Below are 57,671 nucleotides of genomic sequence, written 5' to 3'. Positions count from 1 at the left end.
CACTACATCGGCAGTCAGCTCCTCGATCAGCTCAATAGCGGCATAAGAAGTGGAGGCGGCACCGTCGCGGAAGGCAGTCTCCTGCACTACACGCTTGTTGGTAAAGAAAATGGTGTGCATCAGACGGTGCAGGAACGGGCCGGCAGTCTCGTTGTCGGCTGCCCACTGATACGACTGCTTCACCTGATTCGTGATCTGCATGTCGCCTACCACCTGCGACTCCAGGCCCATACTCACCTCAAATAAATGCTGTACTGCATCGTTGTGCTCGTTGAGGATGGTAAAATAGTCGAAGTATTGGGAGATGTTGTCGATGCCTTTCGTGATGCCGAGCAGCTTTACGATTTCAGTGCTATAGTCCACATCGGAGTTATAGTACACTTCGGTGCGGTTGCAGGTAGAGAGCACCAGAATATCAGAAGCCTGAATAAAGCTCTTCAGCGTCTGAATAAATTGCCTGCATGAGTTCTCATCTAAGGCAATCAACTCCCTGATATCCAGCGGTGCTTTCTTATATGACAGGCTGATTGCTTTAAAGTTCTGAAGCATAACTTACGTTCGGAATACTAAAGTGCAAAATTACTGTATTGATGATTAAAATGAAACTTCCTTGCCCTTATTAATTAATTTATACTAATTTCAGATAATTTTCGCGCCACTGCATGATTCCCATTTACGCCCAGAAAAACAGAATAAAGTTTCTTGTCGTTATCGTCGCGCTCATTATTGGGGCGGTTACCATTACGTACACTAACGTGTTAGTGAGCAAATTGTCTGAAAGAGAGCAAGAATTGGTGCAGCTTTATGCCAAGGGCCTGCGCTACATGATTAATGCTCCCAGCGATGATAACATCGTTTTTATTGAAGAAGAGATTCTATCCTCTAACCATACCATACCTGTTATCCTAACGGACGAGAACGAAAATATTCTCGATTTTAAGAACATTGATCTTCCCGAAAACATTTCAGAGAACCGCAAAAATGAGTTGTTGCAGCGCGAAATTGCACGCATGAAGGCGCAGCACGCTCCGATCATAGTGCCTTGGGCAGAGGGTTCTGAAAATTATGTATTCTATAAAGACTCGGCCCTGCTATCGCAGTTACGCTACTATCCTTATGTGCAGTTGATGGTCATTGCCTGTTTTGCCCTGATGGCTTATTTTGCTTTCAGCTACTCCCGTAAGGCGGAGCAGAACAGAGTATGGGTCGGTTTGGCTAAAGAAACTGCTCACCAATTGGGTACGCCGCTCTCGTCGCTGATGGCCTGGTACGAGTACATGAAGGCGAGCCCGAAGTTCGAAAACGAGCCCATCACGGCCGAGCTTTGGAAGGATATTCGCCGCCTGGAGATTATAACGGAACGTTTCTCTAATATTGGGTCGGTGCCGTTGTTACGTGACGAGAACGTTCTGCAGGTGACAGAGAATGCCATCAATTACCTGCAGAACCGCATCTCAAGTAAAGTCGAATTCAGCGTTACCTCTAATTTTGCTCCAGATATTACAGCCAAGATAAACGTGCCGCTCTTTGATTGGGTGATCGAAAACATCTGCAAAAATGCTGTTGATGCGATGGAGGGCCGCGGCAGTATCAGACTTCAGCTCTCGCTACTCGGCAAAAGCCAGGTTGCACTCGATATAAGTGATACAGGCAAAGGCATACCAAAGAGTAAAATGGACTCGGTCTTCCTTCCTGGCTTTACCACCAAGAAGAGGGGTTGGGGACTGGGATTGGCATTAGCCAAGCGCATCATCGACAACTACCATGCAGGCAAACTCTACGTCAAGTCCTCTGAGATCGGAAAAGGCACCACCTTCCGGATCGTGCTGAACAGATGATTGGAGTTTAGGAGTTGATGAGTTTAAGAGTTGGGATTTTAAAAATTGAAATGCAGCGACGTTTCGCTAAAACGTCATTGGCAGGTATAGTCGTAGGGACGGGTTGCGACCTGTCCGCTTATTTGCAGGTGTATAGCCCATTACAGAATAGTATCATCAAATCAAGAAAGTATTTGTTCGTGAAGCAATGGTAACGGTAGTCAGGTATAGCGATAGGTGTAAGCTGGAATGGGACGCTTTCATCAAGGCTTCCAAAAACGGTACGTTCCTGTTCCTGCGCGATTACATGGAGTATCACGCCGATCGCTTCGAGGATCACTCCCTACTGTTCTATCTCAAAGAAAAACTGGTGGCTGTACTACCAGCTAATGCCATGAACAATGAACTGCATTCTCACGCAGGATTAAGTTACGGTGGAGTGGTAAGTGGCCATAAGATGAAGGTCTCAGTGATGTTGCAGGTTTTTGAAGCCCTGGCCATGTATAGTCGTGAACAGCATTTCAAGTCACTTTATTATAAGGCTACACCACACATCTACCACCAAGTGCCAGCCGAGGAGGATCTGTATGCCCTTTTTAGGTATGGCGCTGTTCTGTATCGTAGGGATGTAAACTCGGTGATTGACTTAGGGCAGCCTGTCAGGTACAGCAAAGACCGGCGTTGGCGCCTGTCGCAGTGCAAAAGCCATAAATGGGAGGTGAGGCACTCAGAAGATTATGCGGATTTTATGCAGTTGGTAGCTACACAGCTTGAAAGCAGGCATAAGTTGAAACCTGTGCATACAGCGGCTGAGGTAGAGAAACTAGCACAATTTTTCCCTAAGAACATTAGCCTTTACATCACAAAGCAGGAGAGTGAACTCCTGGCCGGAGCTCTGGTATATGAAACTGCTGCCGTGGCCCACTGCCAATACATTGGTGCAAGTGAACGAGCTCAGGAACAAGGCGCTGCTCACGTGCTGGTTGACCACCTGATAAATGAGGTATACCCGCACAAAAAGTATTTCAGTTTCGGTATCTCTACAGAGCAGCAGGGGCTATACCTGAACGAGGGTTTGGCGAGTTACAAAGAAAGTTACGGCGCCCGCACTGTGGTGCATGATTTTTACCGATTGGACTTCTAATCTTAGAAGCGCCAGGTTTTCTTAAAATTACTCTAAATCGAGCTGTCTGCCTTCAGCCTTGGCCTGCTCGTCCAGCTTAGTGCCTATCCCTATACCAATGCCCATTCCAATTGGCATGCCCAGTCCCAGGAAAGCAAAGTTTTTCAGCATCAAGGCAAACACGACACCAAAAGGGAGTCCTAGCGCTGTCATACCAAGGGCCATCCATAACTTTTGATGGTGCTTTTGAGGCACCAGTTTCAATTGCTTTTCTACAAGCTTAAGGATAGAGCTTCGGGTTGCCTTCAAACTTGTGGTATACTGTGCCACTGGAATACCTTGGCTGCTAAGCGGTTCTAGCTGTTGCGTAATGGCAGTAGCTATACCTTCAGGTATCTCTTTGCTGTTTAGGGCATCTATCAACCTTTGCATGTCATCAAACTCCCTTGTCAGTTTCTCAGACTGCACTACATCCGTTCTTGGTTGCAATTTTGGAATCATGGGCTCTCTATTTTTTAGACTCAAACAGGAACCTCCGCTGGTATGGGCTCATACTCGTTTTTCTTGCCAAACAGTTTGATAATACCCCAAAGTATAACGGCTCCTATGATATACACCAGGAACCAGTGCACGCCCCAGCTGGAGAGCGAGGTGCACACCAGGTTAGCCACCAGTGCCACCGTAACGGCATAAGGCAACTGGGTTTTTACGTGGTCGATGTGGTTGCAGCCAGAGGCAAGTGAGCTTAGAATGGTGGTGTCCGAGATAGGAGAGCAATGGTCACCGAATACGGCACCAGCCAGCACCACCGAAATCACATTGTACATGATCGGCATGGTTTCCTCGACACTCATGCCATGCTGCTGGCTTACATACCAGGCGGCAGGCAGCATCAGCGGGTACAGGATGGCCATGGTGCCCCAGCTCGATCCGGTTGAAAATGCAATGATGGCGGCCAGGAAGAAGGTGATCTCAGGCAGCCAACGCGGCGAAACATTGCCTGAGAAGAGTGAGGTTAGGTATTCGGCGGTGTAAAGCTCCTTTGTAACCTGCGCTAGCGACCAGGCTAGTACCAGTATGAGCATAGCCGGCAGCATCGTCTTAAAGCCCGTCACCAGCGACTCCATAGTTTCATACAGACTCATGATGCGCTGGCTCACTGTAAGCGCTATCGCAACGACTACTCCCGAAAGTGAGGCCCAGATCAGTGCTGTATATGAGTTGGAGTCGCCAATGGTCATGGAGAGCTTGCGGAAGAAACCGATGCTTTGGTCAGCCCAGGTATCGGGGTTGTAGCCGGTATAAAGGAGGCCAATCACGGTACCGAAAATAACTACCAGTACAGGAATAAGGGCATTGAAGGCGCGGCTACGCTCAGGGTCGATGGCTTCGAACTCGGCCATTTCCTGCTGCTGGCGGGCTTCGCTACGGCTGTCAGGACGATGGTTGCTCACGGCTCCTGTGGTGCGGGCACGCTCTTCAGCTTTGTGCATCAAACCATAGTCGCGGTTCATCCAGATCAGCATCAGCATAAACACTAGCGTAAGCACCGGATAGTAGGCGTACTCCAGCGAGTGGAAGAACAGCGAGTAGGCGCCCTCTTCTATACCTAAAGTGGTAGCGGCATCTTTGATATAACCGAGCTCAGCCCCAACCCAGGTTGTTACGAAAGCGATAGCAGCCACAGGGGCCGCAGTGCTATCCACAATGTAGGCTAGCTTTTCGCGGGAGATGCGGTGCTTGTCTGTAACCGGACGCATGGTGTTGCCGACAATCAGGGTGTTGGCGTAGTCATCGAAAAAAATGGCAATGCCTAATACCCAGGTTACCAGCTGTGAACTCCGAGCTGAGCGTGCGTAGAGTGAGAGTTTGTTCACGACTCCCGCCATCCCTCCGTTTTTGGAGATAATAGCTACCATGCCACCGATCAGCATCGAGAACAGGATCACGGCAATGTGGTCCGTATCGGTCATGGCGCTGACCAGATAGGTATCGGCTACAGCGAGCAGACCCGTGAAAAAAGCCTTTACGGACATGCCGTAGATCACAAAGCCACCCACCCATATACCTGCAAAAAGAGCTAGTAGCACCTCTCTGAAAATAAGGGCCAGGATGATAGCAATGAGTGGTGGCAGAATAGAGAGCCACATCGGAAAGCGGCGCACCCCGTGCTCGGCTTCGGCATCGAGGCGGTAAAGGCGGGCGATGGTGTGAGTGCCTACATTGGCACTTACCTGTATCAGATTGGCCTTTTGGGGCAGTGAGAAGCGGGCCTCACCTTCGGTGAAGCTGATTTCCTGCAGGTTGCCGTTGATGCGCACAGGCAGCGGGCCGCTATACTTGACCAGGTTGCCCGCCTCGTTGGTGGTGCGCAGGGTAAAAGCTGTATCGTTGACGGCCTGCAGTCTGAATTCTTCTATGGCTAACTCTGTGCTGTCTTCCTGCGCCATCGTCTGAAAGGAGAGAAGCATCAGCAGCGCAAGACTCAAAAGGGTCTGTAATAACCTCATGTGGTTGTAGGGTCGGTTCTTGTAAACCCTTAAGTAAGTAAATTATTGAGAGATTAGAAAATTCTGATATTAGCGGAAGGCGGCTTTAGAAAAGAAAACAGCCCATGCGCCGGTGGCACAGGGGCTGTCAGTATCAGGTATGGCGTAGATTTACCGCGCTCTGTTCACAATAAACACGCCTGCCAGGATCACCACCATGCCAAGGTAGTGCCATAAGTGAATCACCTCACCATCGAGAACGCCCCACATGAGCGCCACTACAGGTATAAGATAAGTAGTAGAACTGGCAAACAGCGTAGTGGAAATATGGATCAGCTTGTTGAAGAGTACCAGAGCGATGGCGGTGCTGAAAACAGCCAGTATGGCAATGTACATGAGCGCTTCCCAGGCACCTGGCACATGCTGCAGCTTGTAGAAAAAATCAGTGGTGAGCAGGTATACCAGCGCAACCGGGCCTACCGTAAGCAAGGCCAGGCTGGAAATGGCAACAGCCTTCATACCGTGCAGACGGTGCTTGATGATGTTGGCGCTGATGCCATAGAAGATGGTGGCTAGCACGATGTACAGGCCATAGTACATGTTGTTGAGCTCAGCGTTGCCATTGCCTGTGAAGATCAGGATGGTCGTGCCCGCAATACCGATCACGATGCCAAGCATACGCATCCAGGTGATGGACTGGCCAAACAGTGCAGCGCCTACGAGCAAAGTGAACAGCGCAGTAAGTGAGTTCAGCACACCGGCTAGCCCGCTGGCCAGGCGCGTTTCGGCAATCGCAAATAGAAAGGCAGGGAAGAAGTTGCCCAGCAGACCGCTGCCAAGCAAAAATTTCCAGCGGCTTGGCTCTACTTTGCGCAGGTTCTTAATGGCAAAGGGCAGCAGGGCGGCGCAGGCAATGACCATGCGCAGTGCTCCCAGTTCGTCGGAAGAGTAAACGACCAGTCCCTTCTTGATAAGTATAAACGATGTGCCCCAGATAAGTGCAAGTATAACAACCAGTACCCAGGCAATAACCGGTGTACCTGTTTGCTCTTGTTTGGGCGTAGTAACAGTTCTGATGAGTTCGAGAATTTAAAAGTTTATGAGTTTGAGAGATCCATCGCTTTCAAACCATTTGCAAAGATAAAGGAGTTAATGTCTCAGCATGCATGCCGGACACCAACTCCTTTAATTTTATCTGAAGCGTTATTTCCTAAACGCTCTGAGTCCTATACTTCCTCATACGCCATCGTCTGGGTTATCTCGTCCAGCGTATCGTAGATTTCCTGGATGTCTTCGGACTGCACCAGTTTCATGCGCAGTGGCTTGAAGTGGGGCAGGCCGCGGAAGTAATTGGTGTAGTGGCGGCGCATCTCGAAAATGCCCAGCTTGTCACCTTTCCACTCCAGCGAGTGCGTAAAGTGCTGGCGGCATACTTCCACGCGCTCTTCCAGTGTAGGCGGTGCTAGTACTTCGCCGGTGGCCATGTAGTGTTTGATCTCGTTGAAGATCCATGGGTGACCGATGCTGGCGCGACCGATCATGATGCCGTCTACGCCATACCTGTTTTTGTACTCAAGCGCCTTCTGCGGAGAGTCGATGTCACCGTTTCCGAAGATCGGGATGTGCATGCGCGGGTTGTTCTTCACCTCCGCGATCAGGCTCCAGTCAGCTTCGCCTTTGTACATCTGCACGCGGGTACGGCCGTGTATACTCAGGGCTTTTATACCGATATCCTGAAGCCTTTCAGCAGTCTCTACAATGTATTTTGTATTCTCGTCCCAGCCCAGGCGCGTCTTCACTGTCACAGGCAGGTGCGTGGCTTTCACAATCTCCTCGGTCATCTTCACCATTTTGGGCACGTCGCGCAGCAGTGCGGCGCCCGCACCCTTACAGGCCACGTTCTTTACAGGGCAACCGTAATTAATGTCAATCAGGTCAGGACCGGCCTGTGACGACACGATGGCGGCTTCGCGCATGGAGTCTATGTCAGAGCCGAATATCTGAATACCAATCGGGCGCTCGTAGTCAAAAATGTCAAGTTTTTGCACACTTTTGGCGGCATCACGTATCAAACCCTCAGAAGAGATGAACTCGGTATACATTAGGTCTGCACCGTTGGCCTTGCACACTTTTCGGAAAGGCGGATCGCTCACGTCTTCCATCGGCGCCAGCAGCAGCGGAAACTCGCCCAGTTCTATGTTCGCTATCTTTACCAAAGCAAAAGTTAAATTTTCACGTAAATTTACGTCAATTAAACCTAATCTTCTCTATGAAAGGTTTCATCTCCGAAGACCGACACCCACTTTTAGTTCTGCTACTGTTGCTGGCGTTCATGCTGGGCGGCTATTTTGTGGCCAGTTTCCTATACCTGGTGCTGGTAAATGCGGTGCTCGGAATAGAGGTGATGGACCTGACTAATTTGCTGGCTAATCCGACGGAACACCCGGAAGCAGCCGACGCACTTTTGCTCTTTCAAGGCCTGGTACAGTTCTGCTCTTTCGTACTCGGGCCACTCTTGATGCTGCGCCTGGCGGGTGTGAACATCGACCACTACCTGAACTGGAAAAAACTGCCTCTGCCAACGATACTGCTTTTAGCGGGCTTTCTGGTTGTTTTTATCATGCCAGCCAACTCGCTGATTATCAATTGGAATGCCGAGCTCTCCCTGCCTGACTTCATGAAGGGATTTGAGGAGTGGGCCCGTGCCAAAGAAGATGAACTGGCCGAGCTTACGAAACTGATTGCCAACTTCGGAACCTTCCCGCGCCTGCTGATGGGTCTGCTCGTGATTGCGGTTATACCTGCCATCGGCGAAGAGCTGGTGTTCAGAGGCATCCTGCAGCGACAGGTGCACCGCTGGTCCGGCAACGCACATGTGGCGGTGTGGGTAGCAGCGATCATTTTCTCGGCTATACATGTGCAGTTCTTCGGCTTTGTGCCGCGTGTGTTGCTGGGAGCCTTATTCGGTTACCTATACCTATGGTCGGGCAACATCTGGGTGCCAATTGTGGCGCACTTCTTCAACAACGGCTTCACCGTATTTTTGCTATACCTGCAGCAGACGGGCGCTATCGATTTTAATGTAGAGTCGACGGAGCCGATGCCAATCATGACCATTTTGATATCGGCGGTGCTGAGTGCAGCCTTAATCTATTACCTTTACAAGCAGTTTATGCTGACGCCCACTCGCCCCGAAAGTATAGCCGAGGCGGCCGATGAGCGCCGGAACCAATAATTCAAGACGAACCACCCGGCTGATGCTGCCGGTAACCTGTAACGCATGAGCACCAAGCTATCTGCCCTTAGTAATTTACAGCAACGCCTGATTGTAGGAGTATTAGGGGCGGCACTCTTTATCGGAGGTATAATTTTCAGCGAGTGGACCTTTTTCATCCTGTTTCTGGGGCTCACCGTGCTGGGCACATTAGAGTTTTATAAACTGTCAGAGGTAGCTGGCATCAAACCCAACAAGGTATATGGCACGCTGATGGCGGCCGGAGTTTTCATCGCTGTATTTCTGATAGACAAAGAATATATGCCAGCCGAGTTGCTATACCTGCTGCTACCCGCCCTGTTCCTGATATTTGTGCTGGAACTGTACCGCAAAGAGCCGCAGCCGTTCACCAACATTTCTTTTACCATACTGGGCGTACTCTACATCGCCGTACCATTTTCGCTGTTACAGTTGTTGGGTTATCTGGAGGGTGAATACCGCTGGCAGCCTATCCTGGGGCTTATGCTGCTGATCTGGTCATCTGACACAGGCGCTTACATCGCCGGCAAAAACTTTGGCAGGAACAAGCTCTTCGAGCGCATTTCTCCGGGCAAAACCTGGGAAGGCTGGGCTGGCGGTGCTATATTGACTGTACTGGTTGGTTGGCTGCTGTCCATGTTTTTTCATGATTTGGAACTATACCAGTGGATAGGCGTAGCTATTATAGTATCGGTTTTTGGCGTCTTGGGCGATTTAGTGGAGTCACTGCTCAAGCGCAGCCTGGGCGTGAAAGATTCGGGTACGCTGTTGCCTGGCCACGGAGGCATTCTGGATCGCTTCGACAGCCTGATCCTGGCCGTTCCATTCATCGTCTCATTCCTCAAAACTTTCTAAATTATTGTTGATTAAGGTGTAGGTATGTGTAAATAATATTTACATAACTTTACCGCCATAATTGTTAATCACTGATTAATTCAAAAGCTTAAAATGATGTTATACAAAGAGCCAGCACCGATAAAGGACAGGGAGAACCCATTTGAGTCGATGATGTCGCGTTTCAACATTGCGGCAGAGATTCTGGGGTTGGATGAGGAAGTTTACAACGTTCTCAAAACTCCAACGCGTCAGGTGATCGTGAACGTGCCTGTCACGATGGACGATGGCAAAGTGCGTGTATTCGAAGGATACCGTGTGATTCACTCTACAATCCTGGGGCCGTCTAAAGGCGGTGTTCGCTTTGCACCGGACGTGTTCCTGGACGAGGTGAAGGCGCTGGCTGCCTGGATGACCTGGAAGTGCGCCGTGGTGGATATCCCTTACGGTGGTGCCAAAGGAGGCGTTATCTGCGACCCTTACTCCATGTCGGCTGGTGAGATGGAGCGTCTGACTAGAGCGTATACGCAGGCTTTGATTGATACCTTTGGCCCTGATCAGGACATACCTGCCCCAGACATGGGTACCGGTCCGCGTGAGATGGCCTGGCTGATGGACGAATACTCTAAAACAAAAGGCTCTACTGTGCATGCTGTAGTTACAGGCAAGCCGCTTGTGCTGGGTGGCTCACTGGGCCGCGTAGAGGCAACTGGTCGTGGTGTAATGGTATCGGCTATGGCTGCCATGGATAAACTGGGCATGGACCCGGCCAAATCTACGGCGGTGGTGCAAGGCTTTGGTAACGTAGGTGCCTGGGCTGCCAAACTGATGGCTGAGCGCGGTGTGAAGATACTGGGTGTGAGCGATGTAAGCGGTGCTTACTGGAACGACAACGGCATCGACATCGAAGAGGCTATCGAGTATAAGAACAACAACAACGGCCGCCTGGAAGGCTACAAAAACGCCGAGAAGATTAGCAACGACGAACTGCTGATCGCCAAGGTAGACGTGCTGGTGCCGGCCGCTGTGGAAGATGTGATCACGATCAAGAACGTGGACCAGATTCAGGCCCGCCTGATCGTGGAGGGTGCCAACGGACCTACTTCTTATAAAGCAGACAACATCATCAACGAAAAGGGCATCATGGTAGTGCCGGACATCCTGGCTAACTCAGGTGGTGTAACCGTATCTTACTTTGAGTGGGTGCAGAACCGCATGGGCTTTAAGTGGACGCTGGAGCGTGTAAACACCCGTGCTGAGCGTATCATGAACGAGTCATTTGAACGTGTGTATGCTGCCTCTCAGAAGTACAACGTGCCGATGCGTATTGCGGCTTACATCGTGGCAATCGACAAAGTAGCGATGACTTATAAGTACCGCGGCGGTTTCTAAGAGAAGATTTTTATTAAAATAAACGAAAGTTTATATATTTTTGAAGCAGATAATAGCCCATCTACGAAACTGGATGGGCTATTATAAGTTATATAAGACCTGTAGCATTTAGTTTTCACGGATGAAAATTCATAAGGAAGGAAGAAGGATTCTATTTTTTACATTGCTGATTTTGTTGGTGCTCAACCTGTTGCTCTACAATTTCAACGCCGACAACAATACCTTCAATAAGATTTTCTCCGGTGTTTCAGTTGTTCTGTTTCTGCTTATCCTGCAGTTTTTCCGCAGTCCTTACCGCAACCTGTTATTGCACGAAGATCTGATCGTAGCGCCTGCCGACGGCAAGGTGGTGGTGATCGAGGAGGTAGAGGAGACAGAGTATTTCAAAGACAAGCGCAAGCAAATCTCGATCTTCATGTCGCCAATCAACGTGCACATCACACGTAACCCGGTGTCAGGTATCGTGAGCTACTTCAAGTATCATCCGGGCAATTACTTTGTGGCCTGGCACCCGAAGTCGAGCACGCAGAATGAGCGTACGACGGTGGTAGTGGAGTCTACTGCTGGCCCAGAAGTACTGTTCCGCCAGATTGCCGGTGCCATGGCGCGCCGCATTGTGTGGTATGTGAACGAAGGCGATGAGGTAAGCCAGGGCGAGGAGTTCGGTTTCATCAAATTTGGTTCGCGTGTGGATATTTTTCTGCCACTGGACACAGAGGTGAAAGTGGAACTTGGTCAGAAGACCAAAGGCGGTCAAACTGTGATTGCTCAGCTCAAGACCGAAACTCCAACCTTCTTCGGATGAGATACTAAAGAATAAATATACCCTGCAAGAGGTATAAAAAAGCCGGCCCTGGGATACCCTGGGCCGGCTTTTTTACTTGTTAAGCTCACTGTAAAGAGCTTCAGATCAGTTGTTTTTGTTCCTGTGTAGCAAACAGGGCTGCCTTTGTAAGCAGCATCAGGAGACTGTATGTTGATCGCTGCACATTAACATTCTCTTTCGTATAGCGTTAGCAGATTAGAGCATAACTGTGCCGCCTGAGGCAACTATGAAACATATCTGCTACCTGTTACTGACACTGAGCCTGGCTTTGCTTTCGTCCTGTGAAGAGCTGTTTGAGTACCACCCGAACCAGATCATACTAAACGACGACGAGCGCGACCTCACCGCCCACAACCTGGCGCGACTACAAAACCAGCAACCCGGTGATACGCTGCACCTGCTTGTGATGGGCGACACCCAGCGCTTTTATGACGCCGCCAGCGCCTTTGTTGACGCCGCCAACACCTTCCCCCACATCGACTTCGTCATCCATCAGGGTGATATCTCTGACTTTGGCATGTCACAGGAGTTCCGGTGGGTGCACGACATCATGAAACGATTAAAGTGGCCATACCTGACCGTGATCGGCAACCACGACATGCTGGGCAACGGCCGCAAGGTATACCAGCAGATGTACGGTGACTTTAACTATGCCTTTGACTACGGGCATACCCGCTTTGTATTCATCGATACCAATAGCCTGGAGTATAACTATAATGGGAAAGTACCCGATATCGACTGGCTGAGTAAACAATTGGTTCACCAGGAAGGCGATAGTTGGGTGCAGGCCATCGCAGTGTCGCACATACCGCCTTATGACGATGACTTTGATACGGCTCTGGAAAGAGCTTTCCATAGAACACTGAAGGAGAGTGAACGGGTGCAGTTGAGTCTGCACGGCCATATCCATGGTTTCAGGGCCGATTTCCGCTACGATGAGGAGGTGCTATACCTGGCTACCTCCACGGTAAAGAAGCGTGAATTTACATACCTGAAGGTATGGGCAGGAGGGTATAGTTTTGATAGAATTGCTTACTGATATGGAGCGGGTTTTTATCACATATCTCGTTGCTCTGCTATTTCTGTTGAGTCCATATGAGGGACATGGGCAGGAACGCTCGTTTTCACCCTATCATGCAAAGGTGCAGTATGCAGGTAGCATCGGGCTTGTGTCGGCTGGTGTTGGACGGAGCTTCTTTCGTGAAAAGCTGGAGACAGATCTACTTATGGGCTATCTGCCAGAGCGAATTGGAGGAGATCGCATCTGGACGACCGCCCTGAAGACCACTTTTGTGCCTTTTAAGCCTGTGCCCGTAAGGTCGCTGGACTGGCAGCCGTTGCGCACCGGGTTTCAATTGAGCCATACCTTCGGCAAGGAGTATTTTATCTTTGAGCACCACGACAAGTATAGCCGAGGCTACTATGGTTTCCCGACGGCAGTGCACCTATACCTATACCTGGGTGGGCAGGTGGACTTCACTCGTGTAGAGAAACTGCAACGGTTTGGGCTGTACTACGAAGTGGGCAGCAGTGCCGAGTACCTGATTTCATATATCCAGAATCCGCGATACCTGGGGCCGGGCAAGATATTTAACCTGGCGCTAGGCATGCGGGTGAAGCTGTAATAGAGTAAACTTTTTGATGGAGCACCCTAAAAAAATGGCCTTACCCCGAAGCAGGAATAAGACCATTTTTTTAAGCGAAAGTAGAGCTTAATACCAGCTTTCTACGAGCTTCATCAGTTGCTCGAGGTACTTCTGGTCAACCTCGTCAAAATCGTCTAATTTGTCACTGTCCACGTCCAGCACCAGTTTCACCTCGCCATCTTTTATCACTGGTATCACGATCTCAGATTTAGAGTCGCTGCTGCAGGCAATGTGTCCTGGGAAGGCTTCTACGTCAGGCACCAGAATTGTCTCCTGGCGGGTGAAGCAGGCGCCACATACGCCTTTGTGATAAGGAATGCGGGTACAAGCCACCGGCCCTTGAAAGGGACCCAGCACCAGCTGGCCCTCTTTGTTGAAATACACGCCTACCCAAAAGAAGCCCATACCCTGGCGCAGGGCGGCCATCATGTTGGAAAGGTTAGCGATCAGGTCAGTTTCGCCGGTTACCAGTGCCTCGATCTGAGGCACCAGGGCTTTATATTTTTCTTCTTTCGTTAGATTCTGGTCTACTATAAGTGATTCAGCCATAATGGATAAAATATAGGTATAAGTACGCCATGGAGGGTAGCTATACCTGTAAGCGGTAAAGCACCCTAGCGCGGGGTTTATAAGTTAAGTTCTGATATACTATTTCGGTAATGCAACAGCCTGTCTGATCCAGCGGTCTGCACTTCGAGCAGATGACTGTGTACTATGCCCGGAGCTGGCGTGCCCTCACGCAGCACACAAGTCTGGCTCTTGAAACAGATCGCCTCGTCCCACAAGTTTTCCTTCAACAGACTTTTGAGCAGGTAAGTGCCGCCCTCCACGAGCAGAGACAACACTTGGCGCTGGTGTAGGTCCTGCATCAGCTGTGGCAGCAGCGGCTCGTTTTCGCGGAGCTGTACATAAGCTAGGTTCTCGTGCTGCTGTTCCCGCTGCTGGTAGGTATACACTATGGTTGGCAGGCTCTTGTCGAACAGGTGCAGGTGGCCGGGCAGCTGCAGTTTGCGGTCGATGACCACCCGCAGCGGACTGTGGCCAGGCCAAAAGCGGGTGTCGAGGCGTGGGTTGTCACCCGCTGCCGTATGGCTGCCCACCATGATCGCCTGCTCTTCGGAGCGCCACTTATGTACCAGCCTGCGCGACAACGGACCGCTGATCTGCACCTGCTGGTTGTTTGGTCCGCTGATAAACCCGTCTGCCGACTCTGCCCATTTCAGCAGGATGTAAGGCCGCTTTTGGGTATGGAACGTAAAGAAGCGCTTGTTCAGCTCCAAACCTTCGTTTTCCAGCAGGCCGACTTTCACCCGTGCGCCCACATCAAACAGCTTCTTGATGCCGCGCCCTGCCACTTTAGGGTTCGGGTCAGTATTGCAGATCACAACATCGCGTATGCCACTGCTAATCAGCAGATCGACGCAAGGAGGAGTTTTGCCAAAGTGCGAGCAAGGTTCCAGCGTTACGTATACCCGGCTTTTAGGTAACAGGCTTTTGTCCTGCACACTGGCGATGGCATTCACCTCTGCATGCGGACCACCAAACTTGCGGTGCCAGCCCTCGCCGATAATGCGCCCCTCATGCACCACCACACAGCCCACCATGGGATTTGGATAGGTATAGCCACTGCCCAGTCTGGCCAGTTCCAGCGCACGCCGCATGTAGAGTTCGTCAGTCACGTTCAGGAGCTTAGGAGTTAAAGGGTTTAAGATCAAGGAAAAACCAAATCAATAATAGAAAGCGAGTTGATTTTACACTTGTGACTTATACGCGATAAAACTTTACTTTTGCAAAGTTACCTAAAATCAAACAAAACCTATACCTGTGGCCACCATACAGCAAACAGCAAGACACATACGTGAAAGCATACAACATGCCTATCCCGAACCTGAGGCCGGTGCCATTGCACAACTGGTGCTGGAGCATGTGCTGCAGAAAAACCGTATGCAGCTCAGCCTGGGGCAGCAGGACCAAGTCAATGAAGAGCAGGAAATGCAGATAAAGCAGGCTGTGGAACGGCTGCAAAAGCAGGAGCCAGTACAGTATGTGCTTGGTATAGCCCACTTCTACGGCCTTGACCTCCAGGTAGATGAACGCGTGCTGATACCCCGCCCCGAAACAGAGGAATTGGTTGATTTAGTTGCGCGTGAGCATCAGGGGCGTAGTAATCTTCAAGTACTTGACATCTGCACAGGCAGTGGCTGTATACCTTTGGCACTGGCTGCCAATTTGCAGGTCCGCCAGGTATATGGGCTGGAACTATCAGAAGGCGCATTGAAGGTAGCCCGAGCGAATGCCCGCCAATTGAAATTGCCGGTTGCCTGGTTGCAGCAGGACGTATTTGAACCACTCCTGGGTATAGCATCTCATTCTTTAGATATCATTACCAGCAACCCGCCCTATGTCAAAGAGCAGGAGAAAGCTCTGATGCGCACCAATGTGCTGGAGTTCGAGCCCCATCTGGCTCTGTTTGTGCCTGATGAAGACCCGCTGAAGTATTATAGGCGCATTACCGAAATAGGGGCAGAGCTGCTCAAAACAGGCGGTCGGCTGTACTTTGAAATAAATGAACAGTATGGCGAAGAAGTACGGAATTTGCTGCTGCAGGCAGGTTTTACGCAGGCGCAGGTAATACAGGACCTTTTTGGCAAAGACAGGATCGTGAGAGGGGAGCTGTAAAGTCTTCTACGCATTAATAAAGCAGCGCTTAATCTGCCAGGGCCACGTCTTGTTTGCCTATACCAATATATACAGTTTAATATTATATTTTTGTGATACCTCCTGTTGCTTTGATGAAGTATACATAGCACCAGAAGATGCCTAGGAAGTGATTGCTGATCTGTTGGCGATCAACCAGAATATACAAGTTATTAACAGTAGCCCGTCATAAGCGGCTGCACAGCATGAAAGCTTTTTGCAAGCTTGAAAACAAATGATATGAAGAAAATATTAGTGACAGGTGGGGCGGGGTACATCGGCTCCCATACCGTGGTGGAACTGGTAGAGGCAGGTTACGAGCCCATTATCATCGACAATTTCTCAAATACCGAGGAGCGCTCCTTGCAAGGTATAGCCGATATACTGGGTCGCGAGATCACTTGCCACCGCATCGACTGTACGGATGGGGCAGCGCTGCGCAGTGTCTTTGAAAAGGAAACAGGTATAGCCGGCGTGATTCACTTTGCCGCTTACAAAGCTGTGGGCGAGTCGGTGGCTGAGCCGCTCAAGTACTACCACAACAATGTGGGATCACTGGTGGCTTTGCTGCAGGTGATGGAGGAGTTTAAAGTAAATAAACTGGTTTTCTCCTCATCCTGCACTGTATACGGTATACCTGATAAGCTGCCTGTAACGGAGCAAACACCGGTGCAGAAAGCCAATTCTCCTTACGGTAACACCAAGAAAATCTGTGAAGAGATCCTGGCTGATTTAGCCACCAGTGGCAGCGACGTGCATACGATCGCACTGCGCTACTTCAACCCAATCGGAGCGCACCCTTCGGCCAAAATAGGCGAACTGCCGCTTGGAGTTCCGAACAACCTGGTGCCATTCATTACTCAAACTGCAGCAGGTATACGCAAAGAGCTCACGATTTTCGGTAACGATTACGACACCCCAGATGGCACCTGCATCCGCGACTATGTGCATGTGGTGGATTTGGCGAAGGCACACGTTGTAGCCATTGACAGACTGCTGTCTGATAAGGCGGAGCATATCGAGTTCTTCAACGTGGGCACTGGCACTGGTAACACAGTGCTGGAGGCGGTGCAGGCTTTTGAGCAGGCTACTGGCGAAAAGCTTAACTACAAGATCGGTCCGCGCCGTCCGGGCGACGTGCCTAAAATATACGCCGACGTAACCAAGGCTACTGAGGAGTTAGGTTTTAAGACAACCACCACCTTGGAAGAAGCCATGAAGAGCGCCTGGGACTGGCAAATGCATTTACAGAATACAATAGAATAACCCTACATTATGAACATACTTATCACCGGCGGAGCCGGCTTCATCGGCTCGCACGTGGTGCGGCTTTTCGTGGAGTCCTACCCTGCTTACCGCATCTTCAACCTCGACGCGCTCACCTACGCGGGCAACCTGCAGAACCTGGTAGACATCGAAGGCAAGCCCAACTACACTTTCCTCAAGGGCGACATCACGGACGCGTCCTTTCTGGAGGGTATTTTTTCTGAGCACAGATTTGAGGCGGTGATTCACCTGGCGGCCGAGTCGCACGTGGACCGCTCGATCGCAGGGCCCATGGCCTTCGTCGAGACCAACGTGCTGGGCACGGTCAACCTTTTGGAGGCCTGCCGCAAAGCCTGGGTGGGGGACTACGCCGACAAACTGTTCTACCACGTCTCCACCGACGAGGTGTACGGCTCGCTGGGCGCCGAGGGCCTCTTCACCGAAAGTACGCCCTACGACCCGCGCTCGCCCTACTCGGCCTCCAAGGCCGCCTCGGACCACTTCGTCAGGGCCTGGCACCACACCTACGGTTTGCCCGTCAAGCTCAGTAACTGCTCCAACAACTACGGCCCCCACCACTTCCCCGAGAAGCTGATCCCGCTGGCCATCCACAACATTAAGGAGAACAGGCCGGTGCCCGTGTACGGCAGGGGCGAGAACGTGCGCGACTGGCTCTACGTGAAAGACCACGCCCGGGCCATCGACGCCATCTTCCACCACGGCCAGGTGGGGGAGACCTACAACGTGGGGGGCGTGAACGAGTGGCGCAACATTGATCTTGTAGAGTTGCTCTGCGACGTGATGGACGAGAGGCTGGGACGCGAGCAGGGCACGAGCCGGAAGCTGATCACCTTCGTCAGGGACCGCGCCGGCCACGACGCCCGCTATGCCATCGACTCCTCCAAGCTGATGGAGGAGCTGGGCTGGGAGCCCTCGGTGACCTTCGAGGAGGGTTTGAGAAAGACCGTGGACTGGTACCTGGAGAACACGCAGTGGCTGGAGGAGGTCACCTCGGGCCACTACCAGCAGTACTACGCCGAGCAGTACGGGGAGAGATAGAAAAAGGGAAGGAAAAGAACACGGATGAAAGTAAAAGATACATACCTGGGGGACTGCCTGCTGCTCGAGCCGGCGGTCTTCGCAGACGAGCGGGGCCACTTCTTCGAGAGCTTCAACGAAGAGCGGTTCAACGCATTAGTGGGAAAAGAGGTGCGCTTCGTGCAGGACAACCAGTCCTTCTCCACGCGCGGCGTGCTGCGGGGGCTGCACTTCCAGCGCGGGCAGCACGCCCAGGCAAAGCTGGTGCGGGTGCTCAAGGGGGAGGTGCTGGACGTGGCCGTGGACATCCGGCCCGACTCGCCGACATTCGGGCAGCACTTCTCGGTGGTGCTCAGCGCCGAAAACAAGCTGCAGCTCTTCATCCCGCGCGGCTTCGCCCACGGCTTCGTGGTGCTCAGCCAGGAGGCCGAGTTCTTCTACGAGTGCGACAACTACTACCACAAGGAGTCGGAGGGCAGCATCCACTACGCCGACCCCGAGCTCTCAATCGACTGGGGCCTGGAGGCGGCCGAGCTGATCGTCTCGGCCAAGGACCGCGAGAGCGGCAGCTTCGCCGCGTTCAGACAGGGCCTCTGAGGCTAGCTCGAGCGGCCATTGCGAAAGATTCTTTACCTTTGCCGGGGAGGCGCCTGCCGACAGGCGCGCCCGGGCATTAACCACAAACTGACCGAAGACAAATGAAAGGTATCATTCTGGCCGGGGGCTCCGGCACCCGCCTGCACCCCCTGACGCTGGCCGTGAGCAAGCAGCTCATGCCGGTGTATGACAAGCCCATGATCTACTACCCGCTCTCCACGCTGATGCTGGCCGGGATAAGGGAAATCCTGATCATCTCCACGCCGCACGACCTGCCCATGTTCGAGCGCCTGCTCGGCGACGGCTCGCAGATCGGCTGCCGCTTTGAGTACAGGGTGCAGGAGACGCCCAACGGGCTGGCCCAGGCCTTCGTGATCGGGGAGGAGTTCATCGGGGACGACAAAGTCGCTTTGGTGCTGGGGGACAACATCTTCTACGGCTCGGGCATGAGCAAACTGCTGCAGGCCAACGCCGACCCCGACGGGGGCGTGGTGTACGCCTACCACGTGCAGGACCCGGAGCGCTACGGGGTGGTCGAGTTCGACGAGCAGGGAAAGGCAGTCTCCATCGAGGAGAAGCCGAGTGAGCCCAAGTCGAGCTACGCCGTGCCGGGCCTCTACTTCTACGACAACGAGGTGGTTGAAATAGCCAGGAACCTGGAGCCCAGCGCCAGGGGCGAGTACGAGATCACGGACGTCAACCGCGAGTACCTCCGCAGGGGCAAGCTGAAGGTGGGCGTGCTCAACCGCGGCACGGCCTGGCTCGACACGGGCACGGTTGCCTCGCTGATGCAGGCGGCCACCTTCGTGCAGGTGATCGAGGAGCGGCAGGGCCTCAAGATCGGCTGCATCGAGGAGGTGGCCTGGCGCATGGGCTTCATCAACGACGAGCAGCTAAGAGCCGCCGCAGAGCCGCTCCGCAAAAGCGGTTACGGCGAGTACTTGCTCCGCATCATGAAAGAAAAGACATTTCGGTAGGTAGATACGAGGCCAAACCTAAGCCGTAAAGCTGCCTATGCTCATGCATGGGCAGCTTTTTATTTGAACAGGGCCTGAGATCGGGTATAGCGCGGCTAGAAAATAAAGCCTAAAGCAAAGCCCACCAGAATCAGGATCGGGGCAGGTATACGGGTGAAGAGGAGCAGGCAAAAGGTGGCCACTACGATGCCAAAGTTAAGGGGAGTATTATCGATGGGGCGATAGAGCATAACGGCTGCGGCTACCACCATGCCTGAACTTACGGCGCTTATACCTTCCAGCGATGCCCGTACGACCCTGTATTTTTTTAGATCGTCCCAGAAACGAATCACGAAGAAGATCAGGAAAGTGCCGGGCAGGAAAATGCCAACTGTGGCTACAAGTGAGCCTAGCAATTGACCCCACACACCGTGCTCACGCATAGCCAGATTGCCAATAAAAGAGCAGAAAGAGAAGACCGGTCCGGGAAGAGCTTGTACAATGGCAAACCCTGACAGAAACTCTTCAGCTGATAAGTATTCCTTAAAGTCAACAAACTCAGTGAACATGAGGGGGATCAGCACCTGTCCACCGCCAAACACCAGGCTCCCGTTTCGGTAGAAGTTCTCAAATAGCCTGATGGGGAGTGACGATGTAGCTCCACCCAACACAGCTGCCGTAATCAGCACGCCGACATAAAGTATAAAGTTAGCCCACTGAATGTGTAGTTTCTTGTCTTTTTCCTGCGGATGCTGGCGGAATCGAAGCGCCGTAATAGCTCCTCCAGCCAGCAGCAATAGCGGGTATACCCAGGGAGAGTGGAAGAAATAGGCCAGTATACCTGACACTACCATAATACCGATAGCCAGTTTGGTATTGACCACTTTAGTGCTGATCGCATAGGCTGCATAAGATACAAAGCCTACCGCCATGGGTTGTATGAAGCGCAGAAATTGGAGTGATATGTTGTGTTCCTGGAGGTAAGAAATACCTATGGCGGCTGCAGCCATAATGCTGGAGGCTGGCAGAAGCCATACTAGCAACGTCAGGTAGGCCAGATTGGGGCCACCAATGCGATAGCCTATAGCTGTCAGAGTTTGGGTAGAGGTAGGGCCAGGGAGGATCTGGCACAGAGCATTAAGTTCGATCAGCTCCTGCTCTGTCAGGTAGCGGCGCTTGTTCACCAGCAACCGAAACATCATAGCGACATGTGCCTGCGGACCGCCAAAGGCCGTCAGGGCGAGCAATAGTACGTCTTTCAGAAAGATGTAGTAGCGCAGACTCATGCCGTAGGTTCAAAAAAAGAGAGACAGTGCGGACACCATCTCTCTTCTTACTGGTTTCAGTTCAATTAAGCTTTCTTGAGCCCAAGCTCCACCAGGCGCTCGTTCAGGTATTCACCTGCAGTAGCATCAGGATAGGCTTTAGGGTTCTGCTCGTCTATGCAGCTCTCCAGGCAGGTCAGGTCCATTTCTGAACGCGGGTGCATGAAGAATGGAATAGAGTAGCGGGAAGTATGCATCAACTCACGCGGTGGGTTTACCACACGGTGGATAGTCGACTTCAGCTTGTTGTTAGTTAAGCGGGCAAGCATATCACCTACGTTTACTACCACCTGTTCCGGCAGAGCTGTGATTGGAATCCACTTACCGTCGCGGCGCAATACCTGCAGGCCGTCAGCACTCGCACCCATCAATAGCGTGATCAGGTTGATGTCACCGTGCTCAGCGGCGCGAACTGCGTCAGCCGGTACCTGGTCAGGGTTCTCGATCGGGAAGTAGTGGATCGGGCGCAGAATACTGTTACCGTACTTCACTTTTTCGTCGAAGTAAGTTTCTTCCAGACCCAGATGCAGAGCAATGGCGCGCAATACCTGCTTGCCAGCCGCTTCCAGCTTTCTGTAAGCTTCCAGCGTTACCTCCTCAAGTTCTGGGACTTCTGATGGCCAGATATTAGCCGGATATTCTGCCTTGATCGGGTCGCTGTCCGGAATACCGCTCAGCTCCTGGCCTACGTGATAGAATTCTTTCAGGTCGCCAGTATTAAAGCCTTTCGCTTTCTCTTTACCCTTGCCTACATAACCACGCTGGCCGGCAAGTTCAGGGTTTTCGTATTTTTGCTTTACCTCATCGGGCAAGGCAAAAAATTTCTTAACGGCTGCGTAGAGTCTTTCCGTCAGGTCATCGCTCAGGCCGTGGTTTTTCAGGGCGATAAAGCCAATGTTCTGATAAGCGTTTCCCAACTGCTGCACAAACCGCGCTCTGCGTCCTTCATCTCCCGATGTAAAATCAGCTAAGTCCAATGAAGGAACTTCATCAAACAAAATCTCGCTCATATAGTCTTTTTTGTATACTTTTACGTTAATATTACGTAGTGCGCAATATACAAATAAAATCAGTATATTGGCTATTTGCTAATTCAAACCCTCTTTCGATGAAAAAAACCTACTTACTCTTTGCTTCGGCCCTTATGCTGGCATTTGCTTCCTGCGATACGACACGCCAGATGCAGGATGACGAAACGCGTACCCCTGTGATGGCTACTACTACAGGGCCAACACCTACCGGAGCTGTTATGAGCAAGGGTGGATTGCGTGTATTCGCTTTCGACGATTCACAGAAATACCCGGAGTCACAGCTTCGCCTGAATACTCCTCCAGCTAACGGTGTAGTGCAGCCAGGACCGGTAGAGTTTTCATATGAACTATCTAACTTCCAGTTGACCCGTATGACGCCGCACTCCAATTCGGAGTTCATGGCCAACTCGCAGGAAGGACAGCATATCCACAACATCGTGGACAATGAGCCTTATACTGCGCATTACGAGACTACCTTCACAAAAGAGATGGAGGAAGGCGAGCACGTGGTTCTTTCATTCATATCGCGTTCTTACCATGAAAGCCTGAAGCACAGAGGTGCTTACGACCTGCGCATGGTGACAGTGGGCAGACCACAGCAGCGTATGGAGTTCGATATGAAGGGCCAGCACATGTTCTACAGCCGTCCGAAGGGTGAGTACGTAGGTGCCGATACCCGCCGTATCATGCTGGACTTCTACCTGATCAATACAGACCTTTCGACAACCGGCAATAAGGTTCGTGCTACCATCAACGGCAACGAATTCGTGCTGGACAAATGGATGCCACACATCATCGAAGGCTTGCCAATGGGAGAAACCACCATCAAACTGGAGCTGATCAACAACGCCGGTGCTGTTATACCTGGTCCTTACAACTCGGTAACCCGCACGATCACTTTGAAAGAAAGCTAGAATCTTCAGGAAAAGATAAAGAGAAAAAGCCCGCGATGATGGTCGCGGGCTTTTTTTTGGTATAGTTTTGGCTATATAGCTCAAAACTAATGTTTTGCTGAGCAGTGGATTGTGTACTGTCAGAAAACAAAACCCTGTAACCCCTTCTGATAACATGAGAAAACAACTACTTGCTGCCGTTGCGGCACTCGCCCTCTTCGCTTCCTGCAAAAAAGACGATCCCGTAGTCATTCCCACACCTGAGTTTACTATTCCGGAAGAGTTTTATACAGTATGGGAGGGTGTTGCCTTTAAGGATGTAAGCCAGGCTGATGCTTATAAATGGGATTTTGGAAATGGCGAGACATCTACTTCGCGTATACCTGATATGTTTAGCTATAAAAAGCCGGGGAGCTATACTGTAAAGCTTACAACATATACCAACGGCCAGGCCAAAACGGTAATAAAAGTGGTGAAAGTGGCGCAGCTATATGCCTATGAAGTGCAACTGCGCAGTTATCTTGAAAACTATGCCTTAGAGGGCGGTGACATATCTGCTCCTTCGGAAGGCAACCCTGATGTATACCTGCAGGTGTCCACTTATGAAAACAATGCAGAACAGGTTATATATAGAAGCGATACTAAGTACAACATTTCCAGAGATCAATTGCCCATGACCTTTGTAGTAGATCGGATACCCATTGGCGGTGAATTTTGGTCTTATAATTACCCATACTTTAATTTCTATGATCAAAATGAGAACAAGGCTGACAGGCTCATTGCACATAATTATGTAGGTGGGGGCAGCTCCAGGTTTCACCTTGACAAAGAAACTAAAGAAGGGTACTATACACACCAGCGTGGTACAGACGATTGGGGCTCGCATTTAGTGGTAAAGTTTAAAGCTGAACTCCCTTAAGAAAGTAAAAGGGCTACCCAGTTTATGGATAGCCCTTTTGCTTTTTAGAGTCAGGTATAATTTACTCCTTAGGCTTATTCTGCCCACCCTGGTTTGGGTTGGCAATGGAATTGCGCATGTCAGTATCGCTTTGGATGTTCTGCATCTTGTAGTAGTCCATGATGCCCAGATTGCCACTGCGGAAGGCCGCTGAGATAGCCTGCGGAATCTCTACTTCAGCTGCAATTACAGAAGCGCGGGCTTCCTGTGCCTTGGCCTTCATTTCCTGCTCTACGGCAACAGCCATGGCGCGACGCTCTTCTGCTTTGGCCTCAGCCACTTTCAGGTCGGCTCCCGCCTGGTCTATCTGCAGCTTTGCACCGATGTTCTCACCCACGTCGATGTCGGCAATATCAATCGAAAGAATTTCATAAGCGGTACCGGCATCCAGGCCTTTTTGGAGTACCAGTTTCGAGATGATATCCGGGTTTTCGAGTACGCTTTTGTGAGAGCTGGAGGAGCCAATAGACGTTACAATACCCTCGCCCACACGGGCCAGGATAGTTTCTTCACCGGCACCGCCCACTAATTGCATGATGTTGGCACGCACGGTTACACGGGCTTTGGCGATCAGTTGAATACCGTCCTGCGCTACAGCAGCCACATTTGGTGTATTAATCACTTTCGGATTTACGGAAGTCGTTACGGCCTCAAATACGTCACGACCTGCCAGGTCAATGGCAGTAGCCTGCTTGAAGGAAAGTGGGATATTGGCTTTGTCAGCTGAGATGAGGGCTTTGATTACATTCGGCACGTTGCCGCCTGCCAGGTAGTGGGTTTCAAGCTCGGTAGTAGTTACGTCTATACCTGCTTTGGTGGCGTTGATCATGGAGTTGACAATAAGGCTTGGCGGCACCTTACGGATACGCATGAACACCAGCTCCAGCAGACCTACCTTAACGCCCGAGAAAAGGGCCGTGATCCAAAGGCTGATCGGCACAAAGTAAAGAAAGATGAGCAGCAGGATGATGCCGCCCGCAATCAGGAATAAGACTGAAAAATTTTCCATTGATTTGTTTTAGGTAATTGCTTCTACTGTGATTTTATTCGCTACAATTTTGATGATACGCACGGGGGTATTGGGCGCCAGGAAAGCACCTGTTGTCTGCACTTCGTGGCGGCGCTCCTTGAAAATGGCCGTGCCCTGCGGACGCAGTGCCGAAACAGTTTTGCCTTCTTCTCCGACTTCGAGCAGGTGAGGACTTTCTTCGTTTACACGGCTCTTGATGCTGTCTTTGAGCGCAAACCGAGACCAGGCATCCGACCTGAAACTATAGAAAAGCGCCAGCCCGCCAGCCAGGACTGACCCTGCCAGCACAAGGTGCCCGGTTTCCGTACCCAGGGCGGCATAGCTGATCCAGATGCCCACGGCTACGAGTATAAAGCCCAGAATGCCGACAATGGTGACACCCGGCACGAAAATGAGCTCCACTACGATCAGGACAAGACCGATGCCGATCAGCAGCACTACTGTAAGCCAGTCTAAGAGCATAGTTTCGGAGTAGGTTTAGGTAAATATAGCGATTTTGCGATTCAATTACCCTGATCGCTTCATTTAATTTATACTGTGTGTAAAACAAAAAAGCCATCTCCCGCAGGAAATGGCTCTCTGTTTTATAAATTCTGGTTTAAGCTCAGGTATAGCTGATGCTAGTAAGCCTTTGCAAAGTATACACGCTGCTTCGATGGCTTGCCTGTGATCATGTCCACGCCGTCCTCCTCAGGCGTGTCGAGGGCAATGCAGCGAATAGTCGCCTTGGTTTCTTCTTTGATGCGCTCTTCTGTTTCCGGTGTTCCGTCCCAGTGAGCCAGCACAAAGCCACCCTTGGTATCCAGTACTTGTTTGAATTCCTCGTAACTGTCTACCTTCGTTGTGTTCTCCTCCCGGAATGTCAGTGCTCTGTTGTAGATGTTCTCCTGGATCTCATCAAGCAGGGCAGGGATATAAGTAGCCAGGCTGTCGAATTGCTGGGTGCTCTTCTCCTTGGTGTCGCGGCGGGCCACTTCGGCGGTGCCGTTCTCCAGGTCGCGGGCACCGATGGCCAGGCGAACCGGAACCCCTTTCAATTCCCACTCGGCAAACTTAAAGCCAGGGCGCTCCGTGTCGCGGTTGTCGAACTTCACGCTGATGCCTTTGGCTTCGAGCTCTTTCTTCAGTTGCAGCACTTTCTCGCTGATCTGGGCCAGTTGCTCCTCGCCTTTGTAAATAGGCACGATCACCACTTGGATAGGAGCCAGTTTTGGAGGCAGCACCAGGCCTTCGTCGTCGGAGTGGGCCATTACCAGCGCACCCATCAGACGGGTACTCACCCCCCACGAGGTACCCCATACGTGCTCCAGTCCGCCCTCTTTGGTCGCAAACTTCACATCAAATGCCTTCGCAAAGTTCTGGCCCAGGAAGTGAGACGTACCTGCTTGCAGCGCCTTGCCATCCTGCATCAAGCCTTCGATGCAATAGGTATCCAAAGCACCGGCGAAGCGCTCGTTAGGTGTTTTCACACCACGGATCACCGGCAGGGCAATGTATTGCTCAGCAAAAGTGGCGTATACTTCCAGCATTTGCTTTGTTTCGGCAATGGCCTCCTCAGCGGTAGCATGGGCCGTGTGGCCTTCCTGCCACAGGAACTCAGCCGTGCGCAGGAACAGGCGCGTACGCATTTCCCAGCGCACCACGTTAGCCCACTGGTTCACCAGGATAGGCAGGTCGCGGTAGCTTTGGATCCAGCCTTTGTAAGTGTTCCAGATCACAGCTTCCGAAGTTGGACGTACGATCAGTTCTTCTTCCAGTCGGGCATTCGGGTCAACGCGCAGCTTGCCTGGTTTATCAGGATCGGCTTGCAAACGGTAGTGCGTTACTACAGCACATTCCTTGGCAAAGCCTTCGGCGTTCTGCTCTTCGGCTTCAAACAAGCTCTTGGGTACAAACAGTGGGAAATAGGCGTTTTCATGGCCGGTGGCCTTAAACATGTCATCCAGCTGACGCTGCATTTTCTCCCAGATGGCGTAACCGTAAGGTTTGATCACCATGCAGCCACGCACAGCGGAATTCTCCGCTAAACCGGCCTTTTTCACCAGCTCGTTATACCACTGCGAATAGTCTTCGCTTCTTTTTGGCAGCCCTTTGCTCATTATTTGAAAAAATTTATCTTATATCCGTAATTGTTAATCTTTTTGGAATGAATATTGCTTTCCACATAGTGAAGATTTAATATCATTCTCGCTCAAAATTACGTTAATATATTATACTATTGATAAGGTTTTGCGCTATTGTGTTTATATCTTTGATATAGAAGCATTTTTAGACACAGAAGGCCATGAAAAAATTAAACATATACACCGCACTAGCCCCTGTGATTGCACTTTTCGCGGTTGGTTGCAGTAGCCCGGTAGCTATGCAGTCGACAGAGTATGATGATATGTACTACAGCTCATCAGATCGTACCGAGTATGTGCAGCCCCAGGCTCAGGCTTCCCAACAGCAGCAGTACGCTCCAGCTGAAGACAATCAGCAGGCCGCTACTGGTGATGTAACTCAAAATTATACCGCCGACGAGTACTATGACGGCCGTACCTATCGTCCGCAGGCAACCTGGAACACGCCTAACTATGCTTACGTGGATCCATACTGGACAACTGCTTACGTGCATCGTCGCGTAAGTCCATTCTACGACCCGTTCTTTTATGATCCATTCTACGATCCGTTCATGTATGACCCTTTCTTTCACAGAGGAGGCATGCGTGTGAACATTGGCTTGAGCATGGGCTGGGGATCCGGCTGGAACCGCTGGGGACATCCTTGGGGACGCCCTTATGGTATGTATGATCCATTCTGGGGCGGTGGATTTTGGCCACATAATAACTACTATGCCGGCTTCTATCACGGATATAACCGAGGCTTCTATGGCAGTAACCGCTATATCTATGACCGTCCGGGTGTTGTGCAACAGCGACAGGTGCAGTACGGTCCACGTGGTGAGCGTAGTGTAGTGCCAGCTTCAGGTAACCCGGAGCGAGTAGCCGGACGTCCGAACAGATCGGAGTCTGTAAGAGATGAACAGCGTTCTACGCAAGGTGTAGATTATGCACGACCAGGTAGAACAGAGCGTGCTACAGGCAACACAAACGTAAGAGGCCAGGAGATTAACGCAGGAGAGAATACAGGTCGTGCGTTGCCGTCCAGACCGGCTACTACAAACCGTGGTTATGACCCGCAGAGCGGTCAGGTAAGACCATCGCGCCAGCAGCCGGAAGGCCAGCAGCCAGTGCAGCGACTCAATCAGTCAAGAGAAGAATACGTGTCGCCGTCTGTGCAGCCACGAGAGCGCCAGCAGCGTATACAGCAGCCTACGCAGCGCCAGGAAAGAATCCAGCAGCCTGTGCAGCGTCAGCAGATTCAGCGCCAGCCGGTACAGCGTTCTCAGCCAAGCTATCAGCGCAGCCAGCCAGTACAGCGTTCGCAGCCAAGTTACCAGCGTAGCCAGCCGGTGCAGCGCTCGCAGCCAAGCTACTCACCACCAACCAGAAGTTCCGGTACATCTAGTCCTCCGGTACGAACTAACTCCAGCGGCGGTGGCCGTGGAAATAGAGGAGGAAACTAATCACAAACCACTGATCCATGAAAATAACTAAGATTGTTTCCGCCAGCCTGGCACTTATGCTGGGCTGGGGCGGAACCGCTTTTGCCCAAGACGAGGTAGACGCATTGCGCTACACCCGTTACGGACTCACAGGCTCCGCACGTATTCAAGGTATAGGCGGAGCGCAAACGGCACTCGGTGCAGACGTTTCCACCATGGCATCTAACCCAGCAGGCCTGGGCATGTTCAGACGTTCTGAGTTTAGCATCACGCCAGGCCTTGGCTTCTCTACATCAACAGGCCGTGTGGGAGGGATATCTACTAACGACGAACGTAACAATGTTGCTGTGCCTCACATTGGTTTTGTGTTCGCTGACCGTCAAAGTGACGAGAATAGCGACTGGCGCGGTGCTACATTTGGCATAAGCTTCAGCAGGCTCAATAATTTCAATAACAGAACCTCATACCGCAACACAGCCGGCGGGCAAGATCCAACTATTGTCGAATACTTTACAGAACTGGCAAACCTGCGTGGCCGCACACAAACAGACCTGGACAACGAGTTCAATAATGGTTATACGTCTATGGAGGGACTGGCTTATGGTACCTTCCTGTTTGACTTTGACGAAGACGGCTTTGCTATACCTACTGATCGGATAGGAAATGTCAACCAATCAGAGGAGATTATCCGAAGGGGTTCTCAGAATCAGATCGACATAGCTGGTGGTACCAGCTATCGCGACAAAATGTACCTGGGAGCGTCGCTTGGTGTGATTACGTCAGACTTCAGGCAGGAGCGCATCTTTAGAGAGACAGAAGAAGATGCCAGTACCGATTTTACCAGCCTGGAGCTGCGTGATGAGTACAGAACACGTGGCACAGGCGTTAACCTGAAACTGGGTATCATCGTTCGGCCGTCTGATGTCATCCGACTGGGAGCGTCCATCCAAACGCCGACCCTGTATAACTTCAACGAAACATACCAGCGCTCTATGTATTCCCAGTTTTTGCCGGGTGAAAACTATAGTGCCGTGGAGTTGCCAGGTGAGTTCTCCTATAAGCTGACAACGCCTTTCCGTGCATCGGGTGGTGTGGCCTTCTTCATTCAGAAGTACGGTTTCATAGCCGCAGACATTGAATACGTGGACTATGCAAATGCCCGTTTTTCTGAAAGCGATGATTTTGGAGGCAACAGCACATATTTCAATAGTGTGAATGACCGTATTTCGGGCACATATCAGTCGGCCCTCAACTTCAGGCTGGGAGCGGAGGCGCGTTACGAGGTGTTCCGCTTCAGAGCAGGTTATGCCATCACGGGTGACCCTTACCGCAATGCCGATTTTGATGGCAAGATAAACACCTTCACCTTGGGCACAGGTATACGTCTGAACAGATATTATGCTGATGTTGCCTTTACAAGCTCGACGGCCAATAGCCTGTACAGCCCATACAACTTCAACGATCCTTCTGTATTCGTGCCAGTAGTAGACATTGAGGATAAGCTGAACACCGTGATGCTGACCTTCGGGTATAACTTCTAAAGATTTTTTTCCTGTTTTCAGAAAGGCGGCAGATTCCGAAAGGGATGCCGCTTTTTTGTGTCTATACCTGTGTGCGGTATGGTTTTGGCGGTAAGGTATGGCAATACCATATTATTCTGATAAATTAGCAAGGCTAAACTATAACTAACCCTAAACACATGCATATCAACCTCAAAACTAATTTTCTGGCTGTCGTGCTTTTGTGCTTCGCTTTTGTAGCGCAGGCGCAGCAGAAAAAAGAAGTCACGCTGGAGGATATCTACCGCAATGGCACATTCTCGGCCAAGTCGGTGTACGGCGTGAACTGGATGAACGACGGCCGCTACTACAGCTCGCAGGTAGCGGACGAGAAGAACGGCGTAAACGACATTGTGCGCTACGACGTGACGACAGGTCAGCCGGTGAACACCATCATCGAAGGCGAAGACCTGAAGCCGGAAGGCAGTGACAAGCCAATTAAGTTTGATGGCTATACCTTCAGCTCAGACGAGAAAAAGGTTTTGTTCGCTACTGAAAGAGAGCAGATCTACCGTCGATCTTCAAAGGCTGATTTTTATGTGTATGACATCGCCACCAAGAAACTGACCAAACTGAGCAATGGCGGCAAGCAGCTGTACGCTACTTTCTCGCCGGATGCGAAGCGTGTCGCTTTTGCGCGTGAGGGCAATATGTTCTTCGTGGACCTGAGCAACATGCAGGAGAAGCAGATTACCAACACCGGCAAGTTCAACTCGATCATAAACGGGTACGCTGACTGGGTATACGAGGAGGAGTTCTCGTTTGCGCAGGGCTTCCACTGGTCACCAGACGGCTCTAAGATCGCTTTCTATACCTTCGATGAGACCAACGTACCGGAGTTTAACATGCAGATGTGGGGCGAGCTATACCCACAGGACTACAAGTTCAAGTATCCGAAAGCCGGTGAGGCCAACTCTATTGTAACCGTTTCGGTGTACAATGTGGGCAATGGCCAGACTGTGAAAATGGACACAGGCAACGAGGCAGACATCTACATCCCGCGCATCAAATGGACGAATGACAGCAACCTGCTTTCTATCCAGAAGATGAACCGTTTGCAGAACACATTGGAATTGCTGCACGCCAACGCGACAACCGGTAAAGCCAGCGTGGTGCTGAAGGAGACAGACAAAGCCTATATCGACATCACTGACGACCTGACTTACCTGAAAGATGGCAAGCACTTCATTCACTCTTCTGAGAAAGACGGCTTCAACCACTTGTACCTGCACAACATGAATGGCAAACTGGTGCGCCAAATCACGAAAGGTAACTGGGAAGTGAGCAACTACATCGGTTACGACGAGAAGAACGACCGCCTGTATTACATATCTACGGAAGTGTCACCGCTGGAGCGCCATCTGTACAGCATCAACAGCAAAGGCAGCAAGAAAAACCGCCTTACTGAGAAAGCCGGTACGCACCGCGTGAACATGAGCAACGACTTCAAATACTTCCTGGATTACCATTCTGCTGCCAACGAAGCACCTACCGTAAGCCTGCATTCAGCCAAAGACGGCAAGCTGATCAAGGTACTGGAAGATAATCAGAAACTGAAGAGCACACTGGCCCAGTATGATATCGCCAAGCAGGAGTTCTTTACCATGAAAACCCCGGACGGCACACAGCTGAATGGCTGGATGATCAAACCAACTGATTTCGATCCGAAGAAAAAGTACCCAGTGCTGATGTTTGTGTACGGTGGCCCGGGTTCGCAGACAGTAACCAACAGCTGGGGCGGTGCCAACTACCTGTGGTACCAGGTGCTGGCCAACAAAGGTGCTATTGTGGTAAGTGTAGACAACCGTGGTACTGGCGCCCGTGGTGCTGATTTTAAGAAAGTGACTTATGCGAACCTCGGCAAGTATGAGATTGAAGACCAGATAGAAGCAGCCAAGTGGCTGGGCAACCAGCCGTACGTAGACAAAGACCGCATCGGTATCTGGGGTCACAGCTACGGTGGATACATGACACTGCTTGGCCTGACCAAAGGCAATGGCGTGTTCCGTGCCGGCATCTCAGTAGCTCCGGTGACCAACTGGCGCTTCTACGACACTATCTACACAGAACGTTACCTGAAAACGCCGCAGGAAAATGCTGCTGGCTATGACGATAACTCGCCGTTATTCTTTGCTGATAAACTGCAAGGTGAGCTATTGCTGATTCACGGTACTGGTGACGACAACGTGCACTTCCAGAACGCGGTGGCTATGCAGGACGCCCTGATCAGCGCCAACAAGCAGTTCGAAAGTTTCTACTATCCGAACCGTAACCACGGCGTGGGTGGCGGCATCACAAGCCTGCACCGCTTCAAAATGATGACCGACTTCCTGGAGCGCAACCTGATCAACCCGACTACAGAGCAAAACCAGTAAGGTATAACATGTTGCTATACCTGGAGCGAAGCCCGAAAATTGTAATTTATACCTGAGCAACAAGGCTCGCCAGCAATGGCGAGCCTTGTTGCTTTTATGGCCTAGCTGTTTTTCCGTTGCAGGGCATTGAGGTGCAGGTATAGCCGCTGCTTTTCTGTGTCAGGTATAGTAAACTGGTTTACTTGAGTGTGTAGTTGTGCCCGTTCCTTCTCGGTAAGCGGGGTATGGCCGTGCAACTTCTCCAGCACCGTTTTGATGAAAGAGGCTAGCTGGTCGGCCTGGCCTGTGAAGTGGTTGAGCAGGTTAAGCAAGTCCCGCACAAAGGCATTGCAGCTGTGGTCAGGGTAACGCACCTTATGGTCTATTTCGCTCCAGCCTTCCTCGAAAAGCGTGCGCAGCTGTATCTCTGCAAAGTAGCGCTGCCGTTTAGGCTGGGTGCTCACTACAAAGTGCACCGCCCGGTAGCCGTGGTCGTGCAGACGGATGTTTACACCGGCTTTTTCAAACTCTTGAATGATAGTTGTAGCTGTGCCAGGAGATATATAGGCGAAAGGGGGGCGCTTCAGTTCCCAGGTGGCTTGTATGTGTTTTCCCAGAGCATGCCAGGCAGTCTTGTGTAGGTATAGCACCCGCACCCCTGCCAGGTCATTGATCCAGTCCACGTAATTATGCTCGTCAATGTGGCGGTCGGGATACTCTGATTTCTTGCGGATCACCTTGCGCAACAGATGCAGGGGGTCCTTTACCCGATAGCGCACAGCATGTACTTCGGGTAGGTGCTGCAGGCTTTGGGCTGTCTGCGCTGCAATCTCCAGTAACTCCGCCTTGCGCCGCAGAAAGTCATGGTAAATGCCCACCAGCGTCTGCGGTGCTATACCTTGCGTACGCCATTCTGACTCACCCAGGCCAAGCGAGTTGAGTAAACTGGAAGCAGATTGTCCGGAACTTGTGTTTTTATTCAAGTCTCTAAGTCACTGTTTCTAAATACTTACGTGATAAACAGTCAAAGGCACATGAGCACCCGGAGGCATTGAGAGATAGACTATTCTTTTACCCCAAGCTGTGCATTAATCAGTGGAGTTTTGGGAGCCAAAAAGAACCCTGTAAGACTTGCAAACATGATCGGAATAAAGTGCTGGAATCCAGTGAGTGTTGCAAGTAAAATAATGGTGCTGATAGGAGTGCGGGTAACGCAGGCATTAATAGCGGCCATACAGCTAATCAGGATAAGCGGCAAGTTCTGTCCGGGGAAAGCCTGGTTGACAATCATACCTACAGTTGCTCCTACAAAGAAAAGCGGAATGATAAATCCACCCCGCCACCCCGAGGTAACTGTAAAGCTGATGGCCAGAATCTTGGCTACCAGTAGCAGAAGCAGAAAACCTAGCGTGAATTCTTCGGCTAGGAGTACATTGAGTTCATCGTGGCTGAAGTAACGCGAAAGTGGAACATAATAGGCGATGATGCCGATCAGAAATCCACCCACGGCCATTTTCGCATAGATCGGTACCCTGAATTTTTTAAAGAGGGCTCTGCACTGACGCACTGTAAATATAAAAAGCCAGCCCGCCGCGGTACCTGCCAGCGCATAGAGCATTGCGTAAAAGAAGTCGTTTAGCTCAGGGGTGGAGTACACAGGGAAATTCCAGGTGGGGCCTATGCCAATGTGCGTGATCAGGATAAAAACAACATAGCTGGAGCAGCTGGCGACAAAGGCAGGTATAAGCGCCTGGTAATACTCTACTACGTGCTTGTGATGCAGGATTTCCAGAGCGAACAGAGTGCCTCCAAGCGGCGCCCCAAATAGGGCTGTAAAAGCAGAGGCCATACCGGCTATGGTCAGGGATCGGAGGTCTTCGCCCCTGATTTTGAGCTGTTTTGCGATCCAGGTACCGGTGGAGCCAACTACTTGCACCAAGGGTGCCTCCGGGCCCGCACTACCGCCACTTGCGATACACAACCACGACGACAAGATCATGGAAGGATTGTTCTTCGGCTCCAGGTGCCCTCCTTTAAAGCGGATGTTATTGACAATAAGATCCATCTCGCCGGGGTCGCCGAGATAGTGGATAATAAGTCCGGCGAGCAGGCCAGCCCCAGCCATGAGCGGAATCACATACAGACCCTGTACAGGTGCCAGAAAGTGAAGCAATCCCTCCAGAACCATCCAGTAAATGCCTGCAATGATACCGCCAATAATGCCAATAGCTACCCACAACAAGAATATCTTGCTGAATACAAATGGGTTAAACTGTAAAGGATAGTTAATCTGGTTCCGAAGCGTAACGGCCAGTCTTCTTCTTTTAAAGTCCATCCTGCAAAGGTACGGAGAAATGCAGGCATGGGTAAAGAAGGAGCCGGATTATGAGGCCTCTACATTCCTTTCTGTCCTTTTGGGGATGGAAGAAATCCGGATTATTTCTCAGCTTCCTTCTACCAGCAGTTTAGCCGGCTTTCTCCGTCTCTCGTCACAAGGTTCTTCAGACGCAAGGGTTTCCTACAACTTTACACAAACATTCTGCGGCTCGGTGAAGAATCTTAGCGCCTCAAATCCACCTTCACGACCTACCCCCGAATTCTTCATGCCGCCGAAAGGTGTGCGGAGGTCACGTAGGAGCCATGTGTTCACCCAGATGATTCCTGAATGCACTTGGTGCGCGACACGGTGGGCACGTTGCAGATTCTGTGTCCAGATGGTGGCGGCGAGGCCGTAGTCGGTGCAGTTGGCGTATTGGATGACCTCTTCCTCGGTGTCGAAAGGGGTGAGGGTGACAACTGGGCCGAAGATCTCCTCGGTGTTGGTGCGGCAGTTGTAGGGCAGTCCCTCGATGATGGTTGGGGCGATGAACCAGCCGTTCTGGCAACGTCCTTCTACCTGCACCTGGTGTCCGCCCGTAAGGATGGTGCCGCCCTCTTGTTTGGCCAGTTCGATATAGGAAAGGACCTTTTGCATGTGCTGTTCCGATACCACCGCGCCCATTTTTGAGCCTTCTTCCATCGGGTCGCCTACCTGCAAGGCTTTTACTTTCTCCACAAAAGCATCGCGGAATTTCTCATAAAGCGGCCGCTCAATGAAAATGCGGGAGCCACAGAGGCAAATCTGACCCTGGTTGGCGAAGGAGGAGTGGATAGAGGTATGCAGGGCGTTATTGAAGTCGCAGTCCGCAAAGATGATGTTCGGGTTTTTGCCGCCCAACTCCAGCGACAGCTTCTTGAACATCGGGGCCGCCGTGGCAGCAATGGTGCGCCCTGTGGCCGTGCCACCCGTAAAAGAGATAACCGGCACTTTCGGGTGCGCCGTCATGGCCGCACCTACCTTGTGGCCGTAGCCGTGTACGATGTTGAGCACACCCGCCGGTAAGCCCGCTTCTATGCAGATTTCCGAAAGCATGTAGGCCGTCATGGGCGTGACTTCAGAAGGCTTTGCCACCACACAGTTGCCCGCGGCAAGGGCAGGGGCAATCTTCCAGGTGAACAGGTATAGCGGCAGGTTCCAGGGTGAAATGCAGCCCACCACCCCATGCGGATGGCGCACGGTATAGTTGATGGCATTAGTACCCTCCATGTAATGCGCTTCCGAAGCGAAGTGCTGAATAGCCGTGCCGTAAAAGCGCATGTTGCTACTCGCCCGCGGTATATCCACCGACTTCGCCAGTTTCAGCGGCTTGCCATTGTCTATTGATTCGGCTTCAGCCAGCTTGTCCAGGTTCTGGTCAATCAGGTCAGCAATGCGCATCAAAATCTGCCCCCGCTTCTCGGCAGGTGTGTTCGACCAGGCAGGAAAAGCTTTCAAAGCCGCCTGCACCGCCTGTTCCACGTCCTGCTCGTCGGAGTCAGGTATAAGCGAGTACACTTCGCCCAAAGCGGGGTTGTAGTTGTCGATATACTGCCCTGCCACAGGCATGACTAACTGGCCGTCAATGTAGTTATGGATGTGCTGCATGTTACCTCCCCCCAGCCCCCTCCTAAAAACAGGAGGGGGAGTTTTGGGGTTTATTTTTAGTAAAGGTGTATTCTCCTTGTTTTCTTGAGCCCTCGCTCGCGTCCCGCGAGTGTGCGTTATTCAGTGGCGTCCCGCCACTTGTACCGACAGGTACAAACCAAAGCGGCCGGGGTCCGCCAGATAGCTCACACTCGCGGGGCGCGAGCGAGGGCTTTCTCAACTCCCTTCCCTGTTTTGGGGATAGGGGCTCTCTATAAAAGGGAAAGGGTGAGGTTACAAACTCCCCGTCCTGCCACCATCCACTGGCACGTTAATGCCGTTGATATATGCCGCCGCTGGCGTAGCCAGAAATGCTGCAGCTGCAGCGACTTCTTCAGGTTCGGCGAAGCGGCGGGCTGGGATTTCGCTCATCATCTCCTCTTCCACCTTATTTACTTCACTGTCAGTTTTTTTCGCTTTGTTCTCGATGATAGACTCCAGACGCCCTGTGCGGGTAGCACCAGGGAGCACATTGTTCACCGTGATGCCATATTGCCCTAATTCGTTGGACATGGTCTTCGCCCAGCTAGCCACGGCACCGCGAATGGTGTTCGACACGCCTAGGTTCTGCAGCGGCTGTTTCACTGAGGTGCTGATAATGTTAATAATGCGGCCGTAGCCTGCTTTTTTCATCAGCGGAATAACTGCCTGCGCCAGGTTGTGGTTGTTAATCAAGTGCATGTTGAAAGCGCTGAGAAACTCTTCTGGTTTGGCATCTACAATTGGTCCGCCCGCTGGTCCGCCTGTGTTGTTCACAAGGATGTGTACCTGGTTGTGTTGCTGCATGTATACCTGTAGCTGCTGTACCAACTCGTCGGGCTTGCTGAAATCGGCTACCAGGTAGTCGTGTTGCTGCCCTTTGCTGTTGTCCAGTTCCTGGGCTACCTCCTGTAACTTGGCTTCGTTGCGGGCTACCAGTGTCACGCTGGCACCCAGTTGCGCCAGTTCTACAGCGATGGCCTTGCCTATACCTTGCGTGCTGCCGCACACGATGGCTCTTTTATCCGTCAGGTCTAAGTTCATAGCTTAAAGATAAGCAATTAAAAGAAAAACCCATTCTGCACATTAATCAGGGTGCCTTCGCGGGAGTAGGCGGCGGTGCCCGTGAGCACAATACGGTTGAAGAGCGAGAATCAGATGCCGCCACCATAGGCCCTGTTCCAGCCGCCTACGTTGTTGGTGCGGGTCCAGACACGGCCTGTGTCGTAAAGGCCGAGCACACCTACTTTGCCAGGGAACAGGTATACGCGGTAGTTGAGCAGGGCTACACGCATTTCGAGGTTGGTGAAGAAACTGCGGTCGCCGACTAGGCGGGTCTGGCTGTAGCCGCGAATGGTCTGGCTGAAGTCGGGCAGGAGGCCGCCACCCAGCATATTGCCCTGGTAGAAAGCGTAGCGGCCCGTATTGATGCCACCGCCTATGCGTCCTGCGAAGGTGAGCTGATAAGGCAGATTCGGACTCATGTAGTAGCGCACTTCGTAGGTATAGCGACTATACCCGCCGCTGGTGTTGGCCACCCCCTGAAACCAGTTGCCCCGCAGGTCTATCACCAGTCCGCGGCTCGGGTTGTGCTCGTAGTCTCTCGCATCGGTCCTGAAAAAGGCAGTGGCGCCGAGGTAGCTGCGCTGTCCAAATGCGTCTTGTCGGTTGTCGGGTAAAAGCTCCTGAACCCAGCTGTTGCGGCGCTCGCTCAACCTGAAATACTCCAACACAGGTCCCGCCCCGAGCGAGAAGAACGTGCCAAAAGGCTTCTGCAAAGCTGCCGAAATATGGGCATTGCTCAGCTCTACCCGCTCGTTCATGGGCGCATCGGTTGGGGCTGGGCGGTTGCCGTAGCCACGGTATTGCATGCTGTAGTAGGGGGCATATACCCAGGCGCGGCTCACCAAATCGAGGTCGAAGAACAGGTCTTTGATTTCGCCTTCATGGAAAATGCGGGCCATACCTGTTTTGAGTGAGCGCTGGTAAAGCAAGCGCTGCACGCCGCCCCTGGCGCTCGTTCTGAACTTGTACGGCCTGTACTGCATACCCGCGCCCAGCACCAGCCCATCGGCTGTGTTGTAAATAACCGTGAAGTTAGGTCCTATGCGGGTATAGCGAAACTCGTCAGAGGCAGGGCTGTTGATCAGGTCGCCTGTGGCAAAATCTTCGTAGGTAGCGCGGGTGTTGTCTATCACGTTCTTGTCGCCGATGGTATTGCGCAAGTTATAGGAGATGCTGCTGTTGTCCAGGCTATCGGAGAAGGCAAACTGGTAGCGGCCGTGCTCTTTGTAGCCAATCACACGCACTTTTATGTCGCTGCCCGTTTCGCCCGTTACCCTGAATTCATCGTCGCCCCCGAAACCGTAGAGGCGTATTTCTCTGGTATGCTCAGGAGAGAATGTGCGGGTATAGAGTGTGTGGCTTGGGTTATTGGCGGCGGTCACGGTGATACGTGTGTCGCCGTTGGCTAATCGCTCAATCTCAAACAGCTCTTTCTTTTTGCTGCCAAACACATCCACGTAACGGGCCAGTAGCATGGCGTATTCTTCGGCTACGCGGGGCAGCTGCACCCGTCGGGCTTTCAGTTTCTGGGTCAGCTCGTCGCCGTGCAGCGGGTATACTTCGGGGGGCATCTGGCGCACGGCATTGGCCAGCACCTCGTCGGTGAGCACTGCTTCCAGGCTGTCGGCTATCTGCACCCAGTCGGCAGGGGTGAGGCTACCCAGCAGACGGCGGTCGAGGTCTTTAGCGGCCATGTTCAGGCCTTTCAGGTTTTGGATTTTATAGCCGAAGTGCTGCAACTCCTGCACACCCCAGCTGCGGGTGGCCAGCCATGGGAAAAAACCGTCAAAAGCGAAAAAGGCATTGTCGCGCACCTTCGGTATAGGCAGGTATAGCGTGCGGCCGTTCGCCTCGGTCAGGCTCCACTCGTAGTTATCTTCGTGGCGGTCCCAGTCACCGATGAGCATATCGAGGAGGCGGGCTTTGACGAAAGCGCGGGCGTTGACCTGGTGCAGGTGGTCGTCTTCGAGGCGGTGCAGCATGGCAGTGTAGCTCAGTTCCTGCACATCATCGGCATCCTGATCCCTATGGCCCAGGCGGTAGTCTTCGGCATCAAACTCCAGAAAACCTAAACGGTTGCCGAAAGGTGCTTTGTAAGGCTCCAGGCAATCGATGTCGGGCAGCAGGTGCAGAGCTGGGGAGGAGGCCAGCAACCCAGCGGCTTTCTCGAGCGGCGTGGCAATAAGCGGTGCATAAGGGTGCTGCGAGGGCAACCACGTTTCGGGCACCGACTGTATGACTTCCGTGCCTCGGTACTGTTGCGGCACAGTACGCATGGCATCGCGGAGCAAAGGGCGGAAACGGTACTCGTAGCCTTTGGCGCTGCGGAGGCGCAGGCTGTTGCGGTCGCGCTCTTTGGTGACGCCAAACGGACTCAGGCCACCGCCCACAGCACCCATGTCGAGGTAGGTGACACGCACAGGAGTGGCCCATTCTTTTGCATAATCATTTTTGAGCAACACACCAGCCAGTGCGTAGGGCTTCTTTTTCGGATCGGCAGGCCTGAACTCCACAGGCTCCGCCTGAAGCGTATCGGTGCAGGCGGCGGTGGCGGTTGCGTCCTGGCGAATCTGGTCGTAAAGCTTGCCGCGGTAGTTTACCCGGCCTGTGTCGCCATCGCCCTCAGGCGACCAGAACTCGGTCCATACCTCACCATTGGTGTAATAAATCACTTTTACAAATCCCTTCTCGCTGTGGGCAAAGGTGGCGTTGTTCTCGACATCCACAGGTGCCGTTTTACAGCCTGAGCCGCTGAGGATGTGGATGTACTTGTCGATTTTGTGCAGCTGTAGGTTGTGGTCGTGGCCCGAGGTATAAATGATATTGTCGTAGCGGTTGAAAAGCTGCTCCATGCGGCTGATGAGCAACTGGTAGCGGTAGTGCGGAATGTCCTGGTCCACGCCGCCAAGCTGGCGGTAAAACGGGTATAGCGAGCCGATAACGGGCAGCGGAAACAGGAGTCCGTCTCGTATGAGGCGCAGCGGGAAAAGGTGGTCCATCACGGTATAGAAGCCGCCATGGTTACTGTTGCTCACAAACGGATGGTGCCCCCCGATGACGATGTGCTTACCTTTATTGGCTTCGAGCGTCTGTTCAATCTGTTGCAGCATTTCAGTTTCGGTGCCCGCGTTACAGCCGTTGTCGGCGCCATAGGGCTTTTCGTATTTGTGCAGCCACCATTGGGTATCTATACCGATGAATATCACATCGTCACGCAGCTGTTCCACATACGGGCCAGGGCAGCCGTCGTCGGGTACAAAGGTGTTGCCTTTGTTGATGCCCGCCTCAATGTACTGCTCTTGCCTACGTATTTTCTCCAGTCCCTTAGGGCCCATATAATCCCAGTCGTGGTTGCCAGGCACGAAAAACACTTTGCCCTGGTGGTCATCCACTACTTTTATTAGCTCGTTGAGGCGCTTTTCGCCCTGATCGCGGGTCTGGCTACCTACTTCCGAAAGTCCGTCGTGGTACAGGTTGTCGCCCAGCACCAGCAGCATGCTCCTGGGGTCGCGGTCGAGCTGCGATTTTAGTAATTTGAGTGTGGGTTCGGTTTTATCCAGTTGCGGAGCCCCCGCGTCGCCCAACAGGTACACGGTATAGGCAATGCCCGTTGAGTCGGGTAAAGAAAAGTGCTGCCAGTTGCCCGCACTGGGCCCGTAGTAAATACTGGGGCTACAAGAGGTGGTGCAAACCAAGATGTAGAGGAGCAGGTAACGCAGAAGTCTGGTCATTTGGGTACGCATAGGCTTACTCTTTATACTTTGAAGAGTGCTGTAGGTATACACAGGGGGGTAAATTATTGCCCTATACCTGAAATGCCCTGTCAGATATGTGCTGAGCTGTGCGGTATTTGCCAATTGCGTGTAATTCTCGTACATTCAAACTATCAACCTAACCCGACAGAACTATGGCCATACAACGACCTTTCAATTTCAAACAGTGGATAGAAGAACACCGCCATTTGCTTAAGCCACCCGTGGGTAACCAGCAGGTGTACAAAGGCAACGACGATTTTATTGTGATGGTGGTGGGCGGCCCCAATGCCCGCAAAGACTATCACTACGACGAAGGCGAGGAGTTTTTCTACCAGGTGGAAGGTGACATTGTGCTGAAAATTATAGAAGACGGCAAGCCTGTGGATATTCCAATAAAGGAAGGGGAGATCTTCCTGCTTCCGGCAAAAGTGCCGCATTCCCCGCAGCGCTCGGCCAACACGGTAGGTTTGGTGATCGAACGCTACCGTAAAGAAGGGGAAAAGGACGGCTTTATGTGGTTCTGCGAGAACTGCGGCAACAAGCTGCATGAAGACTTCACAGAAGTAACGGACATTGTGAAACAGCTACCGGTTATTATGGGCAATTTCTGGGACAACGAAGACCTGCGTACCTGCGATAAATGCGGAGAGGTGCTGCAGCCTCCGGTAAAACCTGCGTAATTGCTATTTCAGCCAACGGGAAAAATCCGGATGCAGCTTTTATGTTTAGCTTTTGGCTAATGACTGTCAGAATAGGCAGTGTTAAATCTGTAAAATGTGTATCTTGTTGGATTGCTTTATTTGGCCGTACAACGTATAGCCGCATTTTCGCCCTTTTAGCAGCATGCAAAACCAGAAGCCTATTACCCCCATACCTGCCACAGACAATCTTTTCAAGATTGACATTCACACGCACATCCTGCCCGCTACGTGGCCCGATCTGCGTGAGCGCTACGGCTATGGCGGCTTCATAAGGTTGGAGCACCACAAGCCCTGCTGCGCCCGCATGATGATGGACGATAAGTTCTTCCGCGAGATTCAGGACAACTGCTGGGACCCTAAAGTGCGCATGCACGAATGCAGTCACCACCAGGTGGGCGTACAGGTGCTGAGCACAGTGCCCGTTATGTTCAACTACTGGGCAAAGCCCGAGCATACCTACGACCTGTCGCGTATGCTCAACGACCATATCGCAGGTATTGTGGCAGACTATCCCGACCGCTTCATCGGCTTAGGTACTATACCGATGCAGGACCCTGATTTGGCTATTAAAGAGCTGGAGCGGTGCATGAAAGAGCTGGGTATGGCAGGTATACAGATCGGATCGCATATCAACGACTGGAATCTCGACGCCCCCGAACTGTTTCCGATTTTTCAGGCGGCTGAAGAGCTAGGGGCGGCCGTATTTGTGCATCCCTGGGACATGTACGGCAAAGAGAAAATGAGTAAGTACTGGTTGCCCTGGCTCGTGGGTATGCCTGCTGAGACCAGCCTGGCCATTTGCTCTATGATATTTGGGGGCGTGTTGGAGCGTCTGCCGAAACTGCGGGTAGCTTTTGCCCATGGTGGCGGTTCATTCCCAGCCACTATTGGCCGCATTGTACACGGCTTCGAAGTGCGACCCGACCTGTGCGCTGTCGACAACAACGTGAACCCCCGCGAGTACCTTGGCAAGTTCTACTTCGATTCCCTCGTGCACGACCCGCAGGCGCTGGACTACCTCGTGAACCTGGTAGGCGCCAACAGCATTGCCCTCGGCACCGACTACCCGTTCCCGCTCGGCGAACTGGAGCCCGGCAAACTCATCGAATCCATGCCTTACGACCGCGCCACCAAAGACCGCATGCTGCACGGCACGGCCCTGGAATGGCTAAATCTGGAGAAGAGCCTTTTTGTGAAAGACGCTTCTGGTGTTTCGAAGGCAAAGGTATAGCCTGGTTTCATTCCCCAACTTCCTGTTCATTTTATTATCTTGCAGCATTATAGCAGGTGCTCTTTTACAGGCACTGTCTCACGATAAATTCTGCACCAGAAAAATGAACTATCAAAATAGCCTTGCCTTTGCGCAGGAACAAGATAACCTAGATCCACTCAAGCATTTTAAAGACCGCTTTTATTTTCCACAGGTAAACGGCCGTGATGCCATCTACTTCTGTGGCAATTCACTGGGTTTGCAGCCCAAGTCGGCGCAGATGTACATCGACAATGAGATGTACAAGTGGGCTAACTACGCTGTAGAGGGCCATTTTAAAGGTGAAGAGCCTTGGTTCAACTACCATAAATTGCTCGCTGACGGCGCTGCCCGTGTGGTGGGAGCCAGGCCACAGGAAGTGGTGATCATGAACCAACTCACCGTAAACCTGCACCTCATGCTGGTGTCGTTTTACAGACCCGAAGGCAAGCGCATCAAAATCATCATGGAAGGGGGGGCTTTCCCCTCGGACCAGTATGCGCTGGAGACGCAGGTGAAGTTCCATGGCTATACCCCGGAGGAGGCGATTGTGGAGCTGTTCCCGAGAGAGGGTGAGCATACCCTGCGCACCGAAGACATTCTGCAGAGCATTCGCGAACACGGCGAAGAACTGGCGCTTGTGCTGATGGGAGGCATCAACTACTACACCGGGCAGGTATATGATATGCAGGCCATCACCAAAGTAGGCCACGAAGTGGGTGCTGTGGTGGGCTTCGACCTGGCGCATGCCGCCGGCAACGTGCCGCTGCAACTACACGATTGGGACGTGGACTTTGCCGTGTGGTGTACCTACAAGTACCTCAACTCCGGACCGGGTGGCACTGCAGGAGCGTTTGTGCACGAGCGCCATGCCAACAACCCGGACCTGCCGCGCTTTGCCGGCTGGTGGGGCCATGATGCGGGCTCACGCTTCCAGATGAAGAAAGGCTTCATGCCGATGGCAGGCGCCGAAGGCTGGCAGTTGAGCAATGCCCAGATTCTGCCGATGGCCCTGCACCGTGCTTCGCTGGAGCTATTCGATGAGGCAGGCATGGCTAACCTGCGTGCCAAGAGCGAGAAGCTGACGGGCTATCTGGAGTACCTGATCAACGATGTGCACGTAGGTAAGGAAGTGCTCGAGATGATCACGCCGCGTGACCCGCAAGCCCGTGGCTGCCAGATATCTATACTGGTAAAACAAAATGCCCGCGAGCTTTTCGACAAGTTGATGGAGGCCGGCATCATTGTGGACTTCCGCGAACCGAGCGTTATTCGGGTAGCACCCACGCCGCTTTACAACAGCTTCGAGGAGGTATACCGCTTCTCCGAGATACTGCACGCTTGTTTGGAAGGGCACAGTTAACACACCTGAATATGGTAGCTTATTAGCAGGCTTGTAACCCCTGTCTTTTGCACAGAGTAATAGTTTAGTCAAGAGCACATACTATTTTGAGGGCTTGATGTGATAGTTAATTATTCGAAGCTAAGGGTATGTTGGTGATCCATTGTGAGGGTGATAGGGGTGAGTAACAGGTAAGACAGATTTAATTAAAATAAAATTTTGGCGCTTTAAGGTAATAAATGGCCGTTACGTTCGAAGATATACTTCTGGTCTCCTCTATTCTGCTCTTCATCAGTATTCTGATCAGTAAGAGCCTTGGACGGTTCGGGGTACCAGCCTTAATCCTGTTCTTGGGAGTAGGTATGCTAGCAGGGTCTGAGGGACTGGGAAAAATTTATTTCAATGACGCACAAACAGCTCAGTCGCTCGGTACCGTTGCTCTTGCCTTTATTCTCTTCTCCGGGGGTTTAGATACCCGCTGGGAAAGTACGAAGCCCATTCTGTGGCGGGGCGTTATTCTGGCCACGGTTGGGGTATTCATCACAGCCATCTCCCTTGGAGCCTTTGTATACTTTGTCACCGACTTCACCTTACTGGAGAGCCTGCTCCTGGGTTCTATCGTGTCGTCTACCGATGCTGCGGCTGTATTCTCCATTCTCCGCTCCAAGAATATCGGGCTCAAGAACAACCTGCGGCCTACACTGGAGCTGGAGTCGGGCTCTAACGACCCGATGGCCTATTTCCTGACTGTCAGCTTCACATTCCTGATCATGAATCAGGAGGCGAGCATCTGGCAGCTTGTGCCCATGTTCTTTATGCAGATGAGCATCGGCGCCGTGGCAGGTATAGCCATGGGCCGGGCCATGGTGTGGGTCATCAACCGGATCAAGTTGGAACAGGAGGGCCTTTACCCGGCATTGACCATGGCGATGGTAATCTTCACCTATGCCTTCACGAATGTTATCAACGGCAATGGCTTTTTGGCGGTGTATGTGGCGGCAGTTATACTCGGTAACCGCAACTTCATTCATAAGCGAAGTCTTACCAAGTTTTATGATGGCATAGCCTGGCTTATGCAAATTCTGATGTTCTTGACACTTGGCTTGCTTGTATTCCCATCACACATGCTGCCGGTAGTGGGCACAGGTCTGCTGATTTCGATGTTCCTGATATTTGTGGCTCGTCCTGTGAGTGTATTTTTAAGCATGGCTTTCTTCAAAAACACGATACAGGACAAGCTCTATGTATCATGGGTTGGCTTGCGTGGCGCAGTGCCTATTGTGTTCGCCACCTATCCGATGCTGGCAGGAGTAGAGAAATCGGATATGATCTTCAACATCGTGTTCTTTATTGTACTCACCTCCGTTATGCTGCAAGGCACAACACTTAGCCCGGTTGCAAAATGGCTTAACCTGAGCGAAAAAGACAAGAAGCTGAAAAAGCACCAGTTCGATCTGGAAATGGAGTATGACCTCAAAAATGAGCTCACCGAGATAGAGGTTCCGGACAGTAGCCCTGCAGTTGGCAAAACGCTGGTAGACCTGCACTTCCCAAAAGGTGCGCTTATCGTGTTGATCAACAGAAACAGAAAGTTTGTGACGCCAAACGGTGCCACCATGCTGGAGCCCAAAGATAAGCTCTTCGTGATGACCGATAATGACGAGGAACTAACAAAGGTGAACGAGCTGCTTGGCTACGAGGTAGAGTAGGATAGAAGATCAATCGGCTAATGTTTAAACTGCATCTTAAAAGCAAAAGCCTTACTTTTGCAGGACAATGGCTTTTACCAAGTACATAAAGCACTACCTTACCTACCCGCTCATGTGGGTGATGCTGCTGTGGGCTGTCACACTGCCGGGCCACGAACTGGCTGTATATAGTTACTTGGTAAAAGGTTCTGCTGCTGAAGTAGCCCAAAGCCTCAGGTCAGCTACTAGCGAACAAGATGATTTTTCGGTAAAGCAACAGACTGTGCAAGTCTTTCTGGACGCTAATACCGCCTCAGTCATCGTGCTGAGTCCGCAGCAGTTCATCAAATGCGTGTTTCAGGCACTCACGTTTGCTACAGCCATTGATGACAGACCCTCTTACTCACCACATGCGGCAGGAGCTGAACTCATCACCCAGCTTTTCCCCATCACCATACAACCCAACGCCCCCTAGGCAATCTCAGTTCTGCACTGATAAGTTTTCCTCTGATGCATGCCAGTATTCAGCGCAGGCTCAGGGCATCTCCTTCTTTTTCATATAGAGCAAGTCAGCCTTACGCTGCTTTAAACCCTGTTATGCTTGTTAACCAGTAGGCACAGGACAGCTCTACATACTCATATTTTCGCATGACTGATTTTGCAATAGTCATATCGTGGATTTCCATTTTCGGATTACTCATCGGTATAGTCTTCCCTCAATGGAGTCTCTTTTGGTATGCAGGCGAGAAAAGCCGAATCAACTCCTTCATTATTTACAGCTCCCTTCTGATCATTTCATTTCTGCTGTTTGCTGTTTCAGCCTAAGATCACAGGAGCATATCATATAGCCAAAGTTATTTTAAAACCCTTTCACTTATCATGAACACTACTAATTCGAATGACCAGATCAGTAGCTGGACATCTGACCAATTACTAAACCTGGGTGTACCCGAACAGGCAGCTATGCACATCAACATGCTGGTCCTGATTTTGGCAACGGCCCTGTTGGTATACCTGGCGGATTTCTTTTCCAGGAAGATTCTGGTGGGTACCCTGCATAAGTTTGCGGCTAAGTCCAGCACGAAGTTGATAGAGTATCTGGTACGCAACAAGGTGATCGTATACCTGGCCCGGATTGCACCGCTTATTATTGTGGTGCAGGCTATACCTGTCGTGTTTGCCGATTTTACGAGCCTGATTTCGCCACTCATCAAGTTAACAGACATCTACCTGATCATGCTATGGGTGTGGGTAGCACGAGCGCTTCTGCGCACCTTCAAAGATTTCCTTAAGACAACTGAAACCTTCAGAGACAAGCCCGTAGAAAGCTTCCTGCAGGTGCTTACTATTTTTCTGTACTTCGTAGGCGGCTTGCTTATTTTCTCCACCCTCACAGGCAAAGACGCCTGGACATTCGTAACGGCTATGGGTGCGGCTTCGGCGATACTGATGCTGGTGTTCAAAGACACGATCATGGGCTTTGTGGCCAGCATACAGGTGTCGACCAACGACATGGTGCGCATAGGCGACTGGGTAACCATGGAAAAGTACGGCGCAGACGGTGATGTGATCGAGATAAACCTCAACACGGTCAAGGTGCAGAACTTCGACAAGACCATTACCACGATACCGACCTACTACCTGATCTCGGACTCGTTTAAAAACTGGCGGGGGATGCAGCGCTCTGGCGGGCGGCGCATCAAGCGCTCCGTGTTCATCAAGATCTCCAGCATCCGTTACCTGTCTGACGAGGAGGTGAGCCGCCTGAGCAAGATCCAGCTGCTGAAAGGCTACCTGGAAGAGCGCCAGCAGGAAATCAGGCAGTTTAACGCAGCCAACGAGATAGATAAGAGCCTTTTGATCAACGGGCGCAGCTTAACCAATGTGGGTGTGTTCCGGCAATATGTAGACGCCTACCTGAAGGCGCACCCGAAAACGCACAAAGGCATGACCATGATGGTGCGCCAGCTCGAGCCAACCACCACAGGTATGCCGATTGAGCTATACCTGTTTGCCAACAGCATTGTGTGGACGGAATACGAGGCAATTATGGCTGATATTTTTGACCACCTGCTGGCTGCTGTGAAGTACTTTGACCTGGAGGTGTTCGAAATGCCAGCGGCGGATGACGTGCGGAGCCTGCAATTCAATCCGGTTGCGACAGGCAACATGCATTATCCCATGACGGAGACCATGCAGAACTAAAGCGCCTGTAACCAGATCGTTAAACATCGGGCTGGCTGTGAATCAGGTATAGCAGGGAAGTCCCGTATCATTAAAAATCAAGGGACCTATACCTGTAAGCGGATAAATTTTGATGTATATTGTAAGATTGGCAGCTTGTTGCTGTATTGTTTTCACACTACTTATTTCAGTATAACGCGATTATATGACACACCTTCCCCATTTAGTAATGGACCTGGGGCTGATACTCGGAGCTGCGGGTATCACAACACTGATTTTCAAAAAGCTCAAGCAACCACTCGTGCTGGGCTATATCATAGCGGGCTTGCTGGTAGGGCCGCACTTCAACCTTTTCCCGACCATCATCGAGATTGAGAACATCAACGTGTGGGCCGAAATCGGCGTGATTTTCCTGCTGTTCAGCCTCGGGCTGGAGTTCAGTTTCAAGAAGCTGGTAAAAGTAGGCGGCGCATCCTCTATCATGGCGGGCGTGGAAGTGATTGTGATGCTCTTGCTGGGCTATCTCACAGGCAAAATGCTGGGCTGGAGCACGATGGACAGCGTGTTCCTGGGCGGTATACTTTCCATCTCCTCCACCACCATCATCATCCGGGCTTTCGACGAACTGGGCGTGAAGTCGCAGCGTTTCGCAGGGCTGGTATTTGGCGTGCTGATCGTGGAGGATCTGGTGGCGATCCTGCTCCTGGTGTTGCTCTCCACTCTGGCCGTGAGCCAGCAATTTGCGGGCACCGAAATGCTGCAGGCAGTGCTCAAGCTGGCTTTCTTCCTGGTGGTCTGGTTTCTGGCGGGTATCTTTCTTATACCTACTTTCCTGCGCAAGGCCAGCAAACTGATGAACGACGAGACCTTGCTGATTGTCTCCATCGCACTCTGTTTTATTATGGTGATACTGGCGGCGCAGGTAGGTTTCTCGCCAGCGTTAGGGGCGTTCATCATGGGCTCTATACTGGCAGAAACTACTAAGGCTGAGAAGATCGAGCACCTGGTCACCTCTGTGAAGGACCTTTTCGGTGCCATCTTCTTCGTCTCTGTAGGTATACTGATCAACCCGGCCATGATTGTGGAGTATGCCGGGCCGATCGCCCTGATCACTGTTGTGACGATTGTCGGCAAAATGGTGAGTATCACGGGCGGCGGTCTGATGGCCGGACAGGGGCTCAGGACTTCAATCCAGTCAGGTATGAGCGTGTCGCAGATCGGGGAGTTCTCATTCATCATCGCCACTCTGGGGCTCACCCTCAACGTAACCAGTGACTTTTTGTACCCGGTAGCGGTGGCGGTTTCGGCCATCACAACGTTCACCACACCTTACATGATCAAGCTGGCCGATCCGCTGCACCGTTCCGTAGAAGGTATGCTGCCGGAGCGATGGAAAACCTCACTCAACGAATATAGTTCGGGTGCAGAAACAATCAGTACCGTCAGCGACTGGAAAATAGTACTGCGGTCCTATGTCATCAACCTGGTGGTCTATTCGGTCATCCTGATTGCGATTGTACTGGCGTCCGGCAACTTTCTGTATCCGTTCATCACAGAGAACTTCATCAACGGTGTGTGGGGTGGTGTCGCGACGGTGGCGATTGCACTGGTGTTCATGGCGCCCTTTCTGTGGGCGATGGCTGTATACCATCCGCAGAAAGAAGCCCAGGGCCGCATCTGGGCTAACCGCAACTACCGCAGCCTGATTATCGTGTTGGAGTTTACGCGGGTAGGTATAGCCATCCTGTTCATCGGCTTCTTGCTCAACCAGGTGCTGTCGGTGCAAGTGGCCATTGTCAGCAGCTTATTCATCATCGGCTTGCTGGTTGTTTTCTCACGACGTATCCAGAACTTCTACACCCGCATCGAAGACCGGTTTATGTCGAACCTGAATGCCCGCGAAATCGAGGCGGCCAGCAAAATGACACATACGCTGGTGCCTTGGGATGCTCACCTGACTAGCTTCGAAGTATCGCCTAATGCAGTGGTCGTAGGTAAAAGCATGATTGAGCTGCAGATTCGCGAGAAGTATGGTGTGAATGTTGCCGTGATCGAGCGGGAAGGCCGCAACATTATGGCACCGACCCGTAACGAACGTATCTTCCCAGGCGATAAAATTTATGTATTCGGCACAGATGAGCAAATCGAGGCCTTTAGCGAATTTGTTAACGAAGAGTTTATACCTAGTTCGAACGGCGAGACCACCCGGGAAGAAATAAGTCTGCAGAAACTGGTCGTGTCGCCTGCCTCCAGGCTGCTTGGAAAGACTGTGCGAGAATCGGGGGTGCGGGAGAAAACGAAAGGGCTGATTGTAGGTATAGAAAAGAACGGCGAACGCATGCTCAACCCTGACTCGGAGCTGGTAATAGGAGAAGGTGATATTCTATGGATTGTAGGCAGTCCGTGGCGTATAAAACAACTGGAGGCCGCCCGTCAGGAAGCTTGAGAAAGAACATCCTTTTTACGACTTTAGCTTGACAAAGAAGCATTATGCGCAAAATTGAATACTGGATAGAGGAGAACCTCAACCTGTCGGCTGCCATACAGGAGAACATCGTGAAGTCACTTGTGGCTTTACTGGTGCTTTGGATCGTGAGCCGGGTGCTGCTGCGGCTGGCATCGCGGCAACAGACCGACTCCCGTAAGCTGTACCAATGGAGAAAGACAACCAACTACGTCGTAACGGGGCTGGGCATTATCTTTCTGGCCAATATCTGGTTCGATGGCTTCAGGTCCATCACTACGTTCCTGGGTATCTTCTCAGTCGGTCTGGTGGTGGTGCTCCGCGACCCGATTCTGAACATGATGGGCTGGGTGTTCCTCATCTGGAAGCGCCCCTTCAAGGTAGGCGACCGCATTAAGATAGGCCTCTATACCGGCGACGTCATCGACATTGGCTTCTTCCAGTTCACCATTAACGAGCTGGGAGAATGGGTGGATTCTGAGCAGGCAACGGGCCGCGTGGTGCACATCCCCAACAGCCAGGTATTCACGCAGGGGCAAATCAACTACAACTACGGCTTCCCCTTTCTGTGGCACGAGGTGCAGGTGCGGGTTACTTTTGAGAGCAATTGGCAGAAAGCGAAAACCATTTTACAGGAGATCGGGGGGCGGCATACCGAAAAACTGACAGGGGAGGTGGAGCAGCGCGTGCGCATAGAGGCGCAGCAGCACCTGATCTTCTATCGGAGCTTCGAGCCGCGGGTGTTTACCAAAGTCAGAGAGAATGGCATACAGCTTACTTTACGCTACCTCTGCAACCTGAATGGCCGTCGGGAGAGCGAAAACAAGATATGGGAAGACGTGCTGTCCGAGTTTCTGGCCACATCGGATATTCGCTTCGCTTACCCAACCACCCGTTTCTACAGCGCTGCCGAAGGACAGGAGAGCGAGACAGAACTGCAGCGGATTGTGTCGTCGCGAAAGAGCTTAGAATAGAATAAAAAAGGAGCCTGTTTATTATAGAACAGGCTCCTTTTTATTCTACCGGAGATTTAAAATTATACAGCTTTGCGAACCGCTCAACTTTGATTTTTATACTCCCTTCGCCTCCTTTTCTTTAGCCTCTTCCCGGAACTCCTTCATCCTTGTAAAATAATCCCGTGCGGCAGCCATCACCTTTGGCGAAAGCAGCAGGGCCGATACCATGGTAGGAATCGCCATCATAGCGTACATGCCGTCGATGAGGGCGATCACGGCTGTGATGGTGGCGGTGGCACCAAACACGATGGTGGCTACATAGAAGTAGTTGTAGTAGTGCTTATACTTCGCCCCGAAGAGGTAGCTGAAGCATTTGGTGCCATAGTAAGAGTAGGAAAACAACGAAGTGAAGGCAAAGATCATAACGCAAACCACCAACACATAGCTACCAAAGCCTGGCATAGCGTTGTTAAATGCAGTAGCCGTCATCGTTACGCCGCTGGCATCGGTATCCTGCCACGTACCCGTCAGGATAATGGCCAGGCCGGTGAGCGTGCACACGACAATAGTATCAATGAAAGGACCAAGCATGGCTACCAGTCCTTCGCGGATGGGCTCGTCGGTTTTGGCGGCCCCGTGCATCATTGAAGCCGTGCCTATACCTGCCTCATTCGAGAAGGCCGCCCTGCGTGCACCTGCAATAATAATCGCACCTACAGCACCGCCCAGCACCGTTTGAGCCGAGAAGGCGTCTCTGAAGATCAAGGCGAAGGCATCGGGTATAGCAGTGTAGTTCACGAACATGATGTAGAACACAGCCAGCATGTAGAGCACCACCATGCCCGGCACCATCTTGCCTGCCACATGGCCAATGCGCTGTATACCTCCGAAAATCACGAGAGAGGTAATGAATACAAGCACCAGCCCGATGGTGAGGTTGGTGTAGAAAAGGTCGGTGGTAGTAAAGCCATTGGGCTCGAGTACAACCTCCCGTATCACCTGCGTGAGCTGGTTGGCCTGGAAGATAGGCAGTGTACCGAACAGACCGGCAACAGCAAAGAAGGCTGCTAGCGGTTTCCATTTCTTGCCAAGGCCTGTTTCAATCACGTACATCGGTCCGCCCTCCAGGTGGCCTACACTGTCGTGGCCACGGTACATCACCGACAGGGAACAGGTAAAGAACTTGGTGGCCATACCTACAAAGGCACTCACCCACATCCAAAACAGCACACCCGGTCCGCCAATAGCGATGGCGACAGCCACACCGCTGATGTTACCCATACCTACCGTAGCTGCCAGCGCAGCCGACAGCGCCTCAAAGTGGTTGATGTCTCCCGGGTCGTTGGGGTCGTCGTATTTGCCGCGCAGCACGTTGATGGCATGGCGCAGGTAGCGGAAGGGCAGGAAGCCCGAGTAAAACATAAAGTAAAAACCGCCGCCCATCAGGAGGATCAACAAAGGCATACCCCAGGCGGCGTCACTAAACCAGACTAAAAATTCTTCTAATGCTTTCAATAGAAATAGGTTTCTTAAGTAGAAAGCTACAAAGATACGCTTAGAATGGCAACCAAAGGCACTATACAATTGCCGTATTTTTTCGTAGCTTACAGGTATAGGTGCCGGTACTGGTACAGGTATACTGTTAAACCCCTGCCCATGAAAACCAGGTTTATAGTACTGATCGACTTTTCTTCCTACTCCAAATTTGAGCTGCAACTGGCCAAGCACTGGGCTGACAGCATGGCCGCTGACGTGCTGCTTCTGCACGAGCCCGTTGTTATGGCACCGGCCCTCACCGATGCCAGTACCCGCAACGAGATAATCGGTTATGAGACCGATAAAGCCCTGAACAAGCTCAAGGCATTTACGATGCAGCACCTGCCTGATACCCGCCGCATCAGCTATCGTGTAGCCGAGGACAGCCTGATTATATCACTGCAGCGTCTGTTGAGCGAGTATTATTACAATGTAATCTTTGTAGGGCTGAAAGGGACTGGCTTCCTAAAGAGAATCTTTATGGGCAGCACAGCCATTAGCGTAATTGACGAAACAAATGATGTCGTAGTGGCCGTGCCCCGGCACTCTTTCAACATGTCGCCTGACACGCTTTATATAAGTGTGTACTACAAATACAGACTCAACACGGCAGAGCTTGACAAGGTGCTTCAGCTGTTCGGTGATAAGATCAAGCACATCCGTTTTTTGTCTGTAGTGGCGAAGAAGGATAGTATGAAACAAACGATGGGCTACCTGGAAGAGCTGCGGAAGATGTATCATGGCGAGCGAGATGCTCACATAGAGGCTTTCGAGGGAGAAGATGCTTTCTACACCTTGAAGCAATACATGAATGCTCATGCCGATGGTATGCTGGTCGTGCAGAAAGGGTCCCGTTCTTTCACCAATCAGGTATTTCGCCGGTTTCTGATCAATGAACTGGTTTACGATGCGTCTGTTCCGCTGATTGTGCTGCCGCAAGAGAGTGGCCAGGTATAGAGGGATGTTTAAAACCAAATGCCCCTGTGCCCTGTATTATGTCGGGAGCACTATCTTTTTCGCTCCTGCCACCCCGAAGCGACTACTATGAACCTAGGTGACCTGATCAATAACCAATTTTACGAATTCGCCCTCATTATCTTTCTGGCGACCATAGCCGGTGCTATTGGCCGTGTACTGCGACAGCCGCTTATCGTGTCCTTTATCGCAGTAGGTATACTGGTAGGGCCATCGGTGCTCAACATCCTCAACTCTGAGCATGAGATAGACCTGCTTGCCGAAATGGGCATCGCCATCCTGCTCTTTGTTGTAGGCCTCAAACTCGACATCAACCTGATAAAGTCTACGGGTAAGGTAGCCCTGATGACTGGTTTGGGGCAGGTGATCTTTACATCTGTTTTCGGCTTCGGCATTGCCATGGCATTGGGCTTCGACTGGCTGGAGTCGGTGTATGTGGCAGTGGCGCTCACTTTTTCGAGTACCATTATCATCGTTAAGCTGCTCTCTGATAAGAAGGAGATTGACATGCTGCACGGGCAGATTGCGCTCGGCTTCCTGATTGTGCAGGACATTGTGGTAGTTATCGTGATGATCGTGCTCTCGGCGCTGGGCACTGAGTCGGATCGCTCCGTTGGGCTGGACCTGCTCTATGTGTTCGGCAAAGGCATCGCCATGTTTGCCGTGGTGGCTGTACTGATGAAATACGTTATACCCAAGCTTACCAAGCAACTGGCCGACTCGCAGGAACTGCTGGTGTTGTTCTCTATTGGCTGGGCTATTCTGCTGGCCGCAATGGGCGATTTTCTGGGCTTCAGCAAAGAGGTAGGTGCTTTCCTGGCAGGTATATCGCTGGCCTCTACGCAGTACAGGGAGGTTATCAGCGGTCGCCTCACCAGCGTGCGCGACTTCCTGCTGCTATTCTTCTTCCTCGACCTGGGTTCGCAGCTCAACCTGGGGCTGATGGGTGAGCAGATCCTGCCGTCGGTTATTTTCTCGGTGTTCGTACTCGTGGGCAATCCCATCATCGTGCTCATCATCATGGGCATCATGGGCTACCACAAGCGCACCTCCTTTAAGGCAGGCCTTACCGTAGCACAGATCAGTGAATTCTCGCTCATCCTCATCAACATGGGTATGGACGTGGGACACATCGACGAAGAGACGCTGGGGCTGGTTACCTTGGTCGGGCTGATCACAATCACACTCTCAACTTACATGATCATGTTCTCAGACCAGCTCTTTGATTGGCTCTCACCGATGCTGGGCATCTTTGAAAAGAAAAAGCCGACGCAGGCCAAAGAGCTGGAGGATGATACTGAGAAGGTTGATGTGCTCATTTTCGGACTCGGCCGTTACGGCAAGCGCATTGCCAGAGCACTGGAAGAACGCGACCTCAAATACATTGGCGCCGACATAGACCCTGCCTTGGTAAACAACTGGAAGGAGCACGATTTGAATGCCGTGTACTGTGATGCGGAAGATCCCGATCTGGGGGAGGTGCTACCTGTAAAGAGGGTGTCGAACGTCATCAGCACCATATCGGATGTAAAGGTGAACATTGCCCTGATGAAGCTACTCAGGCACGAGAATTTTGATGGCCGCATTGCCGTAACCGCCAACAATGATGACACCGTGCAAATACTAAAAGAGGCGGGAGCGGAATATATCCTGGAGCCTTACAAAGATTCAGCTAAAAAGGTAGCCGAAATGTTCAGCCATAAGGTGGAGAAAGACGAAAGAGAGGAAGAGCAGCAAGAGAAATATAACGAAGAAGGTAAGTCTAGGGAAGAAGATGATGCAGCATAGGGAAAGCTTCACACAGCTCGACATGCCCGATGCTGAGGTATACTACGCCCCGCACTTTTTCACCCAAGAGGAAAGCGACCTATACCTGCAGCGCCTGACAGAGGAAGTGGCCTGGCAACAAGAGGAAATCAAAATGTTTGGCAAACAACTGCCGCTGCCCCGGCTCACAGCCTGGTACGGCGACAAAGGCTATACCTACTCGGGGCTCTATAATGCGCCTCAGCCCTGGCTGCCGGTATTGCTGGAGCTGAAGGAGCGGATAGAGGCAGCCTCCGGCGACAGTTATAACAGCGTGCTGCTCAACTACTACCGTCACGGGCAGGACAGCATGGGCTGGCACTCCGACGATGAAAAATCGCTTGCGCCAGGTATAGCCTCTGTCAGTTTTGGAGGGGAGCGAGGCTTTGCCTTCCGGCACCGCAAGCGCAAAGACCTGCCTGCTTTGAAGCTTACACTGCAGCACGGCAGTCTCCTGCTCATGCAGGGAACCACACAACAGCACTGGCAGCACCAACTGCCCAAAACAAGTCGCCCTATCCCGCCCCGCATTAACCTGACTTTCCGTACAATCATTGGCTAAGGTATAATGCCGCCGGAGTATTGCCTTTCCCGATTGGAAAACGTTTCTTTACAGAACAAGAAGCCCTGAACCTCACACTATGACTGAGAGAAAGAACATCACCATCATGGGAGCCGGACTGGTTGGTTCGCTGCTGTCGCTATACCTGGCCAAACGCGGTCACAAAGTGGACATCTACGAGCGCCGACCCGACATGCGCAAGATCCTGCTCGATGGTGGCCGTTCGATCAACCTTGCCCTGAGCGACCGCGGCTTTAAAGCGCTTAGAGGTATAGGTATAGAGGAGGCTGTGCGCAAAGTGGCTATACCGATGCATGGCCGCATGATGCACGATGAGCAGGGCAATCTGACGTTTCAGCCGTACGGCAAAGAGGGACAGTCGATTTACTCCGTTTCCCGAGCAGGCCTGAACGCCGCTTTGATGGACCTGTCGGAGCCCAATCCTGATATCACCTACCACTTCAACCGCCAGCTGCTCGACCTGGACCTGCGCCAAAGCAAAGCCACCCTGCGCAACCACGAAACAGGCGAGTTGGAAGAGCTGCACACCGAAATGCTGTTCGGTGCCGATGGGGCTTTTTCGATGGTGCGTAACGCCATGCAGAAAACCGAACGCTACAACTACTCACAAAGCTATCTGGAGTACGGCTACAAGGAACTGACCATACCGCCGGCCGAAGACGGTGGCTGGGCACTGGAGAAGAACGCCCTGCACATCTGGCCGCGCGGCAACTACATGATGATCGCCCTGCCCAACATCGACGGCAGCTTCACC

The 57,671-nt window shown here is 51.9% G+C and carries 48 protein-coding genes (2 of these 48 cut by a window edge); 30 read left to right on the top strand and 18 right to left on the bottom strand.

The genetic code is table 11. The features are described from left to right. Window positions 1–549, bottom strand: partial view of a glutamyl-tRNA reductase gene (gene hemA, locus BW972_RS04385; RefSeq protein ID WP_076421266.1) — the 5' portion only. The gene continues 726 nt to the left of window position 1, outside the view; only the first 549 of its 1,275 coding nucleotides appear in the window; its start codon is at window positions 547–549; its stop codon lies off the left edge, out of view. A gap of 113 nt (window positions 550–662) precedes the next feature. Here hemA and BW972_RS04380 point away from each other — a divergent pair, with 113 nt between their 5' ends. Together BW972_RS04380 and BW972_RS04375 are read left to right on the top strand one after the other, a co-directional pair. Beyond that, a complete protein-coding gene (locus BW972_RS04380) occupies window positions 663–1,838 on the top strand; it encodes an ATP-binding protein (protein ID WP_076421265.1) in 1,176 nt (391 codons plus the stop codon). A 187-nt stretch (window positions 1,839–2,025) separates the two neighbouring features. Beyond that, window positions 2,026–2,961: a GNAT family N-acetyltransferase gene (locus BW972_RS04375; RefSeq protein ID WP_076421264.1), complete on the top strand. Its 936-nt coding sequence runs from the start codon at window positions 2,026–2,028 to the stop codon at window positions 2,959–2,961. Between the two features lie 27 nt (window positions 2,962–2,988). Here BW972_RS04375 and BW972_RS04370 read toward each other — a convergent pair whose 3' ends face one another. The 4 genes from BW972_RS04370 to dusB form a co-directional block, all read right to left on the bottom strand. After that, window positions 2,989–3,441, bottom strand: coding sequence for a hypothetical protein (locus tag BW972_RS04370; protein WP_076421263.1), 453 nt, complete (start codon window positions 3,439–3,441; stop codon window positions 2,989–2,991). A 20-nt stretch (window positions 3,442–3,461) separates the two neighbouring features. Further along, entirely contained in the window at window positions 3,462–5,450 is a 1,989-nt protein-coding gene (locus tag BW972_RS04365; RefSeq protein WP_234986294.1) for a Na+/H+ antiporter NhaC family protein, read from the bottom strand. A 150-nt stretch (window positions 5,451–5,600) separates the two neighbouring features. Then, window positions 5,601–6,437, bottom strand: a complete 837-nt coding sequence (locus BW972_RS04360) for a DMT family transporter (protein WP_449421173.1) — start codon at window positions 6,435–6,437, stop codon at window positions 5,601–5,603. A 218-nt stretch (window positions 6,438–6,655) separates the two neighbouring features. Then, window positions 6,656–7,645, bottom strand: coding sequence for a tRNA dihydrouridine synthase DusB (dusB, locus tag BW972_RS04355; protein WP_076421261.1), 990 nt, complete (start codon window positions 7,643–7,645; stop codon window positions 6,656–6,658). 53 nt (window positions 7,646–7,698) lie between these two features. Here dusB and BW972_RS04350 point away from each other — a divergent pair, with 53 nt between their 5' ends. The 6 genes from BW972_RS04350 (at window position 7,699) to BW972_RS04325 (ending at window position 13,359) form a co-directional block, all read left to right on the top strand. Then, entirely contained in the window at window positions 7,699–8,664 is a 966-nt protein-coding gene (locus tag BW972_RS04350; RefSeq protein WP_007659500.1) for a CPBP family intramembrane glutamic endopeptidase, read from the top strand. 45 nt (window positions 8,665–8,709) lie between these two features. After that, on the top strand, window positions 8,710–9,537 hold the full coding sequence (locus tag BW972_RS04345) for a phosphatidate cytidylyltransferase (protein WP_076421260.1): 828 nt from the start codon (window positions 8,710–8,712) through the stop codon (window positions 9,535–9,537). A gap of 96 nt (window positions 9,538–9,633) precedes the next feature. Beyond that, window positions 9,634–10,908, top strand: a complete 1,275-nt coding sequence (locus BW972_RS04340; RefSeq protein WP_040574626.1) for a Glu/Leu/Phe/Val family dehydrogenase — start codon at window positions 9,634–9,636, stop codon at window positions 10,906–10,908. 121 nt (window positions 10,909–11,029) lie between these two features. After that, complete coding sequence (locus tag BW972_RS04335; RefSeq protein ID WP_007654230.1) at window positions 11,030–11,713, top strand: phosphatidylserine decarboxylase family protein; 684 nt, start codon at window positions 11,030–11,032, stop codon at window positions 11,711–11,713. 247 nt (window positions 11,714–11,960) lie between these two features. Continuing rightward, a complete protein-coding gene (locus BW972_RS04330) occupies window positions 11,961–12,773 on the top strand; it encodes a metallophosphoesterase family protein (protein ID WP_007654227.1) in 813 nt (270 codons plus the stop codon). Window position 12,774: 1 nt separating this feature from the next. Continuing rightward, a complete protein-coding gene (locus BW972_RS04325; RefSeq protein WP_076421259.1) occupies window positions 12,775–13,359 on the top strand; it encodes a hypothetical protein in 585 nt (194 codons plus the stop codon). Between the two features lie 87 nt (window positions 13,360–13,446). On the opposite strand, the gene BW972_RS04320 is transcribed toward BW972_RS04325, so the two are convergent. Beyond that, window positions 13,447–13,929 (bottom strand): GAF domain-containing protein, encoded by a 483-nt coding sequence (locus BW972_RS04320; protein ID WP_076421258.1) that lies wholly within the window; start codon window positions 13,927–13,929, stop codon window positions 13,447–13,449. Between the two features lie 77 nt (window positions 13,930–14,006). Beyond that, window positions 14,007–15,059: a bifunctional diaminohydroxyphosphoribosylaminopyrimidine deaminase/5-amino-6-(5-phosphoribosylamino)uracil reductase RibD gene (ribD, locus tag BW972_RS04315; RefSeq protein WP_076421257.1), complete on the bottom strand. Its 1,053-nt coding sequence runs from the start codon at window positions 15,057–15,059 to the stop codon at window positions 14,007–14,009. Window positions 15,060–15,204: 145 nt separating this feature from the next. Here ribD and prmC point away from each other — a divergent pair, with 145 nt between their 5' ends. From prmC to rfbA, 5 genes are all read left to right on the top strand, one after another. Further along, a complete protein-coding gene (prmC, locus tag BW972_RS04310; RefSeq protein ID WP_083674068.1) occupies window positions 15,205–16,059 on the top strand; it encodes a peptide chain release factor N(5)-glutamine methyltransferase in 855 nt (284 codons plus the stop codon). 258 nt (window positions 16,060–16,317) lie between these two features. Then, on the top strand, window positions 16,318–17,343 hold the full coding sequence (gene galE / locus BW972_RS04305) for a UDP-glucose 4-epimerase GalE (RefSeq protein ID WP_007654210.1): 1,026 nt from the start codon (window positions 16,318–16,320) through the stop codon (window positions 17,341–17,343). Between the two features lie 9 nt (window positions 17,344–17,352). Beyond that, window positions 17,353–18,402, top strand: a complete 1,050-nt coding sequence (rfbB, locus tag BW972_RS04300) for a dTDP-glucose 4,6-dehydratase (protein ID WP_076421256.1) — start codon at window positions 17,353–17,355, stop codon at window positions 18,400–18,402. A 24-nt stretch (window positions 18,403–18,426) separates the two neighbouring features. Next, window positions 18,427–18,978, top strand: a complete 552-nt coding sequence (gene rfbC / locus BW972_RS04295) for a dTDP-4-dehydrorhamnose 3,5-epimerase (RefSeq protein WP_076421255.1) — start codon at window positions 18,427–18,429, stop codon at window positions 18,976–18,978. Between the two features lie 101 nt (window positions 18,979–19,079). Next, window positions 19,080–19,955, top strand: coding sequence for a glucose-1-phosphate thymidylyltransferase RfbA (gene rfbA, locus BW972_RS04290; protein WP_007654203.1), 876 nt, complete (start codon window positions 19,080–19,082; stop codon window positions 19,953–19,955). 95 nt (window positions 19,956–20,050) lie between these two features. Here the strand turns inward: rfbA and chrA are convergent, their stop codons facing one another. Beyond that, entirely contained in the window at window positions 20,051–21,220 is a 1,170-nt protein-coding gene (chrA, locus tag BW972_RS04285; protein WP_076421254.1) for a chromate efflux transporter, read from the bottom strand. Window positions 21,221–21,285: 65 nt separating this feature from the next. Then, window positions 21,286–22,269 (bottom strand): isopenicillin N synthase family dioxygenase, encoded by a 984-nt coding sequence (locus tag BW972_RS04280; protein ID WP_007654196.1) that lies wholly within the window; start codon window positions 22,267–22,269, stop codon window positions 21,286–21,288. Window positions 22,270–22,367: 98 nt separating this feature from the next. On the opposite strand from BW972_RS04280, the gene BW972_RS04275 reads away from it, so the two are divergent. Beyond that, the gene (locus BW972_RS04275) at window positions 22,368–23,204 is read left to right on the top strand and encodes a hypothetical protein (RefSeq protein ID WP_007654195.1); all 837 of its coding nucleotides are present in this window, start codon (window positions 22,368–22,370) and stop codon (window positions 23,202–23,204) included. 154 nt (window positions 23,205–23,358) lie between these two features. Continuing rightward, window positions 23,359–24,102, top strand: a complete 744-nt coding sequence (locus BW972_RS20125) for a PKD domain-containing protein (protein WP_007654194.1) — start codon at window positions 23,359–23,361, stop codon at window positions 24,100–24,102. Between the two features lie 61 nt (window positions 24,103–24,163). On the opposite strand, the gene floA is transcribed toward BW972_RS20125, so the two are convergent. From floA to proS, 3 genes are all read right to left on the bottom strand, one after another. After that, window positions 24,164–25,150, bottom strand: coding sequence for a flotillin-like protein FloA (floA, locus tag BW972_RS04265; protein ID WP_007654193.1), 987 nt, complete (start codon window positions 25,148–25,150; stop codon window positions 24,164–24,166). 9 nt (window positions 25,151–25,159) lie between these two features. Beyond that, a complete protein-coding gene (locus BW972_RS04260; protein WP_076421253.1) occupies window positions 25,160–25,633 on the bottom strand; it encodes an NfeD family protein in 474 nt (157 codons plus the stop codon). Window positions 25,634–25,791: 158 nt separating this feature from the next. After that, a complete protein-coding gene (proS, locus tag BW972_RS04255; protein WP_007654189.1) occupies window positions 25,792–27,270 on the bottom strand; it encodes a proline--tRNA ligase in 1,479 nt (492 codons plus the stop codon). Between the two features lie 185 nt (window positions 27,271–27,455). Here proS and BW972_RS04250 point away from each other — a divergent pair, with 185 nt between their 5' ends. The 3 genes from BW972_RS04250 to BW972_RS04240 all read left to right on the top strand — a co-directional run bounded on the left by BW972_RS04250 (window position 27,456) and on the right by BW972_RS04240 (window position 32,652). Then, window positions 27,456–28,739, top strand: coding sequence for a hypothetical protein (locus tag BW972_RS04250; protein WP_076421252.1), 1,284 nt, complete (start codon window positions 27,456–27,458; stop codon window positions 28,737–28,739). A gap of 17 nt (window positions 28,740–28,756) precedes the next feature. Then, window positions 28,757–30,259: an OmpP1/FadL family transporter gene (locus BW972_RS04245; RefSeq protein ID WP_076421251.1), complete on the top strand. Its 1,503-nt coding sequence runs from the start codon at window positions 28,757–28,759 to the stop codon at window positions 30,257–30,259. A 158-nt stretch (window positions 30,260–30,417) separates the two neighbouring features. Beyond that, complete coding sequence (locus tag BW972_RS04240) at window positions 30,418–32,652, top strand: S9 family peptidase (RefSeq protein ID WP_076421250.1); 2,235 nt, start codon at window positions 30,418–30,420, stop codon at window positions 32,650–32,652. 101 nt (window positions 32,653–32,753) lie between these two features. Here BW972_RS04240 and BW972_RS04235 read toward each other — a convergent pair whose 3' ends face one another. The 5 genes from BW972_RS04235 to BW972_RS04215 form a co-directional block, all read right to left on the bottom strand. Next, window positions 32,754–33,614, bottom strand: coding sequence for a RelA/SpoT domain-containing protein (locus BW972_RS04235; RefSeq protein ID WP_076421249.1), 861 nt, complete (start codon window positions 33,612–33,614; stop codon window positions 32,754–32,756). 80 nt (window positions 33,615–33,694) lie between these two features. Then, window positions 33,695–34,966, bottom strand: coding sequence for a chloride channel protein (locus BW972_RS04230; protein ID WP_076421247.1), 1,272 nt, complete (start codon window positions 34,964–34,966; stop codon window positions 33,695–33,697). A gap of 183 nt (window positions 34,967–35,149) precedes the next feature. After that, on the bottom strand, window positions 35,150–36,595 hold the full coding sequence (locus BW972_RS04225) for an aldehyde dehydrogenase (RefSeq protein ID WP_076421245.1): 1,446 nt from the start codon (window positions 36,593–36,595) through the stop codon (window positions 35,150–35,152). A gap of 273 nt (window positions 36,596–36,868) precedes the next feature. Next, entirely contained in the window at window positions 36,869–37,657 is a 789-nt protein-coding gene (locus tag BW972_RS04220) for an SDR family oxidoreductase (RefSeq protein WP_076421243.1), read from the bottom strand. Between the two features lie 110 nt (window positions 37,658–37,767). Next, window positions 37,768–41,409, bottom strand: coding sequence for a metallophosphoesterase (locus BW972_RS04215; protein ID WP_159439843.1), 3,642 nt, complete (start codon window positions 41,407–41,409; stop codon window positions 37,768–37,770). A gap of 176 nt (window positions 41,410–41,585) precedes the next feature. Between BW972_RS04215 and BW972_RS04210 the strand changes: the two genes are divergently transcribed. The 8 genes from BW972_RS04210 to BW972_RS04175 all read left to right on the top strand — a co-directional run bounded on the left by BW972_RS04210 (window position 41,586) and on the right by BW972_RS04175 (window position 52,035). Then, window positions 41,586–42,113 (top strand): 3-hydroxyanthranilate 3,4-dioxygenase, encoded by a 528-nt coding sequence (locus tag BW972_RS04210; RefSeq protein ID WP_007654162.1) that lies wholly within the window; start codon window positions 41,586–41,588, stop codon window positions 42,111–42,113. A gap of 163 nt (window positions 42,114–42,276) precedes the next feature. Beyond that, window positions 42,277–43,365: an amidohydrolase family protein gene (locus BW972_RS04205; RefSeq protein WP_076421239.1), complete on the top strand. Its 1,089-nt coding sequence runs from the start codon at window positions 42,277–42,279 to the stop codon at window positions 43,363–43,365. A 103-nt stretch (window positions 43,366–43,468) separates the two neighbouring features. Then, complete coding sequence (gene kynU / locus BW972_RS04200) at window positions 43,469–44,746, top strand: kynureninase (protein WP_076421237.1); 1,278 nt, start codon at window positions 43,469–43,471, stop codon at window positions 44,744–44,746. 218 nt (window positions 44,747–44,964) lie between these two features. Then, window positions 44,965–46,434 carry a potassium/proton antiporter gene (locus tag BW972_RS04195; protein WP_076421235.1) on the top strand — a complete coding sequence of 490 codons (1,470 nt, stop codon included), beginning with the start codon at window positions 44,965–44,967 and terminating at the stop codon, window positions 46,432–46,434. Between the two features lie 67 nt (window positions 46,435–46,501). Continuing rightward, window positions 46,502–46,888: a hypothetical protein gene (locus BW972_RS04190; protein WP_007654154.1), complete on the top strand. Its 387-nt coding sequence runs from the start codon at window positions 46,502–46,504 to the stop codon at window positions 46,886–46,888. 404 nt (window positions 46,889–47,292) lie between these two features. After that, entirely contained in the window at window positions 47,293–48,618 is a 1,326-nt protein-coding gene (locus BW972_RS04185; RefSeq protein ID WP_007654152.1) for a mechanosensitive ion channel family protein, read from the top strand. Between the two features lie 184 nt (window positions 48,619–48,802). Then, on the top strand, window positions 48,803–51,043 hold the full coding sequence (locus BW972_RS04180; RefSeq protein ID WP_076421233.1) for a cation:proton antiporter domain-containing protein: 2,241 nt from the start codon (window positions 48,803–48,805) through the stop codon (window positions 51,041–51,043). Between the two features lie 44 nt (window positions 51,044–51,087). After that, a complete protein-coding gene (locus BW972_RS04175; protein WP_007654138.1) occupies window positions 51,088–52,035 on the top strand; it encodes a mechanosensitive ion channel family protein in 948 nt (315 codons plus the stop codon). Between the two features lie 96 nt (window positions 52,036–52,131). On the opposite strand, the gene BW972_RS04170 is transcribed toward BW972_RS04175, so the two are convergent. After that, on the bottom strand, window positions 52,132–53,532 hold the full coding sequence (locus tag BW972_RS04170) for an alanine/glycine:cation symporter family protein (protein WP_143731850.1): 1,401 nt from the start codon (window positions 53,530–53,532) through the stop codon (window positions 52,132–52,134). Between the two features lie 141 nt (window positions 53,533–53,673). Here BW972_RS04170 and BW972_RS04165 point away from each other — a divergent pair, with 141 nt between their 5' ends. From BW972_RS04165 to BW972_RS04150, 4 genes are all read left to right on the top strand, one after another. Continuing rightward, entirely contained in the window at window positions 53,674–54,510 is an 837-nt protein-coding gene (locus tag BW972_RS04165; RefSeq protein ID WP_076421231.1) for a universal stress protein, read from the top strand. Between the two features lie 87 nt (window positions 54,511–54,597). Continuing rightward, window positions 54,598–56,316 (top strand): cation:proton antiporter, encoded by a 1,719-nt coding sequence (locus BW972_RS04160; RefSeq protein WP_076421229.1) that lies wholly within the window; start codon window positions 54,598–54,600, stop codon window positions 56,314–56,316. Next, window positions 56,303–56,896, top strand: a complete 594-nt coding sequence (locus BW972_RS04155) for an alpha-ketoglutarate-dependent dioxygenase AlkB family protein (protein ID WP_076421227.1) — start codon at window positions 56,303–56,305, stop codon at window positions 56,894–56,896. The genes BW972_RS04160 and BW972_RS04155 overlap by 14 nt, the downstream gene beginning before the upstream one ends. A 79-nt stretch (window positions 56,897–56,975) precedes the next feature. Then, window positions 56,976–57,671: the 5' portion of an FAD-dependent oxidoreductase gene (locus BW972_RS04150; RefSeq protein WP_076421225.1), read on the top strand. The gene runs 690 nt beyond the window's last position; the window shows 696 of its 1,386 coding nt (coding positions 1–696); the start codon lies at window positions 56,976–56,978; its stop codon lies beyond the right edge, outside the window.

The sequence above is a fragment of the Pontibacter lucknowensis genome (assembly GCF_900156415.1).
Lineage (GTDB): Bacteria > Bacteroidota > Bacteroidia > Cytophagales > Hymenobacteraceae > Pontibacter > Pontibacter lucknowensis.
Note: the sequence above shows the minus strand (reverse complement) of the source record. Positions and strands in the feature narration are given on the sequence as shown.

Coding starts and splice junctions, on each gene's coding strand:
- BW972_RS04155 (WP_076421227.1), top strand. CDS start 56,303: ATGATGCAGCATAGGGAAAGCTTCACACAGCTCGACATGCCCGATGCT.
- BW972_RS04220 (WP_076421243.1), bottom strand. CDS start 37,657: ATGAACTTAGACCTGACGGATAAAAGAGCCATCGTGTGCGGCAGCACG.
- BW972_RS04225 (WP_076421245.1), bottom strand. CDS start 36,595: ATGCAGCACATCCATAACTACATTGACGGCCAGTTAGTCATGCCTGTG.
- rfbB (WP_076421256.1), top strand. CDS start 17,353: ATGAACATACTTATCACCGGCGGAGCCGGCTTCATCGGCTCGCACGTG.
- BW972_RS04240 (WP_076421250.1), top strand. CDS start 30,418: ATGCATATCAACCTCAAAACTAATTTTCTGGCTGTCGTGCTTTTGTGC.
- BW972_RS04280 (WP_007654196.1), bottom strand. CDS start 22,269: ATGAGCGAGATTTTGTTTGATGAAGTTCCTTCATTGGACTTAGCTGAT.
- BW972_RS04160 (WP_076421229.1), top strand. CDS start 54,598: ATGAACCTAGGTGACCTGATCAATAACCAATTTTACGAATTCGCCCTC.
- BW972_RS04185 (WP_007654152.1), top strand. CDS start 47,293: ATGAACACTACTAATTCGAATGACCAGATCAGTAGCTGGACATCTGAC.
- BW972_RS04370 (WP_076421263.1), bottom strand. CDS start 3,441: ATGATTCCAAAATTGCAACCAAGAACGGATGTAGTGCAGTCTGAGAAA.
- BW972_RS04350 (WP_007659500.1), top strand. CDS start 7,699: ATGAAAGGTTTCATCTCCGAAGACCGACACCCACTTTTAGTTCTGCTA.
- BW972_RS04375 (WP_076421264.1), top strand. CDS start 2,026: ATGGTAACGGTAGTCAGGTATAGCGATAGGTGTAAGCTGGAATGGGAC.
- BW972_RS04275 (WP_007654195.1), top strand. CDS start 22,368: ATGAAAAAAACCTACTTACTCTTTGCTTCGGCCCTTATGCTGGCATTT.
- floA (WP_007654193.1), bottom strand. CDS start 25,150: ATGGAAAATTTTTCAGTCTTATTCCTGATTGCGGGCGGCATCATCCTG.
- BW972_RS04205 (WP_076421239.1), top strand. CDS start 42,277: ATGCAAAACCAGAAGCCTATTACCCCCATACCTGCCACAGACAATCTT.
- BW972_RS04365 (WP_234986294.1), bottom strand. CDS start 5,450: ATGAGGTTATTACAGACCCTTTTGAGTCTTGCGCTGCTGATGCTTCTC.
- BW972_RS04195 (WP_076421235.1), top strand. CDS start 44,965: ATGGCCGTTACGTTCGAAGATATACTTCTGGTCTCCTCTATTCTGCTC.
- BW972_RS04320 (WP_076421258.1), bottom strand. CDS start 13,929: ATGGCTGAATCACTTATAGTAGACCAGAATCTAACGAAAGAAGAAAAA.
- BW972_RS04250 (WP_076421252.1), top strand. CDS start 27,456: ATGAAAAAATTAAACATATACACCGCACTAGCCCCTGTGATTGCACTT.
- BW972_RS04330 (WP_007654227.1), top strand. CDS start 11,961: ATGAAACATATCTGCTACCTGTTACTGACACTGAGCCTGGCTTTGCTT.
- BW972_RS04380 (WP_076421265.1), top strand. CDS start 663: ATGATTCCCATTTACGCCCAGAAAAACAGAATAAAGTTTCTTGTCGTT.
- galE (WP_007654210.1), top strand. CDS start 16,318: ATGAAGAAAATATTAGTGACAGGTGGGGCGGGGTACATCGGCTCCCAT.
- BW972_RS04260 (WP_076421253.1), bottom strand. CDS start 25,633: ATGCTCTTAGACTGGCTTACAGTAGTGCTGCTGATCGGCATCGGTCTT.
- BW972_RS04180 (WP_076421233.1), top strand. CDS start 48,803: ATGACACACCTTCCCCATTTAGTAATGGACCTGGGGCTGATACTCGGA.
- chrA (WP_076421254.1), bottom strand. CDS start 21,220: ATGAGTCTGCGCTACTACATCTTTCTGAAAGACGTACTATTGCTCGCC.
- rfbA (WP_007654203.1), top strand. CDS start 19,080: ATGAAAGGTATCATTCTGGCCGGGGGCTCCGGCACCCGCCTGCACCCC.
- BW972_RS04345 (WP_076421260.1), top strand. CDS start 8,710: ATGAGCACCAAGCTATCTGCCCTTAGTAATTTACAGCAACGCCTGATT.
- BW972_RS04175 (WP_007654138.1), top strand. CDS start 51,088: ATGCGCAAAATTGAATACTGGATAGAGGAGAACCTCAACCTGTCGGCT.
- BW972_RS04165 (WP_076421231.1), top strand. CDS start 53,674: ATGAAAACCAGGTTTATAGTACTGATCGACTTTTCTTCCTACTCCAAA.
- proS (WP_007654189.1), bottom strand. CDS start 27,270: ATGAGCAAAGGGCTGCCAAAAAGAAGCGAAGACTATTCGCAGTGGTAT.
- BW972_RS04325 (WP_076421259.1), top strand. CDS start 12,775: ATGGAGCGGGTTTTTATCACATATCTCGTTGCTCTGCTATTTCTGTTG.
- rfbC (WP_076421255.1), top strand. CDS start 18,427: ATGAAAGTAAAAGATACATACCTGGGGGACTGCCTGCTGCTCGAGCCG.
- BW972_RS04230 (WP_076421247.1), bottom strand. CDS start 34,966: ATGGACTTTAAAAGAAGAAGACTGGCCGTTACGCTTCGGAACCAGATT.
- BW972_RS04245 (WP_076421251.1), top strand. CDS start 28,757: ATGAAAATAACTAAGATTGTTTCCGCCAGCCTGGCACTTATGCTGGGC.
- BW972_RS04340 (WP_040574626.1), top strand. CDS start 9,634: ATGTTATACAAAGAGCCAGCACCGATAAAGGACAGGGAGAACCCATTT.
- BW972_RS04210 (WP_007654162.1), top strand. CDS start 41,586: ATGGCCATACAACGACCTTTCAATTTCAAACAGTGGATAGAAGAACAC.
- BW972_RS04215 (WP_159439843.1), bottom strand. CDS start 41,409: ATGACCAGACTTCTGCGTTACCTGCTCCTCTACATCTTGGTTTGCACC.
- BW972_RS04190 (WP_007654154.1), top strand. CDS start 46,502: ATGGCTTTTACCAAGTACATAAAGCACTACCTTACCTACCCGCTCATG.
- kynU (WP_076421237.1), top strand. CDS start 43,469: ATGAACTATCAAAATAGCCTTGCCTTTGCGCAGGAACAAGATAACCTA.
- BW972_RS04335 (WP_007654230.1), top strand. CDS start 11,030: ATGAAAATTCATAAGGAAGGAAGAAGGATTCTATTTTTTACATTGCTG.
- BW972_RS20125 (WP_007654194.1), top strand. CDS start 23,359: ATGAGAAAACAACTACTTGCTGCCGTTGCGGCACTCGCCCTCTTCGCT.